This window comes from Microbacterium aureliae, assembly GCF_054780155.1.
This window is the reverse complement of sequence record NZ_BAAGWW010000003.1, coordinates 93,406-148,852: the sequence shown is the minus strand read 5'-3', so window position 1 is coordinate 148,852 and position 55,447 is coordinate 93,406. Positions and strand designations below refer to the sequence as shown.

59 protein-coding genes, 1 tRNA gene and 1 pseudogene (1 of these 61 cut by a window edge) are annotated in these 55,447 nt (G+C 70.6%); 46 read left to right on the top strand and 15 right to left on the bottom strand.

Features of this window, described 5'->3' with window-relative positions; all coding sequences use genetic code 11:
• From ACYVF4_RS12955 to ACYVF4_RS12875, 17 genes are all read left to right on the top strand, one after another.
• Positions 1 to 580, top strand: partial view of a hypothetical protein gene (locus ACYVF4_RS12955; RefSeq protein ID WP_460723442.1) — the 3' portion only. Its footprint begins 98 nt before the window's first position; only the last 580 of its 678 coding nucleotides appear in the window; its start codon lies off the left edge, out of view; its stop codon occupies positions 578 to 580.
• Entirely contained in the window at positions 580 to 1,620 is a 1,041-nt protein-coding gene (locus ACYVF4_RS12950) for an HAD-IIA family hydrolase (RefSeq protein ID WP_460723440.1), read from the top strand. Before ACYVF4_RS12955 ends, ACYVF4_RS12950 begins: the two co-directional genes overlap by 1 nt.
• A gap of 39 nt (positions 1,621 to 1,659) precedes the next feature.
• Positions 1,660 to 1,812 carry a hypothetical protein gene (locus tag ACYVF4_RS12945; protein ID WP_460723438.1) on the top strand — a complete coding sequence of 51 codons (153 nt, stop codon included), beginning with the start codon at positions 1,660 to 1,662 and terminating at the stop codon, positions 1,810 to 1,812.
• On the top strand, positions 1,809 to 2,609 hold the full coding sequence (locus ACYVF4_RS12940; RefSeq protein ID WP_460723436.1) for a TlyA family RNA methyltransferase: 801 nt from the start codon (positions 1,809 to 1,811) through the stop codon (positions 2,607 to 2,609). The genes ACYVF4_RS12945 and ACYVF4_RS12940 overlap by 4 nt, the downstream gene beginning before the upstream one ends.
• Positions 2,606 to 3,559: an NAD kinase gene (locus tag ACYVF4_RS12935; protein WP_460723434.1), complete on the top strand. Its 954-nt coding sequence runs from the start codon at positions 2,606 to 2,608 to the stop codon at positions 3,557 to 3,559. The genes ACYVF4_RS12940 and ACYVF4_RS12935 overlap by 4 nt, the downstream gene beginning before the upstream one ends.
• Positions 3,556 to 5,250 carry a DNA repair protein RecN gene (gene recN / locus ACYVF4_RS12930; RefSeq protein ID WP_460723432.1) on the top strand — a complete coding sequence of 565 codons (1,695 nt, stop codon included), beginning with the start codon at positions 3,556 to 3,558 and terminating at the stop codon, positions 5,248 to 5,250. The genes ACYVF4_RS12935 and recN overlap by 4 nt, the downstream gene beginning before the upstream one ends.
• Before the next feature lie 14 nt (positions 5,251 to 5,264).
• Positions 5,265 to 6,992, top strand: coding sequence for a CTP synthase (locus tag ACYVF4_RS12925; protein WP_460723430.1), 1,728 nt, complete (start codon positions 5,265 to 5,267; stop codon positions 6,990 to 6,992).
• Positions 6,989 to 7,564, top strand: a complete 576-nt coding sequence (locus ACYVF4_RS12920; RefSeq protein ID WP_460723428.1) for an NUDIX domain-containing protein — start codon at positions 6,989 to 6,991, stop codon at positions 7,562 to 7,564. Before ACYVF4_RS12925 ends, ACYVF4_RS12920 begins: the two co-directional genes overlap by 4 nt.
• 2 nt (positions 7,565 to 7,566) lie before the next feature.
• A complete protein-coding gene (gene xerD, locus ACYVF4_RS12915) occupies positions 7,567 to 8,502 on the top strand; it encodes a site-specific tyrosine recombinase XerD (protein ID WP_460723426.1) in 936 nt (311 codons plus the stop codon).
• 96 nt (positions 8,503 to 8,598) lie between these two features.
• Positions 8,599 to 9,480 (top strand): ParA family protein, encoded by an 882-nt coding sequence (locus ACYVF4_RS12910; protein ID WP_460723424.1) that lies wholly within the window; start codon positions 8,599 to 8,601, stop codon positions 9,478 to 9,480.
• Positions 9,464 to 10,288: a segregation and condensation protein A gene (locus ACYVF4_RS12905; RefSeq protein WP_460723422.1), complete on the top strand. Its 825-nt coding sequence runs from the start codon at positions 9,464 to 9,466 to the stop codon at positions 10,286 to 10,288. The genes ACYVF4_RS12910 and ACYVF4_RS12905 overlap by 17 nt, the downstream gene beginning before the upstream one ends.
• A complete protein-coding gene (scpB, locus tag ACYVF4_RS12900; RefSeq protein ID WP_460723420.1) occupies positions 10,278 to 10,862 on the top strand; it encodes an SMC-Scp complex subunit ScpB in 585 nt (194 codons plus the stop codon). The genes ACYVF4_RS12905 and scpB overlap by 11 nt, the downstream gene beginning before the upstream one ends.
• On the top strand, positions 10,859 to 11,650 hold the full coding sequence (locus tag ACYVF4_RS12895) for a pseudouridine synthase (RefSeq protein ID WP_460723418.1): 792 nt from the start codon (positions 10,859 to 10,861) through the stop codon (positions 11,648 to 11,650). The genes scpB and ACYVF4_RS12895 overlap by 4 nt, the downstream gene beginning before the upstream one ends.
• Positions 11,647 to 12,774, top strand: coding sequence for a prephenate dehydrogenase (locus tag ACYVF4_RS12890; RefSeq protein WP_460723416.1), 1,128 nt, complete (start codon positions 11,647 to 11,649; stop codon positions 12,772 to 12,774). Before ACYVF4_RS12895 ends, ACYVF4_RS12890 begins: the two co-directional genes overlap by 4 nt.
• A complete protein-coding gene (gene cmk / locus ACYVF4_RS12885; protein WP_460723414.1) occupies positions 12,767 to 13,471 on the top strand; it encodes a (d)CMP kinase in 705 nt (234 codons plus the stop codon). The genes ACYVF4_RS12890 and cmk overlap by 8 nt, the downstream gene beginning before the upstream one ends.
• On the top strand, positions 13,461 to 14,996 hold the full coding sequence (gene der, locus ACYVF4_RS12880; protein ID WP_460723412.1) for a ribosome biogenesis GTPase Der: 1,536 nt from the start codon (positions 13,461 to 13,463) through the stop codon (positions 14,994 to 14,996). The genes cmk and der overlap by 11 nt, the downstream gene beginning before the upstream one ends.
• Before the next feature lie 10 nt (positions 14,997 to 15,006).
• The gene (locus ACYVF4_RS12875) at positions 15,007 to 15,909 is read left to right on the top strand and encodes an NUDIX domain-containing protein (protein ID WP_460723410.1); all 903 of its coding nucleotides are present in this window, start codon (positions 15,007 to 15,009) and stop codon (positions 15,907 to 15,909) included.
• A 6-nt stretch (positions 15,910 to 15,915) separates the two neighbouring features.
• On the opposite strand, the gene ACYVF4_RS12870 is transcribed toward ACYVF4_RS12875, so the two are convergent.
• Together ACYVF4_RS12870 and ACYVF4_RS12865 are read right to left on the bottom strand one after the other, a co-directional pair.
• Positions 15,916 to 16,287 carry an RNA-binding S4 domain-containing protein gene (locus ACYVF4_RS12870; protein ID WP_460723408.1) on the bottom strand — a complete coding sequence of 124 codons (372 nt, stop codon included), beginning with the start codon at positions 16,285 to 16,287 and terminating at the stop codon, positions 15,916 to 15,918.
• Positions 16,288 to 16,301: 14 nt separating this feature from the next.
• Entirely contained in the window at positions 16,302 to 16,895 is a 594-nt protein-coding gene (locus ACYVF4_RS12865) for a GNAT family N-acetyltransferase (RefSeq protein ID WP_460723406.1), read from the bottom strand.
• 107 nt (positions 16,896 to 17,002) lie between these two features.
• On the opposite strand from ACYVF4_RS12865, the gene ACYVF4_RS12860 reads away from it, so the two are divergent.
• Positions 17,003 to 17,076 (top strand) — tRNA-Pro (locus ACYVF4_RS12860).
• Between the two features lie 157 nt (positions 17,077 to 17,233).
• Here ACYVF4_RS12860 and ACYVF4_RS12855 read toward each other — a convergent pair.
• Entirely contained in the window at positions 17,234 to 17,977 is a 744-nt protein-coding gene (locus tag ACYVF4_RS12855; RefSeq protein ID WP_460723404.1) for an SDR family oxidoreductase, read from the bottom strand.
• Entirely contained in the window at positions 17,974 to 19,017 is a 1,044-nt protein-coding gene (locus ACYVF4_RS12850; RefSeq protein ID WP_460723402.1) for a winged helix DNA-binding domain-containing protein, read from the bottom strand. Before ACYVF4_RS12850 ends, ACYVF4_RS12855 begins: the two co-directional genes overlap by 4 nt.
• A gap of 204 nt (positions 19,018 to 19,221) precedes the next feature.
• On the opposite strand from ACYVF4_RS12850, the gene ACYVF4_RS12845 reads away from it, so the two are divergent.
• Positions 19,222 to 19,869, top strand: coding sequence for a mismatch-specific DNA-glycosylase (locus tag ACYVF4_RS12845; protein WP_460723400.1), 648 nt, complete (start codon positions 19,222 to 19,224; stop codon positions 19,867 to 19,869).
• Positions 19,870 to 19,919: 50 nt separating this feature from the next.
• On the top strand, positions 19,920 to 21,278 hold the full coding sequence (locus tag ACYVF4_RS12840; RefSeq protein WP_460723398.1) for an MBL fold metallo-hydrolase RNA specificity domain-containing protein: 1,359 nt from the start codon (positions 19,920 to 19,922) through the stop codon (positions 21,276 to 21,278).
• Here the strand turns inward: ACYVF4_RS12840 and ACYVF4_RS12835 are convergent.
• On the bottom strand, positions 21,271 to 22,368 hold the full coding sequence (locus tag ACYVF4_RS12835) for a glycosyltransferase (protein WP_460723396.1): 1,098 nt from the start codon (positions 22,366 to 22,368) through the stop codon (positions 21,271 to 21,273). The two genes, ACYVF4_RS12840 and ACYVF4_RS12835, sit on opposite strands and share 8 nt — an antisense overlap.
• A complete protein-coding gene (locus tag ACYVF4_RS12830; RefSeq protein ID WP_460723394.1) occupies positions 22,365 to 22,940 on the bottom strand; it encodes a TetR/AcrR family transcriptional regulator in 576 nt (191 codons plus the stop codon). Before ACYVF4_RS12830 ends, ACYVF4_RS12835 begins: the two co-directional genes overlap by 4 nt.
• Before the next feature lie 133 nt (positions 22,941 to 23,073).
• On the opposite strand from ACYVF4_RS12830, the gene ACYVF4_RS12825 reads away from it, so the two are divergent.
• Together ACYVF4_RS12825 and ACYVF4_RS12820 are read left to right on the top strand one after the other, a co-directional pair.
• Positions 23,074 to 23,688, top strand: coding sequence for an LOG family protein (locus ACYVF4_RS12825; protein ID WP_460723392.1), 615 nt, complete (start codon positions 23,074 to 23,076; stop codon positions 23,686 to 23,688).
• 47 nt (positions 23,689 to 23,735) lie between these two features.
• Entirely contained in the window at positions 23,736 to 24,728 is a 993-nt protein-coding gene (locus ACYVF4_RS12820; RefSeq protein ID WP_460723390.1) for an aldo/keto reductase, read from the top strand.
• A gap of 155 nt (positions 24,729 to 24,883) precedes the next feature.
• Here ACYVF4_RS12820 and ACYVF4_RS12815 read toward each other — a convergent pair whose 3' ends face one another.
• The 3 genes from ACYVF4_RS12815 to ACYVF4_RS12805 all read right to left on the bottom strand — a co-directional run bounded on the left by ACYVF4_RS12815 (position 24,884) and on the right by ACYVF4_RS12805 (position 27,616).
• The gene (locus ACYVF4_RS12815; RefSeq protein WP_460723388.1) at positions 24,884 to 25,297 is read right to left on the bottom strand and encodes a DUF1294 domain-containing protein; all 414 of its coding nucleotides are present in this window, start codon (positions 25,295 to 25,297) and stop codon (positions 24,884 to 24,886) included.
• Positions 25,298 to 25,462: 165 nt separating this feature from the next.
• Positions 25,463 to 26,878: an HNH endonuclease signature motif containing protein gene (locus tag ACYVF4_RS12810; protein ID WP_460723386.1), complete on the bottom strand. Its 1,416-nt coding sequence runs from the start codon at positions 26,876 to 26,878 to the stop codon at positions 25,463 to 25,465.
• A 120-nt stretch (positions 26,879 to 26,998) separates the two neighbouring features.
• On the bottom strand, positions 26,999 to 27,616 hold the full coding sequence (locus ACYVF4_RS12805; RefSeq protein WP_460723384.1) for a GNAT family N-acetyltransferase: 618 nt from the start codon (positions 27,614 to 27,616) through the stop codon (positions 26,999 to 27,001).
• A gap of 131 nt (positions 27,617 to 27,747) precedes the next feature.
• Here ACYVF4_RS12805 and ACYVF4_RS12800 point away from each other — a divergent pair, with 131 nt between their 5' ends.
• The 14 genes from ACYVF4_RS12800 (at position 27,748) to ACYVF4_RS12735 (ending at position 39,871) form a co-directional block, all read left to right on the top strand.
• Positions 27,748 to 28,284 (top strand): hypothetical protein, encoded by a 537-nt coding sequence (locus ACYVF4_RS12800; protein WP_460723382.1) that lies wholly within the window; start codon positions 27,748 to 27,750, stop codon positions 28,282 to 28,284.
• Positions 28,285 to 28,549: 265 nt separating this feature from the next.
• Complete coding sequence (locus ACYVF4_RS12795) at positions 28,550 to 30,217, top strand: PxKF domain-containing protein (protein WP_460723380.1); 1,668 nt, start codon at positions 28,550 to 28,552, stop codon at positions 30,215 to 30,217.
• A gap of 58 nt (positions 30,218 to 30,275) precedes the next feature.
• A complete protein-coding gene (locus tag ACYVF4_RS12790) occupies positions 30,276 to 30,683 on the top strand; it encodes an SRPBCC family protein (protein ID WP_460723378.1) in 408 nt (135 codons plus the stop codon).
• Positions 30,680 to 30,979, top strand: coding sequence for a DUF1905 domain-containing protein (locus tag ACYVF4_RS12785; RefSeq protein ID WP_460723376.1), 300 nt, complete (start codon positions 30,680 to 30,682; stop codon positions 30,977 to 30,979). The genes ACYVF4_RS12790 and ACYVF4_RS12785 overlap by 4 nt, the downstream gene beginning before the upstream one ends.
• Before the next feature lie 275 nt (positions 30,980 to 31,254).
• Positions 31,255 to 31,719: a prepilin-type N-terminal cleavage/methylation domain-containing protein gene (locus ACYVF4_RS12780; protein ID WP_460723374.1), complete on the top strand. Its 465-nt coding sequence runs from the start codon at positions 31,255 to 31,257 to the stop codon at positions 31,717 to 31,719.
• A gap of 23 nt (positions 31,720 to 31,742) precedes the next feature.
• Positions 31,743 to 32,087, top strand: a complete 345-nt coding sequence (locus ACYVF4_RS12775; RefSeq protein WP_460723372.1) for a type IV pilus modification PilV family protein — start codon at positions 31,743 to 31,745, stop codon at positions 32,085 to 32,087.
• Complete coding sequence (locus ACYVF4_RS12770; RefSeq protein ID WP_460723370.1) at positions 32,084 to 32,620, top strand: PilW family protein; 537 nt, start codon at positions 32,084 to 32,086, stop codon at positions 32,618 to 32,620. Before ACYVF4_RS12775 ends, ACYVF4_RS12770 begins: the two co-directional genes overlap by 4 nt.
• A 47-nt stretch (positions 32,621 to 32,667) precedes the next feature.
• Positions 32,668 to 34,179: a hypothetical protein gene (locus ACYVF4_RS12765; RefSeq protein WP_460723368.1), complete on the top strand. Its 1,512-nt coding sequence runs from the start codon at positions 32,668 to 32,670 to the stop codon at positions 34,177 to 34,179.
• Positions 34,180 to 34,182: 3 nt separating this feature from the next.
• On the top strand, positions 34,183 to 35,067 hold the full coding sequence (locus tag ACYVF4_RS12760; protein WP_460723366.1) for a prepilin peptidase: 885 nt from the start codon (positions 34,183 to 34,185) through the stop codon (positions 35,065 to 35,067).
• 28 nt (positions 35,068 to 35,095) lie between these two features.
• Positions 35,096 to 36,151, top strand: coding sequence for a type IV pilus biogenesis protein PilM (gene pilM, locus ACYVF4_RS12755; protein ID WP_460723364.1), 1,056 nt, complete (start codon positions 35,096 to 35,098; stop codon positions 36,149 to 36,151).
• Positions 36,148 to 36,801, top strand: a complete 654-nt coding sequence (locus ACYVF4_RS12750) for a PilN domain-containing protein (RefSeq protein ID WP_460723362.1) — start codon at positions 36,148 to 36,150, stop codon at positions 36,799 to 36,801. The genes pilM and ACYVF4_RS12750 overlap by 4 nt, the downstream gene beginning before the upstream one ends.
• Positions 36,801 to 37,493, top strand: coding sequence for a hypothetical protein (locus ACYVF4_RS12745; protein WP_460723360.1), 693 nt, complete (start codon positions 36,801 to 36,803; stop codon positions 37,491 to 37,493). The genes ACYVF4_RS12750 and ACYVF4_RS12745 overlap by 1 nt, the downstream gene beginning before the upstream one ends.
• Before the next feature lies 1 nt (position 37,494).
• The gene (locus tag ACYVF4_RS12740) at positions 37,495 to 38,634 is read left to right on the top strand and encodes a type IV pilus twitching motility protein PilT (protein WP_460723358.1); all 1,140 of its coding nucleotides are present in this window, start codon (positions 37,495 to 37,497) and stop codon (positions 38,632 to 38,634) included.
• A 1-nt stretch (position 38,635) separates the two neighbouring features.
• Entirely contained in the window at positions 38,636 to 39,871 is a 1,236-nt protein-coding gene (locus ACYVF4_RS12735) for a type II secretion system F family protein (RefSeq protein ID WP_460723356.1), read from the top strand.
• 292 nt (positions 39,872 to 40,163) lie between these two features.
• Here ACYVF4_RS12735 and ACYVF4_RS12730 read toward each other — a convergent pair whose 3' ends face one another.
• Entirely contained in the window at positions 40,164 to 41,831 is a 1,668-nt protein-coding gene (locus ACYVF4_RS12730; RefSeq protein WP_460723354.1) for a GspE/PulE family protein, read from the bottom strand.
• Between the two features lie 103 nt (positions 41,832 to 41,934).
• Here ACYVF4_RS12730 and ACYVF4_RS12725 point away from each other — a divergent pair, with 103 nt between their 5' ends.
• Positions 41,935 to 42,942 carry a YihY/virulence factor BrkB family protein gene (locus tag ACYVF4_RS12725; RefSeq protein ID WP_460723352.1) on the top strand — a complete coding sequence of 336 codons (1,008 nt, stop codon included), beginning with the start codon at positions 41,935 to 41,937 and terminating at the stop codon, positions 42,940 to 42,942.
• Positions 42,939 to 43,679 carry an NAD(P)H-hydrate epimerase gene (locus tag ACYVF4_RS12720; protein WP_460723350.1) on the top strand — a complete coding sequence of 247 codons (741 nt, stop codon included), beginning with the start codon at positions 42,939 to 42,941 and terminating at the stop codon, positions 43,677 to 43,679. The genes ACYVF4_RS12725 and ACYVF4_RS12720 overlap by 4 nt, the downstream gene beginning before the upstream one ends.
• A gap of 10 nt (positions 43,680 to 43,689) precedes the next feature.
• Here ACYVF4_RS12720 and ACYVF4_RS12715 read toward each other — a convergent pair whose 3' ends face one another.
• Positions 43,690 to 44,424 (bottom strand): glutamine amidotransferase, encoded by a 735-nt coding sequence (locus tag ACYVF4_RS12715; protein WP_460723348.1) that lies wholly within the window; start codon positions 44,422 to 44,424, stop codon positions 43,690 to 43,692.
• Positions 44,425 to 44,546: 122 nt separating this feature from the next.
• On the opposite strand from ACYVF4_RS12715, the gene ACYVF4_RS12710 reads away from it, so the two are divergent.
• A complete protein-coding gene (locus ACYVF4_RS12710) occupies positions 44,547 to 44,780 on the top strand; it encodes a response regulator (RefSeq protein WP_460723346.1) in 234 nt (77 codons plus the stop codon).
• Positions 44,767 to 45,417 carry a CYTH domain-containing protein gene (locus ACYVF4_RS12705; protein WP_460723344.1) on the top strand — a complete coding sequence of 217 codons (651 nt, stop codon included), beginning with the start codon at positions 44,767 to 44,769 and terminating at the stop codon, positions 45,415 to 45,417. The genes ACYVF4_RS12710 and ACYVF4_RS12705 overlap by 14 nt, the downstream gene beginning before the upstream one ends.
• A 70-nt stretch (positions 45,418 to 45,487) precedes the next feature.
• Here ACYVF4_RS12705 and lpdA read toward each other — a convergent pair whose 3' ends face one another.
• Both lpdA and ACYVF4_RS12695 read right to left on the bottom strand, forming a co-directional pair.
• Entirely contained in the window at positions 45,488 to 46,885 is a 1,398-nt protein-coding gene (gene lpdA, locus ACYVF4_RS12700; RefSeq protein WP_460723342.1) for a dihydrolipoyl dehydrogenase, read from the bottom strand.
• Positions 46,886 to 46,910: 25 nt separating this feature from the next.
• A complete protein-coding gene (locus ACYVF4_RS12695) occupies positions 46,911 to 47,507 on the bottom strand; it encodes a copper resistance CopC family protein (RefSeq protein WP_460723339.1) in 597 nt (198 codons plus the stop codon).
• Positions 47,508 to 47,612: 105 nt separating this feature from the next.
• Between ACYVF4_RS12695 and ACYVF4_RS12690 the strand changes: the two genes are divergently transcribed.
• Positions 47,613 to 48,005, top strand: a complete 393-nt coding sequence (locus tag ACYVF4_RS12690) for a hypothetical protein (RefSeq protein WP_460723337.1) — start codon at positions 47,613 to 47,615, stop codon at positions 48,003 to 48,005.
• 16 nt (positions 48,006 to 48,021) lie between these two features.
• Here the strand turns inward: ACYVF4_RS12690 and ACYVF4_RS12685 are convergent, their stop codons facing one another.
• Positions 48,022 to 48,372, bottom strand: coding sequence for a hypothetical protein (locus ACYVF4_RS12685; protein ID WP_460723335.1), 351 nt, complete (start codon positions 48,370 to 48,372; stop codon positions 48,022 to 48,024).
• 170 nt (positions 48,373 to 48,542) lie between these two features.
• On the opposite strand from ACYVF4_RS12685, the gene ACYVF4_RS12680 reads away from it, so the two are divergent.
• From ACYVF4_RS12680 to ACYVF4_RS12670, 3 genes are all read left to right on the top strand, one after another.
• Entirely contained in the window at positions 48,543 to 49,049 is a 507-nt protein-coding gene (locus ACYVF4_RS12680) for an FHA domain-containing protein (RefSeq protein ID WP_460723333.1), read from the top strand.
• On the top strand, positions 49,049 to 49,741 hold the full coding sequence (ftsR, locus tag ACYVF4_RS12675) for a transcriptional regulator FtsR (RefSeq protein WP_460723331.1): 693 nt from the start codon (positions 49,049 to 49,051) through the stop codon (positions 49,739 to 49,741). The genes ACYVF4_RS12680 and ftsR overlap by 1 nt, the downstream gene beginning before the upstream one ends.
• A 109-nt stretch (positions 49,742 to 49,850) precedes the next feature.
• The gene (locus ACYVF4_RS12670; RefSeq protein WP_460723329.1) at positions 49,851 to 50,396 is read left to right on the top strand and encodes a MerR family transcriptional regulator; all 546 of its coding nucleotides are present in this window, start codon (positions 49,851 to 49,853) and stop codon (positions 50,394 to 50,396) included.
• A 186-nt stretch (positions 50,397 to 50,582) separates the two neighbouring features.
• On the opposite strand, the gene ACYVF4_RS12665 is transcribed toward ACYVF4_RS12670, so the two are convergent.
• On the bottom strand, positions 50,583 to 51,392 hold the full coding sequence (locus tag ACYVF4_RS12665) for a ParA family protein (protein WP_460723326.1): 810 nt from the start codon (positions 51,390 to 51,392) through the stop codon (positions 50,583 to 50,585).
• Between the two features lie 72 nt (positions 51,393 to 51,464).
• Between ACYVF4_RS12665 and ACYVF4_RS12660 the strand changes: the two genes are divergently transcribed.
• A complete protein-coding gene (locus tag ACYVF4_RS12660) occupies positions 51,465 to 54,872 on the top strand; it encodes a pyruvate carboxylase (protein WP_460723452.1) in 3,408 nt (1,135 codons plus the stop codon).
• A 49-nt stretch (positions 54,873 to 54,921) separates the two neighbouring features.
• Positions 54,922 to 55,447: pseudogene (locus ACYVF4_RS12655) on the top strand (hypothetical protein); the annotation flags it as partial.

Here is a 55,447-nt window from a genome sequence, read left to right as displayed (position 1 = left end):
GCTTGCGATCACCGCCTACGCGATCGGCGACTTCGCCCTGGCCCTGCGCGAACTGCGCACCTATCGCCGCATCTCGGGCAAGGACGACCAGATCGCCCTCATGGTCGACAGCGAGCGCGGTGTCGGGCGACCCGAACGCGCGCTCGAGCTCGGGCGCTCCGTTGACCGCGCGACGCTGCCCACCCCGGTCCGCGTCGAGCTGGCCATCGCCATGTCGGGCGCCCGGCTCGACCTCGGCGACGCCGCCCGCGCCCTGCAGGAGCTCGACATCCCCGAACTCGACCCGGACCGGGCATTCGAGTGGAGTCCGGCGCTGTTCGCCGCTCGCGCCGCCGTCCTCGAGGAGCTCGGTCGTGACGACGAGGCGCAGCGCTGGCACCAGCGCGCCCTCGTGGCAGCGGATGCCCTCGAGACGGCATCCGGGGCGGGCGACCTCGAGACCATCGACGTCGACGAGATCGAAGAGATCGAGCTCGACGAGGAGGAGCCGGCGGAGCCCATCGCTCCCGAGGAGTCCGAGCCGACCGTGCAGGACGAGGTCGACGAACTCCTGCGCGAGGTCGACCGGGAGGACTCCTGATGGGGCTGTTCTCGCGTCGTGAGGCGCAGCCGACGCCGCTCGACGGTGTGGACGTCGTCCTCGCCGATCTCGACGGCGTGGTCTATGCCGGCGCCGGAGCGATCCCGCACGCGGTCGACAACCTGCTGCGTGCGCGCGACGGCGGTCGCCGCCTGGGTTACATCACGAACAACGCCTCGCGGACGGATGCGTCCGTCGCCGCGCACCTGACCGGCCTGGGGCTGGCCACGGCGCCGGATGAGGTCGTGACGAGCCCGCAGGCCGCGATGCGACTGCTGGCCGAGCGCGTGGCACCGGGCTCACCCGTCCTCGTCGTCGGGGGAGAGGGCCTCGTGGTCGAGGTCGAGAAGGCCGGCTTCACCGTGACCCGCAGCGCCGACGACACCCCTGCAGCGGTCGTGCAGGGGTTCGCTCCCGAGGTCGGCTGGGCCCAGCTCGCCGAGGCCGCGTACGCCCTCGCCCTCCCCGAGGAGGAGGGCGGCATCCCGTGGATCGCCACCAACACCGACTGGACCATTCCGCAGTCCCGCGGGGTTGCCCCCGGCAACGGCACGCTCGTCTCGGCGGTGCACACCGCCGTCGGGCGCCTGGCGACCGTCGCCGGCAAGCCCGAGGTCCCGATCTTCACCGAGGCGGTCCAGCGTTTCGGCGCCGAAAAGCCGATCTTCCTCGGCGACCGGCTCGACACCGACATCCTCGGCGCGAACCGGGCCGGCGTGCCGTCGGCGCTGATCCTCACGGGGATCGACCGCCCCAAGCATGTCCTGGCGGCACCGGCGGGCTCGCAGCCGGCCTACATCCTCGCCGACCTGCGCGACCTGCACGAGCCGTACCCGGCCACCGTCATCCGCGACGAGGTCGTGACGGTGGGCGGCGCGTCGGTGCGGATCGACGGTCCCGACATCGAGATCCTCGCCGCCGGCGACCGGCAGATCGATCTGCTGCGCGCCGGCGCGGCGGCGATCTGGCGCACGGGGCGGGCGATCTTCGGCTTCCGCGTGCCCGAGGCGCTCTACGCCGATCCGTTCCACCGGCCGTGATGACCCGCGGCCGCCGGGCGGCGGTCGTATCCTGAAGCGATGGACGACACCGGCGAGCGGGATGACCTGCTGAGCGACCTCGAGATCATCGAAGCCCAGCCGCTCGCGCGCCGCGCCGAGGCCTACGACGCCCTGCACGATGCGCTCGCGCGCCGCCTCGAGGCCGGCCCGGCGGGCACGTCGCGCCCGTGAGCGAACGCCTGGATGCAGCCCTCGCCGCCCGGCGACTCGCGCGCTCCCGCACGCACGCGGCGGGGCTCATCGCCGACGGCCTGGTGAGCGTCGACGGGGTACCGGTGGTGAAGGCCTCGACGAAGGTGGGACCGGATGCCGTCCTCACCGTCGCCGGGGCCGACCACTACGTCAGCCGCGCAGCGCACAAGCTGATCGCCGGCCTCGACGCCTTCGGCGTGGACGTCGCCGACCGCCCGGCGCTGGACATGGGCGCCTCGACGGGCGGGTTCACCCAGGTGCTGCGCGAGCGCGGCGCGTCGCCGGTCGTGGCCGTCGACGTCGGGCACGACCAGCTGGCGGCGGTGGTCGCCGCCGACCCGCACGTGATCCCCATCGAGGGGTTCAACGTCCGCTACATGACTCCGCAGTCGCTGGCCGCGGCATCCGGAATCGACGACGCGCCCCAGATCGTCACCGGGGACCTGTCGTTCATCTCGCTCGGCCTGGTCCTCGAGCCGGTGCGCGACGTCATCGCGCCGGGCGGGGACATCGTGCTGCTGGTCAAGCCGCAGTTCGAGGTGGGCCGCACGGCGGTCAAGGGCGGGCTGGTCACCGACCCCGACCTGCGTGCGGACGCCGTGTCGGGCGTGCTGTGGAAGGCGTGGGATGCCGGCCTCGGCACCCTCGGGATCGTCTCCTCCCCGATCCTCGGCACGCGCGGAAACGCCGAGTACATCGTCCACCTCGCGCCGGGGCGGGGGAGCACTCCGGCAGAATGGTCGAGCACGGTGAACCGACTGACGGGGAGCAGATGACCCACGACGAGCGCAGGATCCTCGTCGTCGCCCATGCCGGGCGCGACGAGACCGTCGAGGCCGCCGACCGCGTCATCGCCGCCGTGCGCGGCGCCGGCGCGGTGCCCGTCCTCGCCGCTGACGACCACCGCGATCTCGCCGCCATCGCCCCGCACCTCGCCGAGACGGCCGTGCTGGGCGAGGACGTCGCCGTCGAAGACGTGGAGCTCGCGATCGTCCTGGGCGGTGACGGCACGATCCTGCGCGCCGCCGAACTCGTGCGGGGCGGGACGGCGCCGGTGCTCGGGATCAACATGGGCCACGTCGGCTTCCTCGCCGAGATCGAGCGGGACGACATGGACGACGCGGTCCGGCGCGTGATCGCCCGCGACTACCGCGTCGAAGAGCGCATGGCCCTGCAGATCCGCGTGAAGGACTCGTGGGATGCCGTGGTGTACGAGACATGGGCGCTCAACGAGGCCACGGTCGAGAAGGCCAGCCGCGAGCGCATGATCGAGGTCGTCGTCGAGGTCGACGGCCGCCCGCTGTCGACCTTCGGCTGCGACGGGATGGTGGTCTCCACCCCCACCGGGTCCACGGCCTACAACTTCTCGGCGGGTGGTCCCGTCATCTGGCCGACGGTCGAGGCGATCGCCGTCGTGCCGCTGTCGGCGCACGCCCTGTTCGCCAAGCCCCTCGTGGTCGGCCCCGACCACGCCGTGGCGATCGAGCTGCTGGAGCGCACCGGCGACGGCGTGCTGTGGTGCGACGGCCGCCGCTCGCACGACCTGCCGCCCGGGGCCCGGGTCGTCGTCCGCCGCTCGCCCGTCCCCGTGCGGCTGGCGCGCCTGCATCCGGCGCTGTTCACCGACCGGCTCGTGCAGAAGTTCCGCCTCCCCGTCACCGGCTGGCGCGGACCGTCGCCGGGCAACGGCACCGACGCGGTCGACACCGTCGGCGGCGCCCCGTGATCGAAGAGATGCGCCTGCGGGACCTCGGTGTCATCGCCGAGGCGACGCTGCCCATCGGACCCGGCTTCACCGCGATCACCGGCGAGACCGGCGCGGGCAAGACCATGGTCGTCACCGGGCTCGGGCTGCTGCTGGGCCAGCGCGCCGACTCCGGCGCCGTCCGCGCCGGCGCCGCGCAGGCGTCGGTGGACGGCGTGTGGATCGTGCCTGAGAACGGTGCGGTCGCCGAGCGCGTGCGGGATGCCGGAGGCGAGCTCGAGCCGCTCGGCGACGGCCGCGCCGAGCTGTTCGTCGGCCGCTCGATCTCGAGCGAGGGCCGCGGCCGTGCGTCGGTGGGCGGCCGGGCCGCGCCCGCGGGCGTGCTGTCGGACCTCGCCGACGAGCTCGTGGTCGTCCACGGCCAGTCCGACCAGCTGCGGCTGCGGTCGGGCACCGCCCAGCGCGATGCGCTCGACCGCTTCGGCGGCGAGGGGATCCACGCCGCCCGCGCCGCGTACGCCGAGGTCTTCGAACGCCTGCGCACCCTCACCCGCGAGCTCGACGAGCTGGTCGGCGACCGGGACGCCCGCGCCCGCGAGGCGGAGCTGCTGCGCGCGCAGATCGCCGAGATCGAGCAGGCCGATCCGCAGCCGGGGGAGGACACCGAGCTGACGATCCGCGCGGAGCGCCTGGCCAACGTCGAAGAGCTGCGGCTGGCCGCGGCGACCGCCCACGACGCGCTCTCGAGCGAGACCGGCGGCCCCGACGCCCAGTCGCTGCTGGCCGCCGCGCGCCGCGAGCTCGAACGCGCCGCGCACGACCCGCTGCTCGAGGACCTCGCCGGCCAGCTCGCCGACCTCGGGTATCGCGCCGCCGACCTCGCCGCGTCGCTGTCCGGCTACCTCGCCGACCTCGACGAGACCGGGCCGCACGAGCTCGCCGCCGTCGAGGAGCGGCGGGCCGTGCTCGCGGCCCTCGCCCGCACCCACGGCAGCGTGGACGCCGCGCTCGACCTGCTGCAGACGGGCTCGGCGCGCCTGCTCGAGCTCGACGACGACTCCGACCGCATCGAGCGGCTGACGGCGGAGCGGGATGCCGCGGCATCCGCTCTGGACGATCTCGCCGCCGCCCTCACCGAAGCGCGGACGGCGGCGGCGGCACGGCTCGGCGAGGCGGTGACGGCCGAGCTGCGCGCGCTCGCGATGCCCGACGCGACGGTCACCGTCCAGGTGGCGCCGGGCGCCGAGTCCGCGTCGGGGCGCGACGACGTCACGATCCTGCTCGCCCCGCACCCGGGCGCGACGCCCCGCCCCGTCTCGCGCGGGGCGTCGGGGGGCGAGCTCAGCCGCGTCATGCTCGCCATCGAGGTCGTCATCGCCGGCACGGACCCCGTCCCGACGTTCGTCTTCGACGAGGTGGATGCCGGCATCGGCGGCGCCGCGGCGATCGAGGTCGGGCGGCGCCTGGCGCGCCTGGCCGAATCGGCGCAGGTGATCGCCGTGACCCACCTCGCCCAGGTCGCCGCGTTCGCCTCGAACCACCTGACCGTCGTCAAGGCCAGCGACGGGTCGGTGACGGCATCCGATGTCCGTCGCCTGGAGGGCCCCGACCGCGAGGCCGAGATGGCGCGGCTGCTGTCGGGCATGCCCGATTCGGATGCCGCGCTCACCCACGCCCGAGAGTTGCTGGGCCTTCGCGTCCAGCCTGACTGATAGGATCGAAGCCCGTGGCGGAAACTCATTCAGCAGGTATTTCGGACGGTTCTTCGAACGGCACCACGCGGCACATCTTCGTGACCGGCGGTGTCGTTTCGTCGTTGGGGAAGGGCCTGACGGCCGCGAGCCTGGGCAATCTGCTCACCGCCCGCGGACTCCGCGTGGTCATGCAGAAGCTCGACCCGTACCTCAACGTCGACCCCGGCACGATGAACCCGTTCCAGCACGGCGAGGTCTTCGTCACCGACGACGGCGCCGAGACCGACCTGGACATCGGCCACTACGAGCGCTTCCTCGACATCGAGCTGAGCCAGGCGGCGAACGTCACGACCGGCCAGATCTACTCGCAGGTCATCGCCAAGGAGCGCCGCGGCGAGTACCTCGGCGACACCGTGCAGGTCATCCCGCACATCACCGACGAGATCAAGCGCCGCATGCGCCTGCAGGCCGACGAGTCGCCGCAGCCCGACGTCATCATCACCGAGATCGGCGGCACGGTCGGCGACATCGAGTCGCAGCCGTTCATCGAGTCCGCCCGCCAGATCCGCCACGAGCTCGGCCGCGGGAACGTCTTCTTCGTCCACGTCTCGCTCGTGCCCTTCATGGGCGCGTCGGGTGAGCAGAAGACCAAGCCCACGCAGCACTCCGTCGCGGCCCTGCGCTCCATCGGCATCCAGCCCGACGCGCTCGTGCTGCGCAGCGACCGTCCCGTCACCGACTCCAACAAGCGCAAGATCGCGCTCATGTGCGACGTCGACGAGGATGCCGTCGTCAACGCCGTGGACGTGCCCTCGATCTACGACATCCCCTCGATGCTGCACGACCAGGGACTCGACGAGTACATCGTGCGGGCGCTGGGTCTCAGCCGAGCGGCGGACGTGGACTGGTCCCGCTGGCAGCGGGTGCTCAGCGCCGTGCACAACCCCAAGCACGAGGTCACGATCGGCCTCGTCGGCAAGTACATCGACCTGCCCGACGCCTACCTGTCGGTCACCGAGGCGCTCAAGGCCGGCGGATTCGCCCACGAGACGCATGTGAAGATCCGCTGGATCCCCTCGGACGAATGCCAGACGCCCGAGGGCGCGGCCAAGGCCCTGGGCGCGGTCGACGGGATCGTCGTGCCCGGCGGGTTCGGCATCCGGGGGATCGAGGGCAAGCTCGGCGCGCTGCGCTTCGCGCGCGAGCAGGGCATCCCCACCCTCGGCATCTGCCTGGGCCTGCAGTGCATGGTCATCGAGTACGCCCGCAGCATGGCGGGACTCGAGGGCGCGTCCTCGAGCGAGTTCGACCCCGACACCGAGTTCCCCGTGGTGGCCACCATGGCCGAGCAGGTCGACATCCTCGACCGCGGCGACCTGGGCGGCACGATGCGGCTCGGACTGTACCCGGCCGCGCTCGCACCCGGATCGCTGGCCGCCGAGGTGTACGGCGCCGAGACGATCCAGGAGCGCCACCGCCACCGCTACGAGGTCAACAACCGGTACCGGCAGCAGATCGCCGACGCCGGCCTGGTCTTCTCGGGACTGAACCCCGACCTCGACCTCGTCGAGTTCGTCGAGCTCCCGCGCGACGTCCACCCGTACTACATCGCCACGCAGGCCCACCCCGAGCTGCGTTCGCGGCCCACCGAGTCGCACCCGCTGTTCCGGGGACTCGTCGGCGCGGCGCTGGAGCGCCACCGCGCGAGCGAGCTGTTCGACGACGAGCCGTACGTGCAGGCGCAGGAACCGGTCGCGTGAGCGTGGACCTGCACGACGAGCCCGTCGAGGTCGAGGTCGCCGCGAGCGACCTGGTCTACACCGGCCGGGTGTGGGACGTCCGTGAGGACACGATCCGCTACGCCGGCGCCGACATCGTCCGCCAGTACGTCGACCACCCGGGCGCGGCGGCGGTCGTCGCCGTCGACGACGACGAGCGGGTGCTGCTGATCCAGCAGTACCGGCATCCGATCCGCCATCGCGACTGGGAGATCCCTGCGGGGCTGCTCGATGTCGACGGGGAGGCGCCGCGCGAGACCGCGATCCGCGAGCTCGCCGAAGAGGCCGACCTCGTCGCGACGTCCTGCGAGCCGCTCGTCAGCGCCTTCACCACGCCCGGCGGCAACGACGAGGTCGTGCACATCTTCCTCGCCCGCGGCCTGAGCGCGCACCCGGCCACCCACCCGCGCGAGGACGAAGAGGCCGACATCCGCCTGGAGTGGGTGCCGCTGGCCGAGGTCGTCGACGGGATCCTCACCGGCCGCTTCCGCAACGGCATCCTGATGGCGGGCGTCCTCGCCGCCGCCGAGACGCTGCGCCGCGCCGCGGGGTAGGGATGCGGCTCGATCAGGCGGTGGACCGCTACCTGCGGCACATCACGATCGAGCGCGGCCTGTCGGAGCACACCGTCGCCGCCTACCGGCGGGACCTCGCCGGCTACACCGCGTGGCTCGTCTCGCAGGGGGTCGGCGACACGTCCGAGGTGACCCCGGCGCTGGTGACCGCGTTCGCCGCCGAGCGCGCGAGCGCCAAGCCCCCGATCGCCGCGACGAGCCTGGCGAGGCTGCAGTCCTCGGTGCGCGGGTGGCACCGCTTCCTCGTCGTCGAGGGGCTCGAAGAGGCGGACCCCGCCTCGCGCCTGCGTCCGCCCAAGCTGCCGCGCCGGCTGCCGAAGGCCCTCACGATCGAGCAGGTCGAGACCCTGCTGGATGCCGCCGGCCCGGCTGGCGCGGACAGCGCGGCGTCCGGCGGCGACGAGGTGCTGGCTGCGCTCCGCGACCGCGCGCTGCTCGAGCTGCTCTACGCCACCGGGGCCCGCGTCTCGGAGGTGGTGCGCCTGGATGCCGACGACCTGGCGCACGGCGACGTGCTGCGCCTGCGCGGCAAGGGCGACAAGGAGCGGATCGTGCCGGTCGGCTCGTACGCGCGCGCCGCCGTGGACGCCTATCTCACGCGCGTGCGGCCCGAGCTGTCGCGGCGGGGGAAGGCGACGTCCCGGCTGTTCCTGGGCGTGCGGGGTGCGCCGCTGTCGCGGCAGAGCGCGTGGGCGGTGATCCAGCGCGCCGCCGAGCGGGCCGGGCTCACCGCGCACGTGTCGCCGCACACGCTGCGCCACTCGTTCGCGACGCACCTGCTGCAGGGCGGCGCCGACGTCCGCGTCGTGCAGGAGCTGCTCGGGCACGCGTCGGTCGCGACGACGCAGATCTACACGCACGTGAGCGTCGACGCGCTCCGCGACGTGTACGCCACCTCGCACCCGCGGGCGCGCTAGCGGGACGGACACGCCCGGCCGTCGGCACCGTCCGACCGGATCTCGGGCGGGGGCGTGACTAGAATCGAGCGAACGCAGGCGACGGCAGGAGAATCGGTGGCGGGCAGCAAGCCGAGCACGAAGGGCGGGACGGCGGACACGCCGATCGGACCCACCGGGCGACCCTACCGGGGCTTCCCCACACCGCCGAAGCTCGACGGGCACGGCCCCGCCCGCATCATCGCGCTGTGCAACCAGAAGGGCGGCGTGGGCAAGACCACGACGACCATCAACCTCGCCGCCTCGCTCGCGCAGTACGGCCGCAAGGTGCTCGCGGTGGACTTCGACCCGCAGGGCGCGCTGTCGGCGGGACTCGGCATCCCGACCCATGAGATCCCGACCGTCTACGACCTGCTGCTGGACGGCAAGCGCGACCCGCAGGACGTCATCGTCCACACCGCCGTCGAGAACCTCGACGTGATCCCGGCGAACATCGACCTGTCCGCCGCCGAGGTGCACCTGGTCAACGAGGTCGCCCGCGAGCAGATCCTCACGCGGGCGCTGCGCAAGGTCGCCGCCGACTACGACGTCATCCTCGTCGACTGCCAGCCCTCGCTCGGCCTGCTCACCGTCAACGCCCTCACCGCCGCCCACGGCGTGATCATCCCGCTGGAGTGCGAGTTCTTCGCCCTGCGCGGCGTGGCGCTGCTGATCGAGACGATCGACAAGGTCCGCGACCGACTGAACCCGAGCATCACCCTCGACGGCGTGCTCGCGACGATGTACGACCCGCGCACCCTGCACTCCCGCGAGGTGCTGGAGCGGGTCGTCGACGCGTTCGGCGACGACGTGCTCGAGACGGTGATCGGCCGCACTGTGAAGTTCCCCGACGCCTCGGTGTCGGGCATGCCGATCACCGAGTTCGCGCCCGAGCACGCCGCCGCCCAGGCCTACCTGCGGCTGGCGCGGGAGCTGGTCGCCCGTGGCGCCGTCGCCTGACGAGAACGACGAGCCGGCTGAGCAGTCCGCGGGCTTCCGCGTCGCGCTGTCGAACTTCGACGGCCCCTTCGACCTGCTGCTGAGCCTCATCTCCAAGCACGAGCTCGACATCACCGAGGTGTCGCTGTCGAAGGTCACCGACGAGTTCATCGCGTATCTGCGTGCGCTCGGGCCGGATCAGGACCTCGACGAGGCGTCGGAGTTCCTCGTGGTGGCGGCGACCCTGCTCGACATGAAGGTCGTGGGGCTGCTGCCGCAGGGCGAGCTCGTCGACGCCGAGTCCGTCGCACTCCTCGAGGCGCGGGACCTGCTGTTCGCCCGGCTGCTGCAGTACCGCGCGTTCAAAGAGGTCTCGGCGTGGTTCGCCCGCTGCCTGCAGCGCGAGGAGCGCCGCCACGCCCGCGCGGTGCGCCTGGACGAGAAGTACCGCAACGCCGCGCCCGAGCTGGTCTGGACGCTCAGCCCCGACGATTTCGCCGCCCTCGCCCTGCTGGCGATGACGCCCAAAGAGGTGCCGCACGTGCGGCTGGATCACCTGCACGCACCGCTCATCAGCATCCGGGAGCAGGCGGCGATCGTGGTGACCCTGCTGCGGGATGCCGGCACCTCGACCTTCCGCCAGCTGATCGCCGGCGTCTCGCAGCCGGGCGTCGTCGTCGCCCGGTTCATCTCGGTGCTGGAGCTGTACCGCCACGCCGCGGTGAGCTTCGAGCAGCTCGAGCCGCTCGGCGAGCTGACCGTGCGCTGGACCGCAGACCGCTGGTCGGATGAGAACCTCGCGACCCTGGGAGCAGACTATGACCGCTGACACCTCCGCGCCGCCCGTTGCGAGCGTGGCCCGACGCCTCGAGGCGATCCTGCTGATCGTCGACGAGCCGCAGAGCCTCGTCGCCCTCGCCACCGCCGTCTCGGCGCCCGTCCCGGCGGTGCGCCAGGCCGTCGAGCAGCTCGTCGCCGACTACGACGGCGAAGCCGGCGGCCCGCGCCGCGGCTTCGAGCTGCGCGAGGTCGGCGGCGGCTGGCGCCTGTACGTCCGCGAGGAGCACGACGATCTCGTGAGCGACTTCGTCAACGCGCAGGCTCCTGCCCGCCTGTCGCAGGCGGCGCTGGAGACCCTCGCCGTCATCGCCTACAAGCAGCCGATCACGCGCGGCCAGGTCGCCTCGATCCGGGCGGTCAACGTCGACTCGGTCGTGCGGACGCTGCTGTCGCGGGGTCTCATCGAGGAGCGCTTCTCGGACCCCGAGACCGGAGCGATCCACTACGGCACCACCGAGGCGCTGCTCGGGCACCTCGGGATCAACTCCCTCGACGAGCTGCCGCCCATCTCGCCGCTCCTCGACGACGGCGCCCGCGGCTTCGACGGCGAGGTGATCCGGTGAGCGAGACCGACGGCATCCGTCTGCAGAAGGTGCTCGCGAACGCGGGCGTCGCCTCGCGCCGCGTCGCGGAGGACCTGATCGTCGCCGGCCGCGTGCGCGTGAACGGCGCCGTGGTCACCGAGCTCGGCACCCGCATCGACCCCGATACCGACCTCGTCGACGTCGACGGCACCGCCGTCCAGCTCGACCAGTCCAAGCGGTACGTCATGCTCAACAAGCCCACCGGCGTCGTCAGCTCGATGCGCGACGACCGGGGGCGCCCGGACCTGCGCCGCTACACGAAGGACTGGCCGGAGCGGCTGTACAACGTGGGCAGACTGGATGCCGACACCAGCGGCCTTCTCGTCCTGACCAACGACGGCGAGCTGGCGCACGTGCTCGCCCATCCGTCCTTCGGCGTCACGAAGGTGTACATCGCCAAGGTGGACGGGCGCGTCACGCCGCAGACCATCGCCAAGCTCACCCGCGGGATCGACCTCGAGGACGGCCCCATCGCCGCCGACAAGGCGCGGCTGCTGTCGGCGGCCGGGGGCGGATCGCTGGTCGAGCTGACGCTGCACTCCGGGCGCAACCGGATCGTCCGGCGCATGATGGCCGCGGTCGGGCACCCCGTCGTCGAGCTCGTGCGGCGCAAGTTCGGGCCGCTCCACCTGGGAACCCTTCCAGCCGGCAAGGCACGCGAGTTGACTAAGGTGGAGCGCGGCGCGCTTCTCACCCTCGCGCGCCAGGCGACAGCCGCAGGCGCGGCCGCCACGCCCGAAGAAGAGGGCCCCCAGGAGAACTCGTGACCGACACCTCGGCATCCCACGCGCGCGCCCGCGTGGCTGCGCGCGTGCACGGCACCGTCCGCATCGTCGGCGCGGGGCTTCTCGGCTCGAGCATCGGCCATGCGCTGTCCGCCCTCGGCGTCGACGTCGCCCTCGCCGACACCTCGCCCGCCCAGCTGCGCCTCGCCGTCGACTACGGCGCCGGCCGGCCCGCACGCGACGACGACCGTCCCTCGCTCGTCGTGGTCGCCGTGCCGCCGGACGTCACCGCCGACGTCATCCAGCGCGAGCTCGCCGCCTACCCTCACGCCGTCGTCACCGACGTCGCGAGCGTCAAGCTCGAGCCGCTGCGTGCCCTGCGCGAGCGCGGTGTCGACATCTCGCGCTACATCGGCTCCCACCCCCTCGCCGGCCGTGAGCGGGGCGGGGCCATCGCCGCGCGCGCGGACATCTTCATCGGTCGCCCGTGGGTGGTGTGCCGCGACGAGGAGACCTCGGCGGCGGACCTCGCCCTCGTCGAGGGGCTGGCGCTGGATCTCGGCGCCATGCCGATCGAGATGTCCCCCGAGGACCACGACCGCTCGGTGGCGCTCACCTCGCACGTCCCGCAGCTGGTGGCGAGCCTGCTCGCCGGCCGGTTCGTCGACGCGCCCGAGGGCTCGCTGCGCCTCGCCGGACAGGGAGTGCGCGACACCACGCGCATCGCGGCATCCGCCCCCGAACTGTGGGTGCAGATCCTCGGCGCCAACGCGGCCCCGGTCGTCGACGTGCTCGAGGCCCTCGCCGGCGACCTCGCCGACGTCGCCGCGGCCCTCCGCGCGCCCGATGCCCCCGGCGCCCGCCGGTCGATCGCCGACACGATCCGCCGCGGCAACGACGGCGTCGAGCGGCTTCCCGGCAAGCACGGCCAGAGCCGCCGCTTCGAGACGATCGTCGTCATGGTCGACGACAAGCCGGGTCAGCTCGGCCGCCTGTTCGGCGAGCTCGGCGAGCTCGGCGTCAACGTCGAGGACCTGCGCCTGGAGCACTCGCCCGGCGCCCAGTTCGGCCTCGCCGAGATCAGCGTGACGCCCACCGCCGTCCGCCCGGCGATCGACGGGCTCGAAGCCCGCGGATGGAAGATTGCGAGCACTACCAATGACTGACCCCGCCCCCACCGTGATCGTCGCGATCGACGGTCCCGCCGGCAGCGGCAAGTCCAGCGTCTCGAAAGAGGTGGCCCGCCGGCTCGGCTACGGCTACCTCGACACCGGCGCGGCGTACCGCGCGCTGGCGTGGCACGCGCTGGACCACGGCGTGGACACCTCGGACGCCACGAGCGTGCTCGAGGTGACCGGCGACTTCGACTACGCCGTCTCGACCGACCCCGACGACTTCTGGGTGCGCGTCGGCGGCACCGACGTCACCGAGGCGATCCGCGAGCCCCGCGTGTCGGATGCAGTCAGCGGCGTCGCGCGCGTGCCGGCGGTCCGCCAGTCGGCGACGGCGCTCTTCCGCGCCCTCGCGGCCGGCTCGGGGCGCCCGGGCGTCGTCATCGAGGGCCGCGACATCACCACCGTCGTCGCCCCGGAGGCGCCCGTGCGGATCCTGCTGACGGCGGCCCCCGAGGTGCGGGCGGCGCGGCGCAGCGCCGAGCTGACCTCGCACGACGCCAAGGACGTGGCGCACGCGCTGGCGAAGCGGGATGCTTCGGACTCCGCCGTGGTCGACTTCCTCACCGCGGCACCGGGTGTGACCGTGGTGGATTCCACCGAACTCGACTTCGCGCACACCGTCGACGCCGTCCTCGGCGTCATCGACGCGGCGCTCTCCACCCAGGCGGGAGCCTCCCATGACAGCTGATAACCCCACCCTCGACGACGACTTCTCGAGCGACGACCACCTCGCCGAGACCCTCGACGCCATCGACGACGACCTCGCCGACCAGCGCGCCGCCGCCCTGCGGGCGAGCCTGGACGACTACGAGCTCGACGAAGAGGACGCGGCGCTGCTCGCCGGCCTCGCCGACGGGGGAGAGGGCATCGAGTTCTCGCCCGCGCTGCCGGTCGTCGCGATCGTCGGCCGCCCCAACGTCGGCAAGTCCGCGCTGGTCAACCGCATCCTCGGCCGCCGTGAGGCCGTCGTCGAGGACACCCCGGGCGTCACGCGCGACCGCGTCACCTACAAGGCCGAGTGGATGAACCGGCGGTTCTCGCTCGTGGACACCGGCGGGTGGGAGCCCGACGCCAAGGGCATCGACCGCTCCGTCGCCGCGCAGGCCGAGGTCGCCATCGACCTGTCCGACGTCGTGCTGTTCGTCGTGGACGCCATGGTCGGCGCCACCTCGACCGACGAGCACGTCGTGAAGCTGCTCCGCAAGAGCGGCAAGCCCGTCTTCCTCGTCGCCAACAAGGTCGACGACGCCCGCCAGGAGCCCGAGGCGGCCGCGCTGTGGAACCTGGGTCTCGGCGAGCCGCACCCCGTCTCGGCCATCCACGGCCGCGGCGTCGCGGACCTGCTGGACGAGGTCATGAAGAAGCTGCCGGATGTCTCGGCGGTCGCCCGCGCCGAGATCGGCGGACCCCGGCGCGTGGCGATCCTCGGTCGCCCCAACGTCGGCAAGTCCTCGCTGCTGAACAAGGCCGCCGGCGAGGAGCGGGTCGTCGTCAACGACCTGGCCGGCACCACCCGCGACCCCGTGGACGAGGTCGTTGAGCTGGGTGGCAAGCTCTGGCGGCTGGTGGACACCGCCGGCATCCGTCGTCGTGTGCATCTGCAGCAGGGCGCCGACTTCTACGCGTCGCTTCGCACGTCGGCCGCGCTCGAGAAGGCCGAGGTCGCCGTGGTCGTCCTCGACGTCAGCGAGTCGCTGAGCGAGCAGGACGTCCGCATCATCGACCTGGTGCTGGAGTCGGGCCGGGCGCTCGTCCTCGCCTTCAACAAGTGGGACCGCCTGAACGACGACGACATGGAGAACATCGACCGCCGCCGCTACCTCGAGCGCGAGATCGAGCAGGACCTCGCGCACGTGGCGTGGGCGCCGCGCGTGAACATCTCGGCCCGGACCGGCCGTCACCTCGACAAGCTCGTCCCGGCGCTCGAGACGGCGCTGGAGTCGTGGGATCAGCGCATCCCCACCGGCAAGTTCAACGCATTCCTGTCGGAGCTCGTCGCCGAGCACCCGCATCCGCTGCGGGGCGGCAAGCAGCCGCGCATCCTGTTCGGCACGCAGGCCTCGACGCGCCCGCCCACATTCGTGCTGTTCACGACCGGCTTCCTCGATCCGGGCTACCGCCGCTTCGTGCAGCGCCGCCTGCGCGAGCTGTACGGCTTCGAGGGCTCGCCGATCGTCATCAACATGCGGGTGCGCGAGCGCCGGCAGCGCTGAGGCCCGCCCGGTGACCATCGAGCAGCCCGGGGCCGGCGAGCCGCGCCGGCCGTCCGGGCCGCGCGATCCCGGCGATGCGTGGGTGGTCGCGCCCACGGGTGAGAAGTACTGGGGGCGCTTCGGCGCCGCCGGCCTGCTCGCCCACGACGCCGAGCGCGGCGTGCTGCTGCAGCACCGGGTGTCGTGGAGCCACTTCGGCGGCACGTGGGGTCTTCCCGGCGGCGCCCGCCACGAGGGCGAGTCGGCGCGGGACGGGGCGATCCGTGAGTCGACCGAAGAGGCAGGCGTGCCCGCCGGAGCCGTCCGCCCCCACGCGATGAGCGTGCTCGACCTCGGGTACTGGAGCTACGCGACGCTCGTCGCCGAGGTCGTCCGGCCGTTCGAGCCGGTCATCAGCGACCCCGAGAGCGTCGAGCTGGCGTGGGTGCCGGTCGCCGACGTCGAGCGGTTGCCCCTTCATCCCGGTTTCGAGGCGGCTTGGCCGGCGCTGCGCGGGATGCTCGGTGTTCAGCCCGCCGTGGTCGTCGACGTCGCCAACGTCATGGGGGCCGTCCCCGACGGGTGGTGGCGGGACCGCGCGGGTGCCGCCGAGCGCCTTCTCGCCCGGCTCGCCGCGGTCGCCGCGGACGGCGTCGACGGTGAGCTCGTCGGACTCCCCGGCGCGACGTGGTACCCGTCGTGGACGGCGATCACCGAAGGCCGTGCCCGCAGCGCCGGCGACGCCGAGGGTGTCGCGGTGGTGCGGGCGACGGCATCCGGGGATGACGCCGTCGTCGCCGAGACCGTGCGCCTGACAGGACTCGGCAAGCGCGTCACCGTCATCACCAGCGACCGAGGGCTCGCCGAGCGGGTGACGGATGCCGGTGCCGCCGTCCGCGGGGTCCGCACGCTGCGGGACCTGCTGCCCGACTGACCGGGGTCAGGACTCGCGGCCGCGCAGGCGGTCGAGGTCGCGACGCTCGCGCTTGGTGGGCCGGCCGGCGCCGCGGTCGCGGATCGGGACGAACGGCGTCTCTTCGCGGGGGAGCGGCGGCGGGGTGCGGTCCTCGACCGCCTCGGCGGCGACGGCGGCGCCGACGCGCTTCGAGATCGGCGCCTTCACGATGAGGATGCGGTCGAAGCCGCTGATGCGCACGCGCAGCTCGTCGCCGGGCCGCACCGGCTGGGCGGCCTTCGCGCGTTCGCCGTTGACGCGCACGTGGCCCGCGCGGCAGGCCGTCGTGGCCAGCGACCGGGTCTTGTAGACGCGAACGGCCCACAGCCACGCGTCGACCCGGACGGATTGCGTCATCCGCCCATCATCGCTCACGCGGGGATGTCGAGCGCCATGACGACGCGGTCCGGGCGGGAGCGCCCCACTTCGCGGAAGCCCGCCGTGCGGAAGGTCGACACCGTGCCGTGGTACAGGCTGTTCGCGGAGTGGGTCCTGCCGGCATCCGGGTCGATGGGGTAGCCCTCGACGACCCGTGCGCCGCCGGCGGTCGCGTGGGCGACGGCGGCGTCGAGCAGGGCGGCGGCGAGTCCCCGGCCGCGGTGCTCGCGGCGGACGACGAAGCAGCTCACGGCCCACACCGACGGGTCTTCCCACGGCTCGGTCGAAACCGAGGCATACGCCTTCGTGCGTGCCAGTCGCGGCTGCGTCGTGCGCGGGCCGACCCGCACCCACCCGGCCGGCTCGCCGTCGACGTACGCGATGAGGGCCGGCGGCGGCCCGGCGGCGATCTCGTCCTGCAGCATCCGCCTGCGCTCGTCGGCGGTGGTGGCGTTGAACTGCGCAGCCGTGATCAGCCACCACTGGCACTGGCAGCTGCGCCCGTCGCCGCCGCCGGTGAGGGCGTGCTGGGCGTCGTCCCACCTGTCGGCGGTGGCCGGGGCGATCGTCACGCTGTGTCCACTCATGCGGCGACCGTAGTCGCGGGCTCCGACACGCGGCAACCGCGCTGGTTCGCGGGCGCGCGGCGAAGAGGCTAGGATAGGGGAGTTGTCTTCACCCCGGTGAGGACGTCCGGGATGTGGCGCAGCTTGGTAGCGCACTTGACTGGGGGTCAAGGGGTCGCAGGTTCAAATCCTGTCATCCCGACCGGAACGAAGGGCCCGCCTCACGGCGGGCCCTTCGGCGTTTGTGGGGCTGGCCGCGCCCGCTCGCGAGACTGCATCTCTGTGCCGAGACCGCGGTCTGACACCGTGGTTTCGGGCTGGAGATGCAGTCTCGCGGGTGGGGGACCTGCGCGGCGCGGTCAGCCGGTGGTGCGGGCGAGCCAGGCGGCGAAGGTCTCGGTGCCGCGCTCGACGTCGGGTCCCGGCAGCATCGTGCCGTCACGCTGGGCTCGGCCGTACGGACCGGGAAGCGACACGGCCGGAATCCACTCGCGCCGGCCGGTCGCCGTCGCCCACTGGCGGATCATGTCGGGCAGCGACTCCTCGCGCGGACCGGCGAGCTCGACGTATCCGCGGGCAGGAGCCTCGGCGAGCGTGACCAGCCGCGCCGCGACCTCGCGCGCGGCGATCGGCTGCGTCCGCATGCGGGGCGCCAGGTGCAGCGGACCCATATGCGCGGCGGCGTACATCTGCGGCGCGAACTCGTGCACCTGCGTCGCGCGCAGGATCGCCCACGGCACCGGCCCCTGCTCGACCAGACGCTCCTGCGCGCGCTTTCCGGCGTAGTAGCCGTGCGGTGCACGGTCGACGCCCAGCACCGACAGCGCGACGTGTCTCCCGACGCCGGCTGCGCGCTCCGCCTCGAGCAGGGTGCGGGTGACGGCCGAGAAGAAGGCGGTCGCGGCATCCGGGTTCATCGTCACCACGTTCGACGTGTCGATCACGGCATCCGCACCCCGCAGGGCGTCCGCGACACCCGTGCCGGCGACGAGGTCGATCCCGCGCGACCGGGCGAGGATGACGACCTCGTGCCCGCGCGCCGTCGCCTCGGCGGCCGTCAGCGCTCCGATGACGCCGGTGCCTCCGGCGATCGCGATCCTCATGCGTCCTCCCGTCCGTACGGCCACGCGTCGACGGCCTTCTCGATGGCGCGCCGTGTTCGCGCCGGCACGTGCTCGACCAGCTCGGCGGCCGCGGACGTGCGGCCGCGTGCGGCCCGCCACGTGCCGACGACCTCGCCGTCGACGAGCACCGCCGGGCGGAAGACGCCGTTGTTCCCCGGGACGAGCGCGGCCAGCATCGCCGGCGACGCCACGAGCGACCGGTCGGCGTACCCGAGGATCCACTCGTCGAACGCCGGCACGAGGGTGACTCCGGTCTTCTCGGCGTCGGCCGGCTCGCCGAGGATCCACGCCGGCGCGCCGTCGACGGTGACCTCGACCAGATCATCGACGGATGCCGCGGCCCGCCGCAGCAGCGTCTTCGGCAGCTTCGTCCACCAGGCGAGGTCGGCCACCGTGACCGGACCGCGCGCGCCGACGTAGTCGCGCACGATGCCGGGCAGCGCCGCCTCGGGGTCGGCCGCGTCCGGCGCCGGAGTGAGCGTGAGCAGCTGCTCGGTGCCGGTGAGGGCTCCCCAGTGGACGACGCCGGCGACCGACAGGTGCATGAGCAGGTGGTAGCCGCGGCCGGCAGCGGTGGGGATGCCGGCGGTCTGCCACAGCTCGAGCACCTCGGACCGGCGCAGGCCTGTGTGGATGGTGAGAGCGTCGGCGACGAGGTCGCGGGCGCGGTGGATCGTGGCGTCGTCGAGGTCGAGCTGCGCGCGGCGGCGGACGGTCGACTGGCGGATGCGGTCGCCGGTGAGGGCGAGGAGGGCGGCGAGCCGGTCGGGGGTCGTGGCGAAGAGGGTGCCGCGCATCGGCCAGCCCCGCACCAGGTCGCCGGAGTCGAAAGCGGCCACGACGTCGGCGACGCCGCCGCGGGAACGCAGGGCGATCGCCCGCAGCACCGCCGGCAGGTCCTGGCCCTGCAGCGCGACCATGTGCCGCACGACCTCGGTCGGCGAGAGCTGCGAGCCGCCGAGCAGCTGCGCCCGCCACCGCAGCCGCCGGGCCGTCGCCGGGTCGAGGTCCACCGTCACGTGGCTCAGGCTAGCCGCCGCTGCCGACGTGCGCGGGTTTGTGGGGGACTGCGCGTGTGCAGGACTCCACGGACCCGGGTCCTTCGGGCGGGAAGGGCCGGGTTCCCGGGTCCCCGGCATCCGGATCGGTGGAGTTCTGAACCGGCGTCCCGCCGCACCCTGCCCGCCGCACCCCCGGCCCGCCACCCTAGGCTGGCGGTCACCATGGGTTTCACGCGCGCCGAGCTTCAGGCCTTCCGGGGCCGCAGCGTCCCCGACCTCATGCCCGAGCGGCCGCGGCTGGTGTTCGTCGGCATCAACCCGGGCCTGTGGACGGCGGCGACAGGGGCGCACTTCGCCTATCCGGGCAACCGGTTCTATCCGGCGCTCGTGCAGGCGGGCATCATCCCGCGCCTGCCGCACATCGACGACGACGGCATGGCCGAGGCCGACAGGCGGATGTTCCTGGATGCCGGCATCGGGATCTCGAACCTGGTCCGCCGCGCGACCGCACGTGCCGACGAGCTCACGCGCGACGAGCTGCGCGAGGGTGCGGCCGCGCTCGCCCGTGCCGCGCAGCGCTGGCAGCCCCGGGTCGTCGCCGTCGTCGGACTCACCGCCTACCGCCAGGGGTTCCAGCGGCCGAAGGCGACCGCGGGCCTTCAGGACGAGTCGCTGGCGGACGCCGAGCTCTGGGTCGTCCCCAATCCCAGCGGACTGAACGCCCACGACACCGTGGCCACTCTCGCCGAGGCGTACGCCGCGCCCGCCCGGGCCGCCGGCATCCGACCAGATCACGTGATCGGGACGAGATCACCCGCTGTTTCCGGTCCGTCCGTGCGACTCGAGTCGGGGCCGGGCGCCGGGCCGTAGGTCCTGTCGCGGACCTGTGCCGCGGGCGTAGCGTGAGCGACGGAGGCGACATGACCGCTCGACTGACCTTCCACGGCGCCGTGGACACCGTCACCGGATCCCGCACCCTCGTCGAGGGCGGGGGCCGCCGCATCCTGGTGGACTGCGGGCTGTTCCAGGGCTTCAAGGCTCTGCGCGAACGCAACCGCAGGCCGTTCCCGGTGCCGCCGTCGAGCATCGACGACGTCGTCATCACGCACGCCCACCTCGACCACACCGGGTATCTGCCGGCGCTGGTGAAGAACGGCTTCCGCGGCCGCATCCACTCCACCGTCGGCACGGCCGAGCTCAGCGGCCTCATCCTTCCCGACAGCGGCTACCTCATGGAGGAGGAGGCCCGCTTCCGCGCCCGCCACCACACCTCCAAGCACGAGCGTCCCGAGCCGCTGTACACCCGAACGGATGCTGACGCCGCCGTCGACCGGTTCGTCACCCACCCGTTCGACGAGGCGGTCGATCTGGGCGGGGTGCGCGTGAGGTTCGTGCCCGCCGGCCACATCCTCGGCGCCGCCCAGGTGCGGGTCGAGACGGAGGGCCGCACCGTGCACTTCACCGGCGACCTGGGCCGGAGCGATGACCCGCTGATGAACCCGCCGCGCCCGCTCGAGGCCGCCGACGTCCTCGTCGCCGAGTCGACCTACGGCGACCGCGACCACGCCGAGGAGGACCCGGCCGACATCCTCGCCGACGTCATCACGCGCGTGTGCCGCAAGAACGGCGTCGTCATCATCCCGGCGTTCGCGGTGGGGCGGGCGGAGTCGCTGCTGCTGCAGCTGTCGCGGCTGCGGACGGCGGGGCGGATCCCCGACGTCCCGGTGTTCCTGAACTCTCCGATGGCGGTCAACGCCACCGAGATCTACCGGCGGCACCGCGGCGAGCACCGCATCGGCGACGACGAGTTCGCGCGCATGTACGCCCTGCCGACCCTGGTGCGCACCGTCGACGATTCCAAGCTGCTGAATCTGCGCGGCGGCCCGTGCGTCATCATCTCGGCCAGCGGAATGCTCGAGGGCGGCCGCGTGCTGCACCATGTCGACGCGTACGGCGGCGATCCGCGCAACGCCATCATCCTCACCGGCTTCCAGGCCGGCGGCACGCGCGGTGCCGCGCTGCAGCGTGGGGAGCGGAGCCTGCGGATCTTCGGCCGCGACGTCGAGATCGAAGCCGAGGTGCACCAGCTCGGGTCGCTGTCGGCGCACGCCGACCGCCGTCAGATCCTCGAATGGATGCAGACCGCGCCCCAGCCGCCGGGCCGGACGTTTCTGATCCACGGCGAGCCCGAGGCCGCTGACTCCCTGCGCCAGCAGATCGAATGGCGCCTGGGGTGGAACGTCCGCGTGCCGCAGCTGGGCGAGTCCGTGTCTATCTGACGGCCGCCGCGGCCTGCGCGAGCACCGCCACCGCCGCGCCCGCGGGGTCCATCGCGCGCAGGCGCTCGCCCAGGGCGGCCGCCGCGCGCCGCTCGGGCCCGTCGGCGAGCAGCCGCTCGGCCGCGGCCCGGATCGCCGCGGGCGACGCTGTGCGGGGGAGCGCGGCGCCGACCCCGAGCCGCTCGACGGCGGCGGCGATCGCTGGCTGGTCGGTGAGGGGGTGGGCCGGCAGCACCAGCACCGGGATGCCGTGGGCCAGGGCCCGCGCGGTCGTCCCGTGCCCGCCGTGGCTGACCACGAGCGACACGTGAGGCAGCTCGCGGGCATGGTCGGCGTAATCCCGCACCTCGATCCCCGGCGGGACGCGAAGGCGCGAGGCGTCGATCGCGGGCCCCGTCGTCACCAGCACGGATGCCGGCACCCCGGCGAGCCCGTCGACGATGCGCTGCAGCATCCGGTCCTGCCCCGGGACGGCGGTGGTGCTGAGGCTCACGAGGATCCGCGGCTCGCGGGGCTCAGCCGGGACGGCCCCGATGGCTTCGATCGGACCGATGTGATGTAGGCCCTCGCTCCGCAGCTCGGACTCGAACTCGGGGATCGCGGTGATCAGCTTGTGGCGCGGGGCCTGCAGCATGGCGGCGGCGTCGACGCCCCGCATCCGGATCACCCGTCCGAGAGGGCCGTTCACGGCGAGCTCGAAGAAGCTGAAAAGGGTGTGGACGAGGCTGACGGCGGGAAGCCCCGCCGCGAGGACCTCGGCCATGCCGCCGACGAGCAGGCAGTCGACGACGACGGCGTCGGTCGGCGAGCGGCGGTACGAGGCGACGATGTCGCGTCCGGCGGCGCGGTCCGCGAACGCGCGGGCCTGGCGCCAGGCGCCGGCGACGAGCGAGCCGGCCTGGGTTGCGACGAACGGCCGCGCGGTGGCGTAGGGCTCGACGGCGAAGCCGGCCGCGGCGATCGTGGCCTGCTGAGCGGGTGAGGCGATGAAGCGGGCGGTGCCACCGGCATCCGTCACCGCGCGGGCGAGGGCGAGGGCCGGCGGAAGGTTCCCGCCGGCGTCGAGGGTGGCGAAGAGAACCGTGGTCATGACGACTCCAGGATGGCGTCCACGAGCGCGCGCATGCGGGTCTGGACGAGGGCGGGTGAGAGGCCGCGGTCTCGGCGCAGCAGGCTCCACACCTGCAGGTCGGTGGCCACGGCGAGAAGATCGACCGCCGCGTCGCGGTCACCGGTCAGCAGGGGGCCGAAGCTGTCTTCGACCCAGCGGCGGTGGGTGGCGCGGCCGGCGTCGGTGACGTCGCGGACGCGCGGGTCGCTCAGCTCCGCCGCGACGAGCCGCACCATCAGCTCGCCCCACTGCTCGTAGTGCTCGACGACGGCGCGGACGGCGCCTGCGACGTCGCCGGGGGTGACGCGGCGATCCTCGACGACCCGGGCGCTGGCCGCCGTGCCGACCTCGGCGAACAGGGCGTCCTTGCTGCCGAAGTGCCGCAGGATCGTCTGCACGCTCACGCCCGAGCGGGCGGCGATCTGGTCGAGAGTGATCTCGAGGGTCAGCAGCTCGTGGGCAGCGGCGATCGTGGCGTCGATGATCGCCGTTCGGGTCGCGGCGGTGGTCGCGGCGCGAGCGGTCTGAGTGTAGGTGCGGGTCTCGCCCATGCCCCGCACGGTACGCCCGTGATGATTTGGTGTCAATAGGCACTCACGCGAAATGACCGGCGCGCGCTCGATGCCCGCGCGCGCCCGGCGCGGGAAACGCGCGCGACCCGCTCCGCTGCTACGGTCCGGATGCATGAGCTACACCGTCACCGTCTTCTGCGGCTCGGCGCCGGGATTCGACCCGCTGTACGTCGAACAGGCCGCGCACGTGGGCACGACTCTCGCCGACCGCGGCCTGCACATGGTCTACGGCGGCGGGCACGTGGGACTCATGGGGACGACCGCGAACGCCGCGCTCACCGCCGGCGGCACGGTCACCGGGGTCATCCCGCGGGCGCTGCAGGCGCGCGAGGCGATGCACGAGCACCTGTCAGAGCTCGTCGTGGTCGACAGCATGCACGAGCGCAAGATGATCATGTCCGAGCGGGCTGACGCGTTCCTCGCCCTGCCCGGCGGCCCCGGCACCCTCGAAGAGATCACCGAGCAGTGGACGTGGGCGCAGCTCGGCATCCACGAGAAGCCGTGCGGGCTGCTCAACATCGGCGGCTACTACGACCCGTTCGTCACGCTCGTCGAGAACATGCGCGACCACGGCTTCACCCACCGTCGCTACACCGACATGCTCGTGATCGGCGACGACATCGACGATGTGCTCGACCGGATGCAGGCGTACCAGCCGCCGCCGCGCGTGCTGCTGTCGCCGGGGGCCGAGATGTCGGCATCCGATCTGCCCTTCATCGAGCCCTGACCTGCGTGTGCGTGGGATCCTGGGATTCCGCGATCACGGAGGATCCCATGCAGCAGCGCCCCCTCGGCCGCACCGGCCGCACCGTCTCGGCGATCGGCCTCGGCACCTGGCAGCTGGGTGCCGACTGGGGGCAGGTGAGCGAGAGCGATGCAGAAGCGGTGCTCGCGGCATCCGTCGCCTCGGGCGTGACGCTCTTCGACACCGCCGACGTGTACGGCGACGGGCGCAGTGAGACGCTGATCGGGCGGTTCCTGTCGGCGCATCCCGATCACGACATCGTCGTGGCGACGAAGATGGGCCGGCGCATGGCGCAGGAGCCCGAGAACTACACGCCCGAGAACTTCCGCGCGTGGACCGACCGGTCGCGCACGAACCTGGGCATGGACACCCTCGACCTCGTGCAGCTGCACTGCCCGCCGACCGCGGTCATCGAGGACGACCGCACGTACGACGCGCTGGACGCGCTGGTCGCCGACGGCGCGATCGCGGCGTACGGGGTGTCGGTCGAGACGACGGCGCAGGCGCTCGCCGCGATCGCGCGGCCGAACGTCACGAACGTGCAGATCATCTTCAACCCGTTCCGCCTGAAGCCGATGGACGAGGTGCTGCCGGCCGCGCAGGCGGCGGGGGTCGCGATCTTCGCGCGGGTTCCGCTGGCGTCGGGGCTGCTGTCGGGCAAGTACTCGGCGTCGACGACGTTCGACGCGAATGACCACCGCACCTACAACCGGCAGGGGGAGTCGTTCGACAAGGGCGAGACCTTCTCGGGCGTGGACTTCGAGGAGGGCCTGGCCGCGGTCGCCGAGCTGTCGTCGGCGCTGCCGGCGAACGTGACCCTGCCGCAGGCGACCCTCGCGTGGATCACGACGCGTCCGGGTGTGACGTCGGTGATCCCCGGTGCGCGCAACATCGACCAGGCGTCGTCGAACGCGGATGCCGCGGCCCTCGTCGACGGCGGCTTCGACGTCGAGGGGTTCGACGCGGCCGTGCGCGAGGTGTACGACCGTCGCCTTCGCGCCGCCATCCACCCGCAGTGGTGACCGGTCCCGGTCGCTGAGCGAGGAGCGCAGCGACGAGACGAAGCGCACGGGGTGGCCGACGCTTCGTCTCGCTGCGCTCGCTCAGCGTCCGGGATGTTGTGGGTTCCGGTCGCTGAGCGAGGAGCGCAGCGACGAGACGAAGCGCACCCCGACCCTCAGACCGGCAGCACCCCTGCGCGGTGCAGGACGACCAGCATCCCGAGCGCCAGCACGTTCAGCACCACCCGCGCCCAGAACGTTCGCCGGTACGCCCGTTTGCGGGTCTTGTGCCGGAACACCTGCTGCGCGACCAGGGCCCCCGGCCACCCGCCGAGTAGGTCGAGCCCGAGGAGCGTTCGCTCCGCGACGCGGGGGCGGTTGCGTTTCGCGGCGGCCTTGTCGGCTGCGTAGGTGGCGAACGAGAGGATGCTGAGCGCGGCGTACGCCGCCGGCATCCACCATGGCAGTGACAGGGCGACGTAGGCGACCGCGAGGGCTGCGGCGAAGGCGGCGAGCGCGATCCAGCTGAGGGCCGCCGGCAGCGGCTTGGTGAAGTCGCGTTCGCGGGCGAGGGCGGGCGAGGGTCTCACGCCGTGAGTCTATGGGTGCGCTTCGTCTCGCTGCGCTCGCTCAGCGTCCGGTGAGGGGCCCACCCCGGCGATTGAGTAGCCGGCGCAGCCGGCGTACCGAAATCCGCCGCACATCCGGGGGCGCTTCGTCTCGCTGCGCTCGCTCAGCGTCCGGGCAGCGCGGGGTCAGGCGGCGGTGTAGTCGTAGCGGGCGCGGCCGCCGAGGCGCGGGGTGCGTTCCGGGTCGACGTGCGGGGGAGGGATGAACCACACTCTCGCGGCGATGGTTCCGCCGTCTATCCGGATCTCCCACCCGTTGTCGTGGATCCGGTGGTGACAGGATTCGCAGAGCAGCACGCCCTTGGACAGGTCGGTTCTGCCGCTGTCACGCACCCACCAGTCCAGGTGGTGTGCGCGGGTCATGCCGGGCGGAGCGCCGCAGCCACTGCATCCGCCGTCTCTTTCGACGAGCGCGAGACGCTGAGCGTTCGTGAAGAACCGCTTCTGGCGGCCCCAGTCGAGAAGTTCTCCGCGCGAGTCGAACACCGCCGGAATCACACCGCCGCCGGCAGCCATCCGGCGGGCGGCGGCAATGCTGATGGGAGTGTCCATGCCGTCGATCAGGGCGGGTCCGTCGCCGGTCTGCAGGTCGTCGAGGGTCATGCGCACGACGACCGTGGCGCCGCTGAGGGGCAGATCGTTGTTGTCGCAGCCCACGGCATGGGCGACGAGCCGGAGCAGGGCGTCGAGCTGCCGTTGCGGGTGCGAGCGCAGGTCGGGTTCGGAGCCGAGCGGCCCGGGATCATCCCCGGCGCGCTCGCCCCGACCGAACGCACCCCGGTAGTCGGCGGTCACGCCGGCCTCGATCGCGAGCTTCAGGGGCGCGCCCGACGGCACGTCGCACGTGAGCTCGAGGTGGAACATGCCGTCGCGCTCCCACATCTTCAGCCCGCTGTCGCCGCGCGCGTCGCGTTCGCGCGGGGCGATGCCGTCGGGGTCGAGGTACGCCTCGGCGCGGGCGATCACCTTCTTCAGCAGGTCCAGCGAGAGTCCGGCTGCCTGCTCGACGAGGGTCTTCTCGGCCTGCTGCAGCGCCCCCGCGTCGGCGCGGAGCGCCGCCCGGTCGAGCATCGTGATGATGAGCGAAGCCGCCTGGGTTCCGATCGACGCGGACTTGAGGCCCTCGGCGACGTAGGGGTGCTTGGCGGGCATGGGTTCGCCGGTCAGCGACGTGCGCGGAGCCGTCGCCTGCCCGACCTTCACCAGACGGCTCGCCTCGCCCATCGTCGTTCCGGTGCTGGCGGCGATCAGCGTCACCGGGTTGCGGAACCCCTGTTGCTTGGCCAGCGCGTCGGGCCCGAGTTCGGGGCGCGACTCGCGGGCGATCTCGGCGGCGGTCGCGGCCTGCAGCCCGTTCACCGCACGGGCGAGCACACCGAGCGCGTCGTTCGCCGCGACGAGTCGAGACCGACCGAGGCTTTCGACGGTGGCGGGGGCTGTGCCCGTGGCATCCTGACCCGTCCACGCCGCCTGCAGAGCCGACAGCGCATCGCGGATCGGCGCGAGCGGATCCACCTCATGCGATGTCGGGTTATCGATCATGTCTTCGATACTAGAGAGGGCCTCCGACATTGCATCTTGGAGCGGATGCCGCCACTGCCAGCCGCGCAGCCAGTCCAGTACTGACTGCGACACCGAACGCGCGCGAACAAAGATACGAAACTAAGCCAACTCCAACCGCACGACCCGTCGTCGCTTCGTCGGCGCGCTCACCTCGCGGAATCCGGCGGCGAGGAAGGGGCCGACGGCGCCGACGCTCATCTCGTCCCACGTGATCTCCTGCCCGCCGGTGACCATCGGGTAGCCCTCGATCGCGTGCGCTCCGCGCGAGCGCGCGTGCGTCACCGCCGCCGCAACCATCGGGTAGGTCAGCCCGCGCCCTCGGTACCCGCGCCGCACCACAAGGCAGGGGATCGCCCACACATGCGGGTCGTCGCGGGACTCGGTGCGGCCCTTCCATGGCACCGGTGAGCCGCGCAGGCGTCCGTAGACCGAGCGCCGGTCGACCGCGCACCACGCCACGGGCTCGTCGTCGAGGTAGCCGACCAGCCCGATGGTCTCGGTCGCGCGCGGGTCGTCGCAGTGGGTCTCGGCCCGCAGGATCGCACCGCGCTCGGCGACGGGCAGGTACCACCAGTCGCGGTCGCCCAGGCGCTGACGCTGGCACTGGCAGCGTCCGGCCGTGCCGGTGAGGATCGCCTGCAGGTCATCCCACGACGCTTCGTTCGCGGGTACGATCCGCAGCCCGTCGATGTCGCCCGCCCTCGTCCTCCCCGGCATGCGCCCAACTTACGGATTCTCAGCGAAAAATCCAGGCGACATTGCGGTTCCGCCGGGGACTCCCGGAGTAGCTTGATCCCCGAACCGGTTCTTGTGGGAAGAACCTGATGACTCTCGCTGGGGAAGAAGACATGAACACGCTCTCGCCGTACGCGCCTGCGCAGCCCATGCTGCGCTCGTCCCGCAACAACTCCGACGGCCCCGCCTCGCGGCGAACCCCGCCCTCCGCTCACGACAACGTCGTGGTGCCCGGCTTCGTCCCGCCCGCTCGTGAGCGCTTCGCTCCGCAGACTCCGGCTCACCGCCCGGGCTGGGCTGCCGGTACTGCTGCCCAGGGCGATCGGATGCCGGTGGTCGTCCCCGCACGTCGCAACCGACTCGTCGCCGCATCACTCGTCTTCACCGGCCTCGGCATGGTCGCCGCCGGCGCCTCGCTGTGGCGGCTCAGCGCGAGCGATGTGATGCTCGCCGGTATCGCCAGTGCCCTCGCTGTGGTGCTGCTCGTGCTGTCGTCGGCTTTGGCGATCGGCTCGCTGGTCGTCGGCATCAGCCGCCGCACCGGCTGGATCGCGCCCGCGATCGCGCTGCTGCTCGCGGTAGCCTCGCTCGCCGGCGCCCTCTACCTCGCCGCCGGTCAGGTGCTCGACCTGCAGCTGCCCACCTTCTGACCCTGCAGCTTCCCACCTTCTGACACTGCAGCTGCCCAGCGTCGATCACCCGGCACCCGCCCGGTGATCGAGGAGGCGGCGCACCCGACCACCCCCGCCCCGCCGCGACGCGAACCCTCCCGCCCGCCCCGCCGCGAACTCTCCCACCCGGCATCCACCCCTCTTGATCTCGCGCCCGCGCGGGAGGACAGTGATCCCATCGACGGTGTGGGGCCGTCGCAGCGTTGCGGCGTCGCGCCATCCGCCGCGGCAAGGGGTTCCGGTCATGGCCGTCCGATCGTTCCGTCCCGTGTTCGCCGTCGCCCTCGCGACACTCCTTGGCGGGGGCGTGCTCGCCCCCGCCGTCGCCGACGGCCCGCCCCCACCTGACTGGCAGCCGCACTCGTCGGTCGTCGTCGACGACGCGACGGTGTCGTGGCAGACGGCGACCTCGACCTTCTCGCCGTTCGGCGGCCCCGAGGTCCTCGACGAGATGCCGATCTACCGCCCCGATGTGGTAAACGAATCCGAACGCCCGCGCTACTTCGCGCTCGGCACCGACCTCGTCACTCCCGGTGTCATCGACGAGATCTGGATGCCGGAAGGCTGGGGTGCCTTCGGCGATGCGGCCGAGGACGTCGGACTCGCCGGGGAATTCTGGTACGAACTGCTGCCCGGCCAGTCGATGGTGGGCACCGGCCGCTTCGCCGACGGATTGCCGGCGTGGTCGGGGCACACGATCACGATCTTCGAGCTCGAGAGCGCGCCCGAGCCCGCGCCCGCTGCAGCGCCGGCGGCAACGCCGCTGCTGTCTATCACCACTCCCGGCCGGCACGTGCCGGCAGACCTGGGCGGCGGCGATCTCGACAACATCTCGGCCGCGATGGGTCAGCGTGCCACGGTGTCGGGCAGCGGTCCGATCCCCGAGGTCTTCGCGGGCGTGACCGCGACAGTCACGGCATCCGATCTGCCACCCGGCGAGCAGCTTGAGCTGTGGATCACCCAAGACACCAGTTACGCGTTCGTGCAGATCTTCGGCGGCGTGCTCGCCGTCGGCTCGATCAAGGTGGGCGAGGGCACGGTGGCGCCCGACGGCAGTCTGGCGGCGACTTTCACCGTGCCGCCCGGCACCGCGGACGGCATCTACCAGCTGCTCGCGGGAGTGCGCGCCGAGCGGTACTGGCCGGCCGGCACCTACGACGACTTCGAGGTGAGTCAGCCGTCGACGGTGCTGTCGGCCGCATCGCCCGCGAACCCGACCGAGCCGGTCGCGATCCCCGTCGATCAATCCACGACCGTGTCGCTGACGTTCCCGACCGACGCCAGCGCGGGCGAGACCACGGTGATCCCGAGTTCGACCGGGCCGCTGCCGACCGGGTTCCAGCTGACGTCGGATCCGCCGCTGTACCTGCACATCGACTCGACTGTCGAGTTCGACGGGGCGGTCACCGTCTGCTTCGCGTACGACCGCGACCAGTTCGCGACCCCGCCGCACATCTACCACTTCGACTCGGTGCTGTTCCAGTGGCAGCAGATCACGACCTCGCGGACTCCCGGGGTGGTGTGCGGCACGACGTCGAGCTTCTCTCCGTTCGTGCTCGGCATCCCCGACGCGTTCCCGTTCTCGGGCTTCCTCGCGCCCGTCGCCGATGGCGAGCCCAACCTCGCCAAGGCAGGGCAGGCGATTCCCGTGAAGTTCTCGCTCGGCGGCGACCGGGGCCTCGAGGTGCTCGTGTCGGCGCGGTTCCGCGACGAGGGCACGGTGCTCAACCCGACGGGGGAGTGGGTGGATGCTGCGGCGGCCGGCAACTCCGGCCTGTCGTACGACCCCTCGACCGACACCTATACCTATGTGTGGAAGACGAGCAAGGCGTGGGCCCAGCACACGGGCCAGTTCGTGATGGAGCTCTCGGACGGCTCGACGCACACCTTCGACGTGTCGTTCCGCAAGTAAGTGTCGTGGGGCGAAACTCGCCGTACCGCGATCCCGTGACCCCGCATACGCTGACCACATGGACGAGCTCACCGAAGAAGTGTGTGTCGCCGCTCCGCTCGACACCGTGTGGAACGACTGGACCGACGCGGCCGCGGTCGAGGAGTGGTTCTGGCCGCCGCGCCTGCAGCCCGCTGCGCACATCGTGCCCGAGACGTCGGGTACCTGGCTGGTGCGTTCCGTACCGGCCGACATGGCCGTGCTCGGAACGATCGTGTCGCTCAGCCCGCCGCACGTGATGCGGCTGCAGTGGGCGTGGGAGGGCGAGGACTTCAGCTCCGAGGTCGAGGTGAGTCTCGATACAGCGGATGCCGGTTCCACGCGCGTGCGCGTCGTCCACTCCGGGCTGCGCACCCCCGAAGAGTTCGCATCGCACCGGCAGGGGTGGTCCGACTGCCTCTCCCGCTTGGTGGAGCGATACGCGTGAACTTCGCGTTCGACTCCACGGTCTTTCGCTGGTCAGGCCGCGAGGACTCCTCGTGGTACTTCGCCGCGCTGCCGCCCGAACTGAGTGAGGAGATCCGCGAGATCCCACGCCCGACCCGCGGCTTCGGCTCTGTACGGGTGCGCGTTCGCGTGGGGGGTTCAGAGTGGGCGACGTCGATCTTCCCCGACAAGGGCCTCGGCACGTACGTGCTCCCGCTGAAGAAGTCCGTGCGCGACGCTGAAGGTCTTGCAGACGAGGGCCCAGTTACCGTCCAGCTGGTGGTCGTCGACGCGTGACCAGATCGTGATCCGATATACAACTCTCACTCTGTTCGCACGAGTAACACGATCCCGCTAACATCCGGGTGGGGGTTTTCCTGAGGGATTCTTTACCGAAGCAACAGCGGATTTCGTTGACGCAGGGGGACGGATAACGCCAGGATCGTCGGCAGGGGGAACAGTGGCATCACACCCGTGCAGGCCGTCCCCACAACTGAGTTGATCGTTTCCTAGGACAGTTCGCGGATCACTGGGGATCCAGTCCGAACGAATCGTGAAACTCGGGGCTTGTCATGTCCAACAAACAGGGGAGTACTGCGCTCATGCGTGCATTCATCAAGAACTACATCGCGGCCGAGAAGGCTCGTCGTGAGGAAGAGGGTCGCGAAGCCGGCTTTTCGCTCATCGAGCTCATTGTCGTCGTTGTCATCCTCGGCATCCTCGTCGCTATCGCCATTCCGGTGTTCGGAGCGATTCAGGCACAGGCTGAACAGAACGCGATGTCGGCCGCGGCAGCAAATGGCGCAACCGCAGTAGCCGCCGCGGTTGGCGACAGCGACACCACCTCGACTGTTGCGAACGCCATCGCGGCTGGTTCGAACGCCGAAGTTACGCTGACAACGGCCAACGACGACGCGTCGGCCGTAGACGACGTCTGTGTCACCGCTACCAAGACTGGCGCAACGACGCCGTGGGCGAAGGCTGGACCTGGATGCACGGGTGCTGCGAACAGTTGGACCACTCCTGCCACTCCTTGACCAGAGCTGAGGCTGACGCAGGCTTGAGTCTCGTCGAGGTCGTCATCGCGATGATGCTGCTTGGCATCATCGCGATGACGATCCTCCCTGCCTTGTGGCAGGGCATTCAGCTTGCATCGGAGCAATCCTCCGCTGCGACTGCCACGCGCTTTCTAAACTCGCTCGTCGAAGAAGCGCGCGAGCTGGAGGACTGCACCACCATCCCGTCGGTCATTGGCCGCACAGCGACCGACGGGAAGGGCGCGTCGATGACCAGCACTGGCAGTCTGAGCGGATGCGCCTCTGGAGTGGCGGCGACGCTCAATCTTTCCATCGTTCAGAACGGTGACACTCTGGCTTCCACAACGGCACGAATTTTCATTCCATGACTCTACGGCGCGAAGATCGGGACGATGGGCTCGGACTCATTGAGCTCATCGTTGCGATCGTTGTGTCAGGAATCGTGCTGATGGGGATCGCCACTATTTTCGCGCGGTCTTGGCAGACACAGGAAGAAGTCATCTCCGCGTCTGAGGCGACCAACCGTGGACAGCTCGTCAGCGCGGCAATCGAGCGTGCGGTTCGGAACGGGTTGTTCGTCCAGGTGTCCGACAGCGGGCGGGAACTTCGTGTAAGCACTTCGTTGACCGGAGCGCTGAAGTGCCAGGGCTTCCGACTTTCCAGCGACTCGGGGGGTGTGGCTAGGTTCTCAGGAGCCAGCGCGACGCTGGCAACATCGGATCTCTGGCCGGAGTGGGAGACCGGCATCCTCCCGCAAGGAGCTATTCCCTTTTTCGCCGAGTCGGGGACGGATGTCGTGACCTACGCATTCGAAATCGAGACCGAATCGGCGCCCGTCAGATTCGCAGGACAGGTCTCGCCACGATCGGTACAGGAAGGAACCAACGACTCATGTTGGTAGTGAACCGTCTCCGTAGCCGACTGCGTGATAACCCTGAGCACGGAGCGGTGCTTGTCACCGTCGTCGTCGTGATGTTCGTGGGATTCGTCATAGCCGCGACCATTGCGGCGTCCGTAATGTTCACCGTTCGGGCGAACGATGGCAACCGCGACAATCTCGATGCCTTCGTCGCAGCCGAGTCAGGGCGGGACGTGGCGCTAGCCACCATCACCGGTTCTTGTTCTATCACTGCGCCCCTCAGTGGGACCGCTCCGACGTTCACAGCAACCGTCTATCTGTCGACGGACGCGACCACAACCCCAGCTTCCTCGGACGAGGCCGGACTCACCGCGAACTCCTGCCCTAGCGAGACCACGGAGTGGATCGTCATCAACTCCGTGGGTACCGGCCCCGACGGGTCGACGTCTGAAATCGACGCCGTGTATCGATGGGTCAAGACGCTCGAAGAAGTCCCGGGCGGCACACTGGCGTATTTCGCAGGCTCGGTCGGCGGTCAGAAGTCGATCTACGACGGGGACTTGGTGGTGCGCAAAGGCAGCTACAACTGTCCAAACTTGGCCGTCATCAACGGGGATCTGTATGTCACCGACGGAACAGTAACGCTCAGCACGGGCTGCGAAGTGACGGGTTCCATTTACGCCTATGGGGAAGTGGAGTCCGGTAGCCAGGACGTGAAGGTTGGTGAGGACATCTGGACGGAGATCGGGGAGGTTGATCTCGCCAACAACGGAACCGTCATTGGTCGAGATATCCGGGCTGGCTCGAACGTTTTTCTGACCGGGAGCGGAGGCACGACAGGCATAGTCAATGGCGAGGTGCACTCGGCGGGCTCGATCGATGTGTCCGGCGGCTGGAACGTCCCGCTCGCGAAGCGATTCTCTGGTGCGGGCGCACCCGTACTTGTTCCGACCCTCGACGATGTCTATTCGATGACGGCGTGGATTGATCTTGGGAAGGATAGCTGGGGGGCAAGCCAGGAGATCAAGACAGGTTGCGTTAAGAGTCCCTCCGCCAGTGCACTTCGAGGCGTCGGCAGACTTCTGATAGACCTCACTCAGTGCAGCGGGAATTCGGTCACCATCACGGTGCCGGCCGTAGAAGTCAATCGCGATGTAGTTTTCGTCGTTCCCGCACAGAAGACCATGAAGGTCGAGTTCGCCGGAAATATCACAAGCAGCTTGCCGATCGAATCCGCTCCTCAATTGGTGTTCGTGCATGAGGATCGAAATCTGGCGCTTGTCGATGGCGAGCCCGTTCCCACGTGTGAAAGCACTGGTCCGGATGATCTGGACACGAAAGACGCGACGACGATCGGCGCGCGGATAATGATCTATTCGCCGTGCTCCATAGCTGGTTCGATCCGCTCCAACTACTTCGGCCAGTTTTATACCGCGGGGAACACGACCAGGTTTTACAACGGCGCGACTATCAACTGTGAAGAGATGAGCTGGGTACCTGTCTTCGAGGAGATTAGCTGCTACATCCGAGTCGAGGACGGCGGCGGCACGACGGTGACGGTGCAGAGCCTGGGTGACCGAATCTTCCAGACCGAGCGCTGAGGCATGACGCAACTGGTTGTCTTCTTCGTCATCGTCGCGGGTGTGTTCGGCCTCCTCATCGGATCCTTCCTCAATGTGGTGGCCTACCGGGTGCCGACCGGGATTTCGCTGATGCGCGAGAGCCGTTGTCCGCATTGCGGGCAGCACCTACGGCCATGGCAGAACGTCCCCGTACTCGGCTGGATAGGACTCCGCGGTCGATGCGCGCGCTGCCAGGCTCCGATCTCGCCTCGCTATCCCATTGTCGAGGCGATCACCGGTCTGGTCTTCGCCCTCGTCGCGTGGTGGTGGCTCGCGGTCTCCGACGTCGTGCTCGACTCGACGCTGCCCGAATACCTAGCGTTGCCCACCGTGGACGGTGTCGTGAAGCCTGCGGACCTCTGGGGTCTCTCCCTCGTGATCGCGGCCTATCTGTATCTCGCTGCGATCAGCATCGTACTGACGCTGATCGATCTCGACACGCACCGGCTGCCGAACGCGATTGTCCTACCGAGCTACATCGTCGGCGGGCTTCTGCTCGCTTTAGCGAGCCTGTTGACCGGGGACTGGACGGCATTGCTCCGGGGCGCTGTCGGCATGGTCGCGCTGTACGCCTTCTACTTCGTCCTGAGGCTGCTTCGTCCGGATGGCATGGGTGGTGGAGATGTGAAGCTCGCCGGGGTTCTCGGGCTCTACCTCGGCTACGTCGGGTGGGGTGCCCTCGCTGTGGGGGCCTTCGCCGCCTTTGCACTCGGTGGCGTTTACGGCGTGGCGCTCATGCTGATACGTCGTGCCGGCCGGAAGTCCGCGATACCGTTCGGCCCATGGATGATCCTCGGCGCGTGGGTGGGATTGCTCGCGGGTGAAGGCATAGCCCGCTGGTACATCGGGTTGTTCGTGACAGTGTGAGAACAGCAATGGGGGAAGGTGAGAGCCGATGGCCAAGACACTCGTAGGGCTCGAGATCACCGAAGAGAGCGTGCGCGGTATCGAGATGACCACCGGGCGGTCGCCGTCTCTCGTCGCCGTCGGTGAGGTTCCGCTTCCGCGTGAGGCGGCGCGCGACTCCGAAGTACTCGATCAGGACGCCGTCGCTTTGGCGCTCCGGCAGCTGTGGGCGACCAGCGGACTCAAGGGCAAGAGTGTGACTCTCGGGGTAGGAAGTCGCCGCATCCTCGTCCGTGAGTACACGACGCAGGCCATGCCCCCGCAACTGCTGAAGCAGGCTTTGCCCTACCAGGTGCAGGACCTCTTACCGGTTCCCGTCTCGCAGGCGGTCCTCGACTTCTATCCGACCTCGCAGATCGGCGACCAGGTCTCGGGGCTGCTCGTCGCGGCGGTGTCGGAGAACATCGAACAGATGATCGCCACGCTCGGCAGGGCCAAGCTCCGCGTCGATCGGGTCGACCTCGTCCCGTTCGGACTCGCCCGCATCGCCAAAGGTCTGGCCGCGCCGGGCGAGACCGTCGCGATGATCCACCTGGGCGACCACACATCGTTCGTCGGTGTCGTGACGGACGGGATTCCGCACTTCGTGCGTATCATTCCCGTAGAGATTGCCACCGCGGCCTCCCTGCGTATCGAGGTTGGCGCGCTCGAACCCGAGCTGAGTGATGAGGAGGTCTTCGAGCCGGTCGGCGCAAGTGGGATCATCCCGCGTCGGACCCTGGACGTTACGGGCACCCGCGCATCGCTGCGCGGAGGACCCTCGCCCACCGCGCCTGCTGTCGCCGACCTCGTTTCTCGACTGCGCAGCACGGTCTCGTTCTTCCAGGGTCGTGATGGCGGTACCCGTATCTCGCGTGCGCTCATCAGCGGCGCCGGATACAACGCCGTCGGCGTCGCGGACGCGATCGAGCGGGCCTTCGACATTCCGGTCGTGCCGATCAGGCTCGAGCAGGTCATCAACACGCACGGCCGCCCGCTCGGGGATGATCTCGCCTTTAACGCTGTGGCCACCGCGGGTGTGCTTCTAGGACAGGGAGCGAAATGAGCAGCGCCGCACCGAGCATTCCGTTCGGCGGGATTCCCCGCGTCAACCTCATCCCACGGTCGGAGCTCGATCGCCGCGAGCGTGCCAGTACCGCGCGCAAGTGGATCTGGGGGGTCGTCGGCGCGATCCTCGCCTCCCTCGCGTTGATCGCGGGAGCGATGACCATTAACTGGCTGGCGGATCAGCGACTTCTCGTCGAACAGGCGCGTACCAACGCACTGCTGACCGAACTGGCGAGCTTGTCAGAGGTAAGTGGCGCCATCGCAGCCGAGCGTGAGCTCATCGACTACCGCGCGCAGTCAGCAGGCTCGGACTTCGCCTGGGCTCCGGTCGTGGCCGAGTTGCGTGGGGCGCTCCCGTCGGGAGTGGAACTGGTCGGCTTCGCTCTGACGACGGGCGGCGTCCTGCAGGGTGAGGATCCCGCCGCCGAGGTCGGGCTGGTGGGCAGCCTCACCCTCAGCAGCCCGAACGCAATCGACATCGCGCAGACCGTCCGCGCCATGCGGGCACTCGCGGGAATTGCCGACGCGGACGGCCGGCTCGTGTCGACGAGCCAGCAGTCCGTCGGCGCCTACACCTACGAGATCTCGATCGCGTTCGACCAGTCGATCTACTCGGGCCGCTTCGTCGCGACGGAAGGAGAGCAGTGATGCCCAAGCAGCTCATCAACCTCATCGGCATCGTTGTGTGCGCCGGCATCCTCGGCCTCGCTGTCGCGGTCGTGGCGCTCCCCATCTACTTCCAGTCCCTCGCCACAGGCACGCAGACCGCTCAGGTGGATCAGACAAACGATGTCTACCAGATCCAGGTCGACGGCCTTCGCGTGCAGGAAGAGCGGATGGGTGAGATCGAAGCCTCCGTCGCCGAGCTGCGCACGCAGATTCCTGCCGCCAACGAACTCGACGACGTGTTCGAGCTCGTCGCCCGGTCGGCGTCAGAGGCCAACGTGCAGGTGCAGACGATCACGGCCGGAGAGAACGCGCCGTTCGTGGTTCGGACAGAGCCGCTGGCGATCGGCGAAGAGCCCGAAGCTCCTGCGCCTGCGGACACGACCACGGACCCCACCACAGGTGAGACGCCGGACCCTGCCGCCCCGCCCGCCGAGCCTACGCCCGCTGAGCCCGCGTCTGCGCCCGTCGAGGGGGCACCGCTTGAGGGGCGTCAACAGGTCGACTTCACCATCACCGTCATAGCCACGCAGCTGCAGGACGCCATCGGGTTCCTCGACCGACTGCGCAGCGGGCCTCGCCTGCTGACCGCCATCGATTCGACGGTCATCCCGACGGGAACCGGCTACGACGTCTCGGTCTCGGCGCTCACCTACGTCCTTCCGGAGAACTGACATGACCGCGAACATGCTCGACGATCTGCTTGGGGCCGCAGCTCGCGGCCGGGCTTCGGACGTCCACCTCACCGCCGATGCGCAGGCGCTGATGCGCGTCGACGGCGACCTGGAGCCCATTCCGGGATACCCCGACATCATCTCGGCGTCATGGCTCGAAGCCGCCGCGTACGAGTTGATGTCGGCATCGCAGCGCGACGAGTTCCAGTCGCACCACGAGGTCGACCTCGCGCACTCGATCGACGGCCTCGGTCGACTTCGCATCAACGTGTACCGGCAGCTCGGGGCGGTCGCGGTCGCGCTGCGATTCATCCCGAACAAGGTGTACACGCTTGAGCAGCTGGGCGCGCCCGCCATCGCGCGCGAGTTCGCGCTGAAGCCGCGTGGCCTCGTCCTCCTCACCGGCCCGACCGGATCGGGAAAGTCGACGACGCTGACAGCCATGGTCGACATCATCAATCACACGGTGCCGGCGCACGTAATCACGATCGAAGACCCGATCGAGTTCCAGCACGTGAGCAAGCGGTCGCTCATCCACCAGCGCGAGATCGGGTCGGACACGAACTCGTTCGCCGAGGCCCTTCGTCGCGTGCTGCGCCAGGACCCCGACGTCATCCTCGTCGGTGAGCTCCGCGACCCCGAGTCGATCCGGACCGCGCTGTCGGCGGCCGAGACCGGCCACCTCGTGCTCTCGACCCTGCACACCCAGGGTGCGGCCAAGAGCGTCAACCGCATCATCGACGTGTTCCCCGCCGACCAGCAGCACCAGATTCGCGCTCAGCTCGGCGACACGCTGCAGGGGGTCATCAGTCAGACGCTCATGCCGCTGTCGCAGACCGAGGGTCGGACGATCGCGACCGAGGTGCTGGTGAACACCCCGGCTGTGGCCAATATGATTCGCGAGGGTCAGGTCGCGCAGCTGTACTCCGCGATGCAGGCCGGGCAGGCAGTCGGTATGCACACTCTCGATCAGGACCTGAAGCGCTTGGTGTCGGAGGGTGTCATCTCGCTCACCGTCGCCAAGTCGTACGCCGTCGATCCGTCGACCCTCGAGAACGTCTACGTGCGCCCGCGCGACCTCGACGCCGATGAGTGGAGCAACCGCGCCAGCGATTGGCACCACCAGGACGCCGGAGTCTGACATGGCTGTCCTGCAGGAGTTCCGCTACCGCGCCATCGACCCGCGCGGCGGCGCGGTCGTCAAAGGCACGATCGAGGCGTCGACCGAGGCGTCGGTCACGACGAAGCTGAAGGCGCAGGGACTCACCCCGCTCGAGGTGATCGAGGTCTCGAAGACCGGTCTCAATATGGAGATCAAGATCCCGGGCCTGACCAAGCACGTGAAGGCGAAGTCCCTCGCGATCTTCGCCAAGCAGATGGCCGGCCTCATCAACGCCGGCCTGCCGCTCATGCGCACCCTGTCGATCCTCATCGAGCAGAGCGATGACAAGCGGCTGCAGCCGGCGCTCGTCGCTGTGCACGCCGATGTCGAGAGCGGCTCCTCTCTTTCGGGGGCGATGTCGCGGCATCCGGATGTCTTCCCGCCGCTGCTGCTCAGCATCGTTCGCGTCGGCGAGACGGGCGGCTTTCTCGGGGCCGCGCTCGACTCGATCGCCGAGAACTATCGCAAGGAAGCGGAGCTGCAGAACAAGATCCGCTCCGCGACGACGTATCCGACGATCGTCCTGATCGTGGCCGTCATCGGCGTCCTGGCCATGATCACGTTCATCGTGCCGGTGTTCGAGAACATGTTCGCCGGGCTGGGATCGACGCTGCCGGTGCCGACGCTCATCCTCGTCGCACTCTCGAAGAACATGGCGTGGATCCTGCCGGCCCTCGCCGTCGCGATCTTCGGCGGGTGGATCTGGTGGATGCGCAACAAGAACACCGAGCGGGTGCGCAAGGTGGTCGACCCGCTGAAGCTCAAGCTGCCGATCTTCGGCAAGCTCGCGACCAAGATGGCCGTCGCGCGGTTCAGTCGCAACCTGTCGATGATGCTCGAGGCCGGCGTGCCCATCATGCAGGCCCTTGCGATCGTCGCGCAGGCCTCGAACAACTTCAAAGTCGAGCAGGCCATCCACGAGGTGCAGGAGTCCATCCGGCACGGCAAATCCTTCGCCGTGCCACTTGCCAAGGCCGGGGTCTTTCCCGCCATGGTGCCGCAGATGGTGTCGGTCGGCGAGGAGTCCGGCACGCTGTCCGAGATGCTCGCGTCCATCGCCGACTTCTACGAAGACGAGGTCGAGACGGCGACGGAACAGCTGTCGGCGACCATCGAGCCGATCCTCATCGTCGGCCTCGGAATCATCATCGGCGGCATGGTCATTTCGCTATACCTGCCGATCTTCTCGCTGTACGGTGAACTCGGACAGCAGTAAAGCCACCGCTCCGCCGCCGCACCCGACTGCGTCGCTGCGATGACGGCGTGAAGCCGCCCCCGGGTCGTCCCCCAGCGCCCGGGGGTGTGCTGTTGGTGTGCCTGTGGTGCGGGAGCGCGCTTCGTCTCGTCGCTTCGCTCCTCGCTCAGTGGCCGGGCTTCAGCAGCGCTTCGTCTCGCTTCGCTCGCTCAGCGGCCGGGGGAGGGCGGGCCCGGAAACCGTGAAGTGGACGGGGCCTGTGCTGCGACCAAGAGCAGAGTGCCCCCGCGGCCGAAGGCCGCGGGGGCTCAATTCACAGCGAGACGCGCAGGACTTCTTCGATCGTGGTCAGGCCCTGGGCGACCTTGCCCCAGCCGTCCTCGCGGAGCGAGACCATGCCCTGCTGCAGCGCGACCTGGCGCATCTCGGTGCCCGTGGCACGCGTGACGACCAGCTGCTCGAGTTCGTCGCTCATCGTCATGACCTCGTGCAGACCGACCCGGCCCCGGTATCCCGTCCCCGAGCACGCCTCGCAACCGACTGCCTTGTAGATCTCGGGCACGTCGTGCGGGTCGTGGGGGAATCCCAGAGCGCCCAGCACCTCGGTGGTCTCGGTGTACGGCGCGCGGCACTTCAGGCACAGCCGGCGCGCGAGACGCTGGGCGATGACCGCCGACAGCGCGGTGGCCACGAGGAACGGCTCGGTGCCGATCTCGGTCAGACGCGTCAGCGCCGAGGGGGCGTCGTTGGTGTGCAGGGTCGACAGCACCAGGTGACCGGTGAGCGCCGCCTCGATCGAGATGACCGCGGTCTCTTTGTCGCGGATCTCACCGACCAGCACGACGTCGGGGTCGCTTCGCAGGATCGACCGCAGCGCTGAGGCGAAGGTGAGCCCGGCGCGGTTGTTGACCTGCACCTGGTTGATGCCGGCCATGCGGTACTCGACCGGATCCTCGACGGTGATCACGTTGATCTTCGGGTTCGACACCTCGCGGAGCGCGGTGTACAGCGTCGTGGACTTGCCCGAGCCGGTGGGCCCGGTGACCAGGATCATGCCGTGGGGGCGCACGATCGCCTCGCGGAAGCGCGTCTCGTTGATCTTCGAGAACATCAGGTCGCGCATGCCCATCGTCTGACCGGAGTTGTCGAGGATTCGCATGACGATCTTCTCGCCCCACACCGTCGGCAGCGTCGCCACGCGCAGGTCGACCGTGCGCCCGTCGTGCGACACCGACAGGCGGCCGTCCTGCGGCTTGCGCTTCTCGGCGATGTCGATGGCCGACATGATCTTCAGGCGCGAGATGATCCCGTCCTGGATGCCGCGGTCGGCCTTCTGCATCTCGTGCAGCACCCCGTCGATGCGGAACCGCACGGTCAGCTGCCGCTCGCCCGGCTCGACGTGGATGTCGCTCGCGCGGTCGTTGATGGCCTGCGCGATCAGCAGGTTCACGAACCGCACCACGGGTGCGTCGCTGTCCTGCTCGCCGAGCTCTTCGGTGAACGACGCCTGTGAGGCCGCCGACGTCTCTTCGATCGACGCCGACAGCTCGCTGAGCTCCTCGTCCGAGCGCAGGAACCGCTCGAACATCTGCCCCAGCGCGTCCTTGGCGACCACGACCGGCTCGACGAACAGGTCGGTCACGCTCGCGACGTCGTCGAGCGCGACGATGTCGGTCGGATCCAGCGTTCCGACGATCAGCCGATCGCCGCGCTTGTCTATCGGTATCAGGCTGTACTTGCGGCACACGGCCGTCGGCACGAGCGCGACGATGCTCGGATCCAACGGCATCTCGGACAGATCGACGAACCGATGGCCGGTGTTGAGCGCCACCGCCTCGGCCACCTGCGAATGCGTCACCAGAGACTGACCGGCCAAATGCTCGATCAGATCCGGTGTATCACCGAATTGCGTCAGCGCAGCTGACATATCCGACGCACGTATTGCCCCAGTCAATACGAGCGTCTGAGCGAGTCCCCTCACAGCGTCCCCAATCGCTACCCCAGATGCTACGCCCACCGGGACCGCGACGGGAGGGATCGAGGCCATTCTCCGGGCCTCGCGCCGCGATCTGTATGGTGAACCCATGCCGGCAATTATCCCGAAGATCATCGCCTGGATGCTGTCTTTGAAAATTCTTCGGGCAATCTTGTTATTCAGCGAACGCCGCGGAGCGATGCTCGCCGACAGCGTCACCTACCGCGCCCTGTTCAGCATCTTCGCCGGCGTGCTGCTCGGATTCTCGTTCGCGGCGCTGTGGCTTGCGGGCAATCCCGCCGCACTGCAGTCCCTCGTGCAGTCGGTGGATGCCGTGATCCCGGGCCTCGTCGGCGACGGGGGACTGATCGACACGTCCGCGATCCAGGCGCCCGCCGGGCTTACCGTCACCGGCATCCTCGGCACCGTAGGTCTCGTCCTGGCCGCGATCGGCGCGATCGGCTCGATGCGGACGGCGATTCGCACCATCGTCGGAATCACCCACGACGACGTCCTCTTCATCTGGGTGATCCTGCGCAACCTGGCGCTTGCGATCGGCATCGGCGTGGCCCTGGCCGCCTCGGCGGTGATCACGTACCTCGCGACCTTCGGCGTCGGCATCCTGACTGGCCTCTTCGGCCGCCCCGCCGACGGCCCCGTCGCGAGCGTCCTGACCGCGGTCATCGGCATCGTGGTCGTCTTCGCCCTGGATGCCGCGGCCATCGCCGTGCTCTTCCGCGTGCTGTCGGGTATCAAGCCGCCCGCGAAGGCGCTGTGGCCGGGGGCGCTCCTGGGCGCGTTCGGGCTGACCGTGCTGCAGCAGCTGTCAGGCCTGTTCGTCGGCGGAGCGTCGTCGAACCCGCTGCTGGCCTCGTTCGCCTCGCTCATCGCGCTGCTGCTGTGGGTGAACCTGTCGTCGCAGGTGATCCTCATCGCTTCGGCGTACATCGTCGTCGGCGTCGAGGAATCCCATGACCGCGTGCGCGCGAAGTACGGCGCGTCGACCTTCGCGCAGCGCCGGGTGCGGCAGGCGGAGTCCCAGGTGCAGCTCGCCACCGAGGAACTCGACAAAGCGCGCGCCGCGGAGGCTGCCGAGAGAGAGAAGGTGTCGGCATGACCATCCGCACCCCCGCCTACACGTGCGAGCAGGTCCGCATGGCCGAGGCGCCCCTGCTCGCTCGCGGCGAGCCGCTCATGGCCCGTGCCGCCGCCGCCCTCGCCGGGATCGTCCGGCGCGTCGGCGGGTTCTCGACCGACCCGGATGCCGGGGCCCCCGGCGGCGCCCCCACCACCCACGCGCGGCACCTGCTCGTCCTCGCCGGCAGCGGCAACAACGGCGGCGACGCCCTCTACGCCGCCGCGCACCTGGCCGAAGAGATCGACGTGGACGTGCTCGTCGTCGGCCCGCGCGTGCACGAGCACGGGCTGGCGGCGGCGATGGCCGCCGGGGCGCGGCGCGTCGAGATCCCGGCTGTTCGGGATGCCGCCGAGCCCTACGACCTGATCCTCGACGGCATCCTCGGCATCGGCTCCGCCGCCGACCCCACCCTGCACGGCAACGCGCGCGAGGCGGTGCTTGCGCTGCTGCCCGCGGTGCGCGAGGGGCGCACGCGCGTGATCGCCGTCGACCTGCCGAGCGGCCTGCATCCCGACACCGGCGAAGCCGGCGACACGGTGCTGCCGGCATCCGTCACCGCCACGTTCGGCGCCGTGAAGGCCGGGCTCGTCCGCGGGCGCGGACCCGAGCTCGCCGGAGAGGTCGTGCTGGTGGACCTCGACCTGCTGCGCGAGCTCGACGGATTCCTGCCGTCGGAGTGGGCCGAGGTCGACCGGGTCGTGCGCGCGACGAAGTGACGGCGGCGGGTCAGTCGCGGGCGTAGCGCTCGACGAACGCGCGCAGCATGCGCGCCGGGTGCGACACGGGGGCCGCGCGGACGGCGGCGAGGGTCAGCTCCAGCTCGTGCGAGGCGAAGTACCCGTGCGAGGCGTACGCGTGGATGCGGGTCGTGATGCCGTCGACGTCGAGCTCGGGGTGGAACTGCGTCGCGTACACGTTCTGCCCGACCCGGAACATCTGCACCGGGCACGTCGGCGACGACGCCAGCAGCGTCGCCGCCTCGGGCAGCTGCGAGATCGCCTCTTTGTGCCCGACGAACGCGTGGAAGGTCTCGGGCAGGCCGTCCAGCAGCGGGTCGGCGCGCCCGGCATCCGTCATCGACACCGGCACGACGCTGATCGGCTCGCCGTAGGTGCGGTCGATCGTCGCGCCGAGGTAGGTGCCGACGGTGCCGACGCCGTAGCAGGCGCCGAGGAACGGCGCATCGCGGGCGACCACCCGCGCCAGCAGCGCCTGGAACTCGGCCTCGACGCGGTGCTGCACGGCGGACTTCTTCTCGGCGGGGTCCGAGGCGTTGAACGGCCCGCCGCCGACGAAGATGCCTGAGAGCTCGTCGAGGTCGAACTCGGGCATCGGCCCCGCCTCGAGCCGCACGCGGATGAGGTCCCTCTCGTCGAGCCCGGTGTAGCGCAGGAACAGCGCGTACTCCTCGTCGGCGGGGACGTCCTCGGCGCGCGTGGCGAGGAGGACGAACGGCTTCACCCAACGAGTGTACGGCCCGCGCCGCACCCCGGATGGCGGGCTCACCTCCGCCCCCATGACTCACGAACCGTGTGAGCGTCAAGTTCACCGGCGAAATCGGATGGCGGGTCTAGGCTCAGGCCATGGCTATTGCACGACTTCACGGAGGCCCGCTCGACGGGCAGGTCCTTCCTCTCGACGACGCCGACCTCGACCGCCTCATCGTGCCGTACAGCGAGACCCAGATCGTCTACGAGCGCCGCGGCGAGGCCGAGAACACCGGCGAGTCCGACGGCCCGACGCAGGCGGCGTTCTGGTTCGTCGAGGCGCAGGACGACATCGACCCCGACAGCGATTCGGCGCGTGACCGGCGCTGACGCCACCCCGTCGCCCGCCGAGGACGCACCCGCGCACTCGGTCGAGGTCGAGCTGAAGTACGACGTCGACGACACCACCCCGCTGCCCGACTGGTCGGCGCTGCCGGGAGTGGTGTCGGTCGGCGTCGGCGAGGTGCGCGAACTCGACGCGCTCTACCTCGACACCGCCGACTACGCCCTCGCGCACTCCGGCCACGCACTCCGTCGCCGCACCGGCGGCCCTGACGCCGGCTGGCACATCAAGGGACCCCGCCAGGGTCTCGGCCGCGCCGAGACCCAGTGGCCGCTCACCGGCGACGACACGGTGCCCGCAGCCGTCCGCGAGACGCTCGCCCCGATCACCCGCGACGATCTCGGCCCGATCGCCCGCATCCGCAACACCCGCACGGCATATGCGCTGCGGGATGCCGGGGGAGCCCTCGTCGCCGAGTTCGCCGACGACCGGGTCCAGACGCGCGACGAGCGCTCCGGCATCGAACGCCGCTGGCGCGAGTGGGAGGTCGAGCTCGGCCCCGGCGCCCCGGACGACGACGCCGGACGCGACGCGCTGCTGACCGCGGTCGCCGCGGCGGTGGAGTCCGCGGGGGCGCGGCCGGCGGCATCCGCCTCGAAACTCGCCCGGGCACTCGGCCACTGACGCCGCACTTAGACAACGAACGGAGCCCCGGGAAGATCCCGGGGCTCCGTTCGTCGAGTCGAGGAACGACTCAGAGGTTGATCATGTGACCCGCGAGGCCGTGGAACGCCTCTTGCACCGCCTCGGACAGCGTCGGGTGGGTGTGGATGTTGCGGGCCGCCTCGAGGGCGGTCAGGTCCCACTTCTGCGCGAGGGTCAGCTCGGGCAGCAGCTCCGACACGTCCGGGCCGACCATGTGGCCGCCGAGGAGCTCGAGGTGCTCGCCGTCGGCGATCAGCTTCACGAAGCCGACCGGCTCGCCCAGGCCGTTGGCCTTGCCGTTGGCCGAGAACGGGAACTTCGCGACCTTCACGTCGTAGCCGGCGTCGCGCGCCTGCTGCTCGGTGAGGCCGAACGAGGCCACCTGCGGCGAGCAGAACGTCGCGCGCGGCATCATGCGGTAGTCGCCCAGCAGCATCGTCTCGGCCTTGCCGATGGTCTCGGCCGCCACGACGCCCTGCGCCTCGGCGACGTGCGCCAGCTGCAGCTTGGCGGTGACGTCGCCGATCGCGTAGATGTGGGGGACGTTCGTGCGCATGTGGTCGTCGATGTCGATCGCGCCGCGCTCGGTCAGCTTGACGCCGGTCTTGTCGAGCCCGAAGCCCTCGACGTTCGGGGCGAAGCCGATCGACATGAGCACCTTGTCGGCGTCGATCGAGCTCTGCGAGCCGTCCTTGGCGGTGTAGGCGACGGTGACTTTGTCGCCCGAGTCGGTGACCGACTCGACCTTGGTCGAGGTGAGGATGTCGACGCCGAGCTTCTTGTAGTGGCGCGCGATCTCTTTCGAGACCTCTTCGTCCTCGTTCGGCAGGGCGCGGTCGAGGAACTCGATGATCGTGACCTTGACGCCGTAGTTGGCCATGACGAAGGCGAACTCCATGCCGATGGCGCCCGCGCCGACGACGACGAGCGACGAGGGCAGCTCGCGCGTGAGGATCTGCTCCTCGTAGGTGACGACGTTGTCGCTCAGCTGCACGCCCGGCAGCAGGCGCACCTTCGAGCCGGTCGAGATGATCGCGTTGTCGAAGGTGACCGAGTCGGTCGAGCCGTCGGTCTTGGTCACCTGGATGGTGTTCGCGTCGACGAAGGTGCCGCGACCCTCGTACTCGGTGACCTTGTTCTTCTTCATCAGGTAGTGGATGCCCTTGACGTGCGTCTCGGACACCTTGCGGCTGCGATCCCACGCCGCGCCGAAGTCGAACGACACATCACCCGAGATGCCGAACAGCTCGGCCTTGTGGGTGAACGTGTGGGCGAGGTCGGCGTTCTTCAGCAGAGCCTTCGAGGGGATGCAGCCGACGTTGAGGCAGACACCGCCCCAGTACTTCTCTTCGATGATCGCGACCTGAAGGCCGAGCTGGGCGGCGCGGACGGCCGCGACGTACCCGCCGGGGCCTGCGCCGAGGATGGCGACGTCGTAGTGGGGCATGGCCCTCAGCCTATCGCCCGGCGCGTTATTGTGCGCCGCCGCGTGACGCACGGCGTAGCCGTGCGACGACCAGGTACGACAGCGCCCCGAGCACGCCCGCCCCGATCATGCCGCCGATCACCCACGGGGTGTCGTCGACCACCGGCTGCGCGGGCGCCGGCACGGGCGTCGCGGTCGCCGACGGGGTGGGCGCGGCGGTCTCGGCGGGGGTCGGCTCGGCGGTGGGCGCGGGCTCTTCGACGGTGAACGCGAACTGCCCCGAGATCGGGTGCCCGTCGCTCGAGACGACCTTCCACAGCACCGTCACCTCGCCCGCGGCAGGACCCGCGAGCGCCTGGGTCAGCCGCGCCTGGTCGATCGACGGCTCGCCGTCGACGAGGCTCGTGCCCGCGGCATCCGTCACCTGCAGCTCTGTCGCACCCGGCTCGGACGAGATCGGCGCGCTGAAGTCCAGCGCGATCTCGCCGGGAAGCGTCTCGAGCACGGCCCCGTCTGCCGGGTCGCTCGCCACGAGCGCGTCGTGCGCGAGGGCGGGGGATGCCGGCGCCCCGGCCAGCAGCATCGTCGCGGCGGCGATCAGAGCGAGGCGGAGCGAGCGGGGGCGAGAACCGGGGGAGCGCACCCGGTCCAGCGTAGCAGGGTCTTCCCTCGGCGCCCGGCCGCGTCTAGCCTGGCCGTCAGGCGGGTTCCTCGCCCGCCGTCACCTATTCGAGAGTGAGGCGGAGCGATGGACGCCATGATGATGGACGCCATGTCCAAGGACATGAAGATGCCCGGCATGGACACGATGGACATGGCCGCGATGCAGGCGTGTATGGATGCCTGCTCGGCCTGCGAGCAGGCATGCGTAGTCTGCTCGACGCAGGAGATGTCGTGCGCGCCGGCGTGCATGAACTGCGCCGACATGTGCAACACGATGATGCGATCGATGATGCGGATGCAGGGCATGACGCCCGCGTCGATGATGGCGATGCTCGACGCCTGCATCGCCATGTGCCAGACCTGCATGGACGAGTGCATGCAGCACGCCGACCACAGCGAGGTCTGCAAGATGTGCGCTCAGTCGTGCCAGGCGTGCATGGACGCGTGCCAGGCCATGAAGGAGTCGATGATGGCGTGACGCCGTCGCCGACCGGTCAGAGCGGCAGGATGTTATACCGGGCGGTGCCGACCGCCAGCACGTCGTAGCGTCCGTGCAGGGCCACCGGGGTGCCCGCCTCGACCCGCCGCGCCGCGCCGGCGCCGCTCCACACGGTGCGGGCCTCGCCGCCGGCCAGCGGCGCGATGACGACGACGCCGGTGGCGGCATCCGCCTGCTCGACGAAGCCGTCGACCCACTCGGACGGGGTCGCCGAGGCCAGCCGCGCCTGGATCAGGTGCAGGGCGTGACCGGGAGCGTACGAGGTGCAGGGTCCGTCCGTGGCGCACATGCAGATCGCACGCTCACGCACCTGGAGGGGCGGGATGTGGCTCTGCGGACTCGACACGGTGGACTCCCAGTCAGTAGGTTCGATGTCCAGTCAGGTTACGAGGCGTGCCGCCCCAGGGCACGCCGGCCGAAACGGGGCGAAACATGCCGCATCCCCGCGACCGTCATCGACGGGCGCACAGGGGCGAGTCGGTCCGTTAGGCTTGCAACCGCTAGAGGAGGTCCACCGTGGACGACAATCGCCGACCCGAGCCGGGTGACATCCGGCGCGGCCGCGACGCCGACGAGACCCGCAGCTTCGAGCGCGGGTCCGATGTCACGCAGACCTTCGGCCACGACTCCGACCTGTCGTTCGTCCCCTTCGGCAGCGAGCTGAACACCGCCGAGCTCGACGCGATCGAGGCGCTCCCGTCGGGCGCCGCGCTGCTGCTGGTCCGCTCGGGCCCCACGGCGGGCGCGCGATACCTGCTCGACAGCGACGTCACCACGGTCGGGCGCCACCCCGAGGCCGACATCTTCTTCGACGACGTCACCGTCTCTCGCCGTCACGCCGAGATCACCCGTGCCGGCACGAACTTCGAGCTCGTCGACCAGCGCTCGCTCAACGGCACCTACGTCAACGGGGAGCGCGTGGACCGCGCCGTCCTCACCAACGGGGCCGAGGTGCGGGTGGGCAAGTTCCGCCTGAACTTCTTCGTCTCGCCCGCCGACCTCGGCCACGCCCCGGTCGCCTGATGGCGCCGGCCACCGCCCGCGAACGCTCGGCGTCCGCGGGGCTGCTGAGTATCGGCCAGGTGCTCGCCCGGCTCACCCCCGAATTCCCCACGCTCACCTCGAGCAAGCTGCGCTTCCTCGAGGTGCAGGGGATCGTCTCGCCCACCCGCACCGAGTCGGGCTACCGCAAGTTCTCGCAGGCCGACCTCGACCGGCTGCGCCTCGCGCTCACCCTGCAGCGCGACCACTACATGCCGCTGGGCGTCATCCGCGACTACCTCGAGGACGTCGACGCCGGCCGCGACCCGGCGCCGCAGGCCGCCGTCCCGCCGCCCTCGATCGTGCCCGCGCCGCGCCGCTACCGCCGGCCCGAGCTGCTGACGGCGGCCGGCGCCGCCCCCCAACTGCTCAACGACGCCATCAGCGTCGGCATCCTCGCCGGCAGCGACTCGTACACCGACCAGCACGTGCAGCTGCTGCGCGCGCTCGTGGCCCTGGACCGTCACGGCATCGAGCCGCGGCACGTGCGGGCGCTGCGCCAGAACGCCGAGCGCGACGTCGCCCTCATCGAGCAGGCCATCGCGCCGGTGCTGCGCCGGACGGATGCCGCCTCTCGCGGCCGCGCCGGCGAGGTCGGCACCGAGCTCGCCAAGCGGCTGGACGAGGTGCGCGCGATCTTCATCCGCACGGCGCTGGACCGCCTGCTCGGATGAGCGCGCCGGGGGTCCGCGGCGACACGCCGGGACCCGAACGGCGGATGTCGTTGCCGGAGGGGCCCGGCTCATCTAGCGTGGGAATGTCCGCATTCGGAGGGGAGAGAGCATGACTGCTCGAGAAGCGGCCGACGATCAGCCGTTCGTCGCAGACCTGCTCTTCACCGACGGGCTGCCGCAGATGGACGACGAAGTCGGCTATCGCGGCGCCGCCGCCGCCCGCGCCGCGGGCATCACCTACCGGCAGCTGGACTACTGGGCACGCACCGAACTCGTCGAACCCACCGTCCGCGGTGCGTCCGGCTCGGGATCCCAGCGCCTCTACGGCTTCCGCGACATCCTCGTGCTCAAGCTCGTCAAGCGCCTGCTCGACACCGGCATCTCGTTGCAGCAGATCCGCGTCGCCGTCGACCAGCTGCGTGCCGCCGGCATCCGCGACCTCGCCGGCACGACCCTCATGAGCGACGGCGCGTCGGTGTACCTGTGCACCTCGAACGACGAGGTCATCGACCTGGTCAGTCGCGGTCAGGGCGTCTTCGGCATCGCCGTGGGCAAGGTGCTCCGCGAAGTGGAGTCCACGCTGGTGGAGTTCTCGCCCGAGGCCCCCGACGCCATGGACGAGCTCGCCGCTCGCCGCGCCGCCCGCACCGCCTGACGCCCCGGCCTTTCCGCCGCCGCCGTCACCGGCATCCGTCGTGCCCGCCGTTCGCGCCCCACGACCGCGAGACTGCATCTCTGTACCGAGACCGCGGTCTCATCCCACCGTCTCGGGAGAGAGATGCAGTCTCGCGGGTGAAGGCGGGGCGAGGCGCGGGAGGGACGGCGCGGGGCGGGGGCCGGGTCAGGCGCGGACTTCGCCGGCGACGGGGATGCGGCCGGTGCGGATGATGCGGTCCAGCAGCGCGTCGAAGTCGGCCGCGAGCTCCTGAGCGGAATCGCCGGGCCAGATGTGCAGCGGCTTGGCCGCGCCCTGCGCCTGCTGCAGCGACGTGCGCTCGGGCAGCTGCGGCGAGAGGACGAGCGGGCCGAACATGTCGCGCAGCTCTTTGATGCGGAACTGGTGCTCGATCGACTGCGGGCGCACGCGGTTGACCACGATGCCGAGGGGCTGGAGGCGGGGCGAGAGGCCGCGGCGGATCTCTTCGATCGCGCGCAGTGCGCGGTCGGCGGCGGCGACCGAGAACAGGCCCGGCTCGGTGATGACGATGACGCGGTCGCTGGCCGCCCACGCCGTGCGCGTGAGGGCATTCAGCGACGGGGCGCAGTCGATGAGGACGAGGTCGTACTCGGACTCGATGGTCGCGAGGGCCTCTTCGAGCTTCCACACGTCGCGCACCGAGGGGTGCGGGCCGTCGAAGTTGATCGCCGACGGGCTCCCGATCATGACGTCTATCGTGCCCGGATGGACCTTCGCCCAGCCGCTCGTGGTGATCGCCTGGCGGACCGTCTTCTCTTTCGGGTTCTCGAGGACGTCGGCGATGTTCAGGCGCCCGGCGACCTGGATGTCCATGCCTGTCGACACGTCCGACTGCGGGTCGAGATCGACCACGAGAGTGCGCACGCCGCGGGCGAAGGCCGCCGAGGCGAGACCCAGCGTCACGGTCGTCTTGCCGACGCCGCCCTTGAGAGAACTGACCGAGAGCACGTGCACAATCGTCCACGTTACCGTCCCCTAGGCTGAGAGCACACTCAGCCGCCCCCCGACGCTGCACGCGAGGTGAGCATGTTCTCGAAGATCCTGGTTGCGAACCGCGGTGAGATCGCGATCCGCGCCTTCCGAGCCGCGTTCGAACTGGGGGCCCGCACGGTCGCGGTGTTCCCCTACGAGGACCGCAACTCGCTGCACCGCCTGAAGGCGGACGAGGCGTACCGGATCGGCGAGATCGGGCATCCCGTCCGGGCCTACCTCGACGTCGACGAGATCATCCGCGTCGCGCTCGAGAGCGGCGCCGACGCCATCTACCCCGGCTACGGATTCCTCTCGGAGAACCCCGAGCTCGCCGAGAAGGCCGCCGCCAACGGCATCGCCTTCATCGGCCCGCCCGCCGCCGTCCTCGAGATGGCCGGCAACAAGGTCACCGCCAAGCAGCACGCGATCGCCGCGGGTGTGCCGGTGCTGCGCTCCACCGAGGCGTCCGACGACGTCGACGCGCTCGTCGCGCAGGCGCCCGACATCGGCTTCCCCATCTTCGTCAAGGCCGTCGCCGGCGGCGGCGGGCGAGGGATGCGGCGGGTCGAGACCCCCGCCGAGCTGCCGCCGGCGCTGGCCGAGGCCATGCGTGAGGCCGGCAGCGCATTCGGCGACTCGCGCGTCTTCCTCGAGCAGGCGGTGCAGCGCCCCCGGCACGTCGAGGTCCAGATCCTCGCCGACGCCGCCGGCACCACCGTGCACCTCTACGAGCGGGACTGCTCGGTGCAGCGCCGCCACCAGAAGGTCATCGAGATCGCGCCCGCGCCCAACCTGGATGACGGCATCCGCGAAGATCTGCACCGCTACGCGATCGCCTTCGCGGAGTCGATCGGGTATGTCAACGCCGGCACCGTGGAGTTCCTGCTCGAGACCGCCGGTCCCCGCGCGGGCGAGGTCGTCTTCATCGAGATGAACCCCCGCATCCAGGTCGAGCACACCGTGACCGAAGAGGTGACCGACGTCGACCTGGTGCAGTCGCAGATGCGGATCGCCGCGGGGCAGACCCTCGCCGAGCTCGGCCTGACGCAGGACCACATCCGCCTGCGGGGCGCCGCGCTGCAGTGCCGCATCACCACCGAGGACCCCACGCAGGGCTTCCGGCCCGACACCGGCAAGATCACCACCTACCGCTCGCCCGGCGGTGCCGGCATCCGCCTGGACGGCGGCACGACCGCCGCAGGCTCGCAGGTGAGCCCCCACTTCGACTCGATGCTCGCCAAGCTCACGTGCCGCGGCCGCGACTTCGGCGCGGCGGTGCTGCGCGCCCGCCGCGCGCTGGCGGAGTTCCGCATCCGCGGCGTCTCGACGAACATCCCGTTCCTGCAGGCCGTGCTCGACGACGACGCGTTCGTCGCCGGCGACCTGAGCACCTCGTTCATCGACGAGCGCCCCGAGCTCGTCAAGGGACGCCCGTCGAAGGACCGCGGCACCAAGATCCTGAACTGGCTCGTCGACACCACCGTCAACAAGCCCCACGGCGAGAACCCCGTCACCGTCGACCCGCGGGCGAAGCTGCCGCTCATCGACCTGCACGCGCCCGCGCCCGACGGGTCCCGCCAGCGCCTGCTCGAGCTCGGCCCGGCCGGCTTCGCCAAGGCCTTGCGCGACCAAGAGGCCCTCGCTGTCACCGAGACCACCTTCCGCGACGCGCATCAGTCGCTGCTGGCCACGCGCGTGCGCACCAAGGACCTCGTCGCCGTCGCGCCGTACGTCGCGCGCATGACGCCGCAGCTGCTCAGCGTCGAGGCGTGGGGCGGGGCGACGTACGACGTCGCGCTGCGGTTCCTCGGCGAGGACCCGTGGGAGCGGTTGGACAAGCTGCGGGCGGCGCTGCCGAACGTCGCGATCCAGATGCTGCTGCGCGGTCGCAACACCGTGGGCTACACGCCGTATCCCACCGAGGTCACCGACGCGTTCGTGCGCGAGGCCGCCGCCGGGGGCATCGACATCTTCCGCATCTTCGACGCCCTCAACGACGTCTCGCAGATGCGGCCCGCGATCGACGCAGTGCTCGCCACCGGCACCTCGATCGCCGAGGTGGCCGTCTGCTACACCGGCGACCTGCTCAACCCCGCCGAGGACCTCTACACCCTCGACTACTACCTGCGTCTGGCGGAGCAGATCGCGGATGCCGGGGCGCACGTCCTCGCCATCAAGGACATGGCGGGGCTGCTGCGGCCGGCCGCCGCGGCGCGCCTGGTGTCCGCGCTCCGCCAGCGGTTCGACCTGCCGGTGCACGTCCACACCCACGACACCGCCGGGGGACAGCTGGCCACCCTGCTCGCCGCGAGCGCCGCCGGCGCGGACGCCGTGGACGCGGCATCCGCCCCCATGTCGGGCACCACCAGCCAGCCGTCGCTGTCGGCCCTCGTCGCCGCCCTCGCCCACACCGAGCGCGACACCGGGATCGACCTCGCCGCCGTCAGCGACCTCGAGCCGTACTGGGAGGCGGTGCGCCACCTGTACCGCCCGTTCGAGTCGGGTCTGCCGGGCCCCACCGGCCGGGTGTACCACCACGAGATCCCCGGCGGGCAGCTGTCGAACCTGCGCCAGCAGGCGATTGCGCTCGGCCTCAGCGAGGACTTCGAGCTCATCGAGGACATGTACGCCGCCGCCAACCGGATCCTCGGACGCGTGCCCAAGGTCACGCCGTCCTCGAAGGTCGTCGGCGACCTGGCGCTGCACCTCGCCGCCGTCAAGGCCGACCCCGACGACTTCGAGCAGAACCCGCACACCTACGACGTGCCGGACTCGGTCGTCGGCTTCATGGCCGGCGAGCTCGGCGACCTGCCCGGCGGGTGGCCCGAGCCCTTCCGCACCAAGGTGCTGCGGGGCCGTCAGGTCGACATCGAGGTGACGCCCTTGACGGATGCGGAATCCGCCGCCCTCGCGGGCGACTCGGCGACCCGCCGCTCGACGCTGAACCACCTGCTCTTCCCGGCGCCCACGCGCGCCTTCCAGCAGACCCGCGAGGTGTTCGGCGACCTGAGCGTCCTCGACACCGCCGACTACCTGTACGGCATCAGCGCCGGGTCGGAGCACGTGGTCGAGATCGAGCGGGGCGTGCAGCTGTACGTGGGGCTCGAGGCGATCGGCGCCGCCGACGACAAGGGCATGCGGACGGTCATGACGACCCTCAACGGGCAGCTCCGCCCGGTGTTCGTGCGCGACCGCAGCATCGAGGTCGAGGCGCGGCAGGCCGAGAAGGCCGACACCTCGAAGCCCGGCCAGGTCGCCGCGCCGTTCTCGGGCGTCGTGACGCTGAAGACGGCGGTCGGCGACACCGTCGAGGCCGGCCAGCCGGTCGCCTCGATCGAGGCGATGAAGATGGAGGCGGCCATCACCGCACCCGTCGACGGAGTCGTCGAGCGCGTCGCGATCGGCGCGACCCAGCAGGTCGACGCCGGTGACCTTTTGGTCGTGATCCGCCCCGCGCATTAGCCTGGGGGGCGGCGTGCCGATATGCCGACACGCCCCGTTCCCTTTGGAGATGCCCGCAGTGAGCCTCGACCGACCCGACCACCACGCGTCCGACGACGACGACAACGCCGTCCTGGGCGAGACCGGCGGACTGGATGCCGCCTCGCTCGGCTTCCCCGGCGGCACGACCGAGCACGTCGCGGTGATCTTCCCGACCCACCACGACGAGGACGACCTGGACGACCTCGGCGACGAGGTCTCGTACGAGCCGCCGCAGCCCGACGAGATCACCGCCGAGGCCGAGATCGTCGAGCCCGAGCTGCCGATCGAGCCCGCCGCCGACCGCAGCTTCACCGTCGAGGACATCCTCGACGCGATCGAGGTGACCGACGAGCCGGCCGACGACGAAGAGGCGCACGCCGTCGCCGAGGAGCCTGCCGCCGAGGAGCCTGCGGCCGAAGAGCAGCCCGCGCAAGAGGAGCCCGCGGAGGAGGAGCCCGCGCAGGAGCTCGCCGCCGCGCAGCCCGAGGATCCCTTCGCCGCGTTCGCCCCGGTCGCCGAGGAGCCCGTCGCGGCCGCCGCGCCCGCCGCGCACC

Excerpts from the sequence above, each read along its gene's own strand:
- ACYVF4_RS12950 (WP_460723440.1), top strand. The coding sequence starts at position 580 with ATGGGGCTGTTCTCGCGTCGTGAGGCGCAGCCGACGCCGCTCGACGGT.
- ACYVF4_RS12945 (WP_460723438.1), top strand. The coding sequence starts at position 1,660 with ATGGACGACACCGGCGAGCGGGATGACCTGCTGAGCGACCTCGAGATC.
- ACYVF4_RS12935 (WP_460723434.1), top strand. The coding sequence starts at position 2,606 with ATGACCCACGACGAGCGCAGGATCCTCGTCGTCGCCCATGCCGGGCGC.
- xerD (WP_460723426.1), top strand. The coding sequence starts at position 7,567 with ATGCGGCTCGATCAGGCGGTGGACCGCTACCTGCGGCACATCACGATC.
- scpB (WP_460723420.1), top strand. The coding sequence starts at position 10,278 with ATGACCGCTGACACCTCCGCGCCGCCCGTTGCGAGCGTGGCCCGACGC.
- cmk (WP_460723414.1), top strand. The coding sequence starts at position 12,767 with ATGACTGACCCCGCCCCCACCGTGATCGTCGCGATCGACGGTCCCGCC.
- der (WP_460723412.1), top strand. The coding sequence starts at position 13,461 with ATGACAGCTGATAACCCCACCCTCGACGACGACTTCTCGAGCGACGAC.
- ACYVF4_RS12870 (WP_460723408.1), bottom strand. The coding sequence starts at position 16,287 with ATGACGCAATCCGTCCGGGTCGACGCGTGGCTGTGGGCCGTTCGCGTC.
- ACYVF4_RS12865 (WP_460723406.1), bottom strand. The coding sequence starts at position 16,895 with ATGAGTGGACACAGCGTGACGATCGCCCCGGCCACCGCCGACAGGTGG.
- ACYVF4_RS12855 (WP_460723404.1), bottom strand. The coding sequence starts at position 17,977 with ATGAGGATCGCGATCGCCGGAGGCACCGGCGTCATCGGAGCGCTGACG.
- ACYVF4_RS12845 (WP_460723400.1), top strand. The coding sequence starts at position 19,222 with ATGGGTTTCACGCGCGCCGAGCTTCAGGCCTTCCGGGGCCGCAGCGTC.
- ACYVF4_RS12840 (WP_460723398.1), top strand. The coding sequence starts at position 19,920 with ATGACCGCTCGACTGACCTTCCACGGCGCCGTGGACACCGTCACCGGA.
- ACYVF4_RS12835 (WP_460723396.1), bottom strand. The coding sequence starts at position 22,368 with ATGACCACGGTTCTCTTCGCCACCCTCGACGCCGGCGGGAACCTTCCG.
- ACYVF4_RS12830 (WP_460723394.1), bottom strand. The coding sequence starts at position 22,940 with ATGGGCGAGACCCGCACCTACACTCAGACCGCTCGCGCCGCGACCACC.
- ACYVF4_RS12825 (WP_460723392.1), top strand. The coding sequence starts at position 23,074 with ATGAGCTACACCGTCACCGTCTTCTGCGGCTCGGCGCCGGGATTCGAC.
- ACYVF4_RS12820 (WP_460723390.1), top strand. The coding sequence starts at position 23,736 with ATGCAGCAGCGCCCCCTCGGCCGCACCGGCCGCACCGTCTCGGCGATC.
- ACYVF4_RS12810 (WP_460723386.1), bottom strand. The coding sequence starts at position 26,878 with ATGATCGATAACCCGACATCGCATGAGGTGGATCCGCTCGCGCCGATC.
- ACYVF4_RS12805 (WP_460723384.1), bottom strand. The coding sequence starts at position 27,616 with ATGCCGGGGAGGACGAGGGCGGGCGACATCGACGGGCTGCGGATCGTA.
- ACYVF4_RS12800 (WP_460723382.1), top strand. The coding sequence starts at position 27,748 with ATGAACACGCTCTCGCCGTACGCGCCTGCGCAGCCCATGCTGCGCTCG.
- ACYVF4_RS12795 (WP_460723380.1), top strand. The coding sequence starts at position 28,550 with ATGGCCGTCCGATCGTTCCGTCCCGTGTTCGCCGTCGCCCTCGCGACA.
- ACYVF4_RS12790 (WP_460723378.1), top strand. The coding sequence starts at position 30,276 with ATGGACGAGCTCACCGAAGAAGTGTGTGTCGCCGCTCCGCTCGACACC.
- ACYVF4_RS12780 (WP_460723374.1), top strand. The coding sequence starts at position 31,255 with ATGTCCAACAAACAGGGGAGTACTGCGCTCATGCGTGCATTCATCAAG.
- ACYVF4_RS12770 (WP_460723370.1), top strand. The coding sequence starts at position 32,084 with ATGACTCTACGGCGCGAAGATCGGGACGATGGGCTCGGACTCATTGAG.
- ACYVF4_RS12760 (WP_460723366.1), top strand. The coding sequence starts at position 34,183 with ATGACGCAACTGGTTGTCTTCTTCGTCATCGTCGCGGGTGTGTTCGGC.
- pilM (WP_460723364.1), top strand. The coding sequence starts at position 35,096 with ATGGCCAAGACACTCGTAGGGCTCGAGATCACCGAAGAGAGCGTGCGC.
- ACYVF4_RS12750 (WP_460723362.1), top strand. The coding sequence starts at position 36,148 with ATGAGCAGCGCCGCACCGAGCATTCCGTTCGGCGGGATTCCCCGCGTC.
- ACYVF4_RS12745 (WP_460723360.1), top strand. The coding sequence starts at position 36,801 with ATGCCCAAGCAGCTCATCAACCTCATCGGCATCGTTGTGTGCGCCGGC.
- ACYVF4_RS12740 (WP_460723358.1), top strand. The coding sequence starts at position 37,495 with ATGACCGCGAACATGCTCGACGATCTGCTTGGGGCCGCAGCTCGCGGC.
- ACYVF4_RS12735 (WP_460723356.1), top strand. The coding sequence starts at position 38,636 with ATGGCTGTCCTGCAGGAGTTCCGCTACCGCGCCATCGACCCGCGCGGC.
- ACYVF4_RS12725 (WP_460723352.1), top strand. The coding sequence starts at position 41,935 with ATGCCGGCAATTATCCCGAAGATCATCGCCTGGATGCTGTCTTTGAAA.
- ACYVF4_RS12720 (WP_460723350.1), top strand. The coding sequence starts at position 42,939 with ATGACCATCCGCACCCCCGCCTACACGTGCGAGCAGGTCCGCATGGCC.
- ACYVF4_RS12710 (WP_460723346.1), top strand. The coding sequence starts at position 44,547 with ATGGCTATTGCACGACTTCACGGAGGCCCGCTCGACGGGCAGGTCCTT.
- lpdA (WP_460723342.1), bottom strand. The coding sequence starts at position 46,885 with ATGCCCCACTACGACGTCGCCATCCTCGGCGCAGGCCCCGGCGGGTAC.
- ACYVF4_RS12690 (WP_460723337.1), top strand. The coding sequence starts at position 47,613 with ATGGACGCCATGATGATGGACGCCATGTCCAAGGACATGAAGATGCCC.
- ftsR (WP_460723331.1), top strand. The coding sequence starts at position 49,049 with ATGGCGCCGGCCACCGCCCGCGAACGCTCGGCGTCCGCGGGGCTGCTG.
- ACYVF4_RS12670 (WP_460723329.1), top strand. The coding sequence starts at position 49,851 with ATGACTGCTCGAGAAGCGGCCGACGATCAGCCGTTCGTCGCAGACCTG.
- ACYVF4_RS12660 (WP_460723452.1), top strand. The coding sequence starts at position 51,465 with ATGTTCTCGAAGATCCTGGTTGCGAACCGCGGTGAGATCGCGATCCGC.